Raw genomic sequence first — 56,572 nt, 5'->3', positions numbered from 1 at the left:
ACGGCAAAAGAAGTAGGGGTATAGGTTTGATTGAGTATTTCGATTTTGTTCTCTTTCCAAGTGTATTTAATACCAAATTGAGCCATCAATTCCAGCGTCATTTCGATATAGGTCTTGCTTCCAACTTTTCCCTCAAGCTCCAATTCAAGGCCTTTTGGAAGCAGTGGAGCTATCATCAACATGGCAGAGATGTATTGACTGGAGACATCCCCGCGAATTTTAACTTTATTATTGGATTGTTCTTTCAGTCCATGTATCGCCAATGGAGGATACCCTTCAATATTCAGATAATGAATTTCAGCACCGATTTCCCGTAGCGCATCGACCAGGATTCCAATTGGCCGCTGACACATTCTGGCTGTTCCGGTCATGACTTTATTTTGCTGTGTCACGGCTGCAAAAGCTGTCAGAAATCGCATCGTCGTACCTGCATCCAATACATCATAAACTGGAGGATTTTTTTTCAGTAAGCTGATCATGGTTTGCGTATCTCTAGCTTCAGCAAGATTGGAAATGCGATTTTCCCCATCTGTCAGCGCATCAATCACCAAAACGCGATTCGATTCACTTTTGGATGAAGGTAAAGGGATAGAAATGGTATCAAAATAGGATTGCTGCGCAAGGCGAAGGATTTCCATGGTGTCAGTTTTCAAAGAAAATTAGGTAATAAGTTAGCGACTTTGGTAGTATAAAATAGCCTCGCGAATCTCTTGTCGAGAAATCGGGATGTTGTACTGACAGTCCCCAATTTCCTTCAAAAGTGAAAATAAGAGGCTATTTCCTTCATTTTTTTTGTCCTGAAGGCAAAGGTCCAGAACCGATTCTATTTCAGATTCCTCAATTGTAATTTTGCCGTAGACGGAAAAAAAAGCAGCTTCGATTTTAGCTAATTCTTCTGCAGAAAGGCCAAGTTTCTGCTTTGAAAGCCAAGCTTCGCAAATCATGCCGGCAGCAATTGCTTCTCCGTGTAACAAATGTTTTTCTCCGTCAAGGTAAAATGTCTCAAAAGCATGTCCTATGGTGTGCCCAAAATTCAAGATTTTGCGAAGTCCTGCTTCTTTTGGATCTGAGGATACTACTTCAGTTTTGATCGCAATGGAGTGTCTTATTAACTCTTTCCAATCTGACTCTTCCCAGTTTTTGAAATTTAAACTTTCAAAGTAGGCTTTATCTCGAATCAGTCCATGCTTGATAACCTCTGCGAAACCAGACCGAAGTTCATTCTTGGGAAGAGTTGAAAGGAATATTTGCGAAATCAAAACAGTTTCAGGCTCATTAAATACTCCCAGATGATTTTTCAATCCCTCGAAATCAACTCCCAGTTTCCCACCTACGCTGGCGTCAACCTGAGAAAGCAAAGTAGTCGGGATATTGATAAATCGAATTCCTCTTTTATAAATACTTGCACAAAAACCGCCCATATCTCCCAAAACACCACCGCCTAAATTGATCACTAATGCCCTTCTATCCAAAGCCGCATCAGTCATGGCTGCCCAGATTTCCATGCAGGTAGCAATAGTCTTATTGCTTTCACCTGGCTGAACTACAAAGAGGTTTATATCAGCGAGAAGCGCTTTTTCAATAATCGGGAGACAATGAATTTGGGTATTTGAATCAACAAGAATAAAAAGTTGAGAAAAACTCAATCGCGCTAAAAGCGAATGGAGGTCTTCTGCCGGTTGGTCTGAAAAGTGGATCGGATTCACAAGGACTGTAATTTTACTGAAGCCAATATAGTCGAAAATTAGGCAAAGAAGAGCAGAGAAAGCTCCCCTTTGCCTTTACTTAGCTCAGTATGTTGTATTTATTTTTTAATGGGACTTGCCTCACGAAGTTGTTTCTCTTGACGCTTCACAGATTCTTCATGAATGCAATAAAGTAACTCCTTCATAAATTTTTCACTAAGATGTTTATTGACTCCTTTTTGAGTTCTGCTTTCCATTACCTCTTTCCATCTGTCGGATTGAAACACGGTTAAATGATGCTCTCGCTTATGCGAACCGATCTGATCAATAATCGCAAAGCGTTCCTGAAGGATATCCAGCAACTGGTCATCCATGTGATCCACAGCTCTTCTCAAATCCTGAAGCCGCTCGTCTGGCTTCATGCTTTCCAAAGGCTCTTTGAAATCGATCGAATTGATCATTTCTTTTAGGGCAGCTGGAGTCACTTGCTGTTTTGCATCAGACCAAGCTTTGTCTGGATCATGGTGGGTCTCAATCATCAATCCATCCAGGCCGAAGTTCATCGCGCGCTGAGCAACTTCAAGTAATCCATCTCTTTTTCCTACAATGTGGGAAGGATCGTTAATGACTTCCATTCCAGTCCAGACCCGCTTCAGGTGAATCGGCATAGACCAGTTTGGCTTGTTTCGGAATCGCTTATCATAAGCATCAGAGAACCCACGGTGAATTGCCGCAATTTTATCAATTCCAACCGCATGGAAACGCTCCAGTGCACCAATCCAAAGATCAAGATCCGGATTCATTGGATTTTTTACCATTACAGGAATGTCAACACCTTTAAGCGCTTCTGCAATTTCCTGAACCGCAAATGGGTTGACAGTGGTTCGAGCTCCCACCCAAAGAACATCGACTTTATGTTTCAATGCCAATTCTACGTGTGCTGCATTTCCAACTTCAGTGGTGATTGGAATATTCAAGTGATGGCGTACAATCTCCATCCATTTTAATCCTTCTTCTCCCACACCTTCGAAAGATCCTGGTCTGGTCCGAGGCTTCCAGATTCCGGCTCTGAAAAGTTGAGGAACCATATTCTCTTCTTTCATCTCTTTACAGATCTGCTCGATCTGCTCGGGAGTTTCTGCAGAACAAGGTCCTGCAATAATCAAAGGGCTGGTCAATCCTAATCCCCAATCTTTAATTTGTTTGTGTGCTTTCATGGTACTGAGCTTTAAATGAAAAAAGCCCGGGTCTTTCGAACCGGGCTTTTGTGTTTATATTTTCTTTTAGTTTTTGGCTAGACAATACACAGCTCCGATTCGATTTTGGCTTCGAAAGTAAAAGTAGAAGAATGTAAAATAAATCGCTGCTGCTAATAACATGTCTCAAAAATAGGAGGGGACTTTTTAAAAACAAAATTATTTTTTACCGACTTCTTTATCAATTCAATAATTCCAAGGGCGATTCTTTGATTTTTATCTAAATAGGTAAAAATAACTGGGTGAAACAGATTATAATTCTGTTTTAATTTTAAAAACTGTTTATTAATTCTGAAAAAGAATTTTCGAAATTTTTATTGATTTGCTTAATGATCTGCTGAGCAATAAAGTTTGGTTTGCAGTTTTTGCTAATTCTTAATTCAAGAAGATTAAAGATTTGCAGATAATTTCTGAAGTTCATTCCTATAAAAGAATCATTAAAAAATTTCTAATTCAAAAGGTGAATTATCCCGCTTTCATCTTTTTCAATTATCATAACAAAACCTAAGCTCAAGCTGTTTTTTTGATATCTTTGCAACTTTATTTGCCATAAATGCCTGTAAAATCCAATATTTCTTTTGAAAACCTGGAAGTAGCTTTTGCTTCCAAATCCGATGCAGAACTCCGGAAAGTTTACCTGGTTTTTGCCTTGCTGAATAATAAGTTTGTTTCAGATCTCGGTATAGCATTGACAAATATCTCCTTCAAATTGGGACTACCAATTAAAGGATTGATGAAACAAACCATGTTTGGACACTTCTGCGGTGGAGAAACTATCGCTGAGACGATAGAAGCCTGCAAAAGATTGGAGTCCTTTGGGATCGAAAGTATTTTGGATCTTTCTGTAGAGGGTAAAGGAGACGAGCAAAGTTTTGAAAAGACTACTGAAGAAATCTATCAGACCTTGGTAGAATCTGCGAAGACTGATTACATGCCTTTTGGTGTTTTTAAAGTTACCGGTCTTGGAGATTACCATATTATGGAGAAAATCCAGGCCGGAGAAGCGCTAACAGAAGGAGAGACCAAAGCTTTTGATCGAACTAAAGCCCGTGTAGATAGACTTTGCAAGGCTGCGCATGACCTAGGTCTAAAGATTCTGATAGATGCCGAAGAATCTTGGTTTCAAAACGTGATCGATGACTTGGCTTATGAAGCGATGGAGAAATACAATGGTGAGCGCTGCGTAGTCTATAATACCTTCCAGATGTATCGACACGATTCATTAGAGCGACTAAAGAAGGCAAATGAAACTGCTCAGGCTAAAGGTTATTTCTTCGGAGCTAAGCCCGTTCGTGGAGCCTACATGGAGAAAGAACGGGAAAGAGCTGAGGAATTGGGATATCCAAGTCCAATTCAACCTAATAAGGCCGCAACAGATCGGGATTATAATCTTGCTTTGGAATACGCATTAGAAAATGGTTGCTACCTGGTTTCAGGATCACATAATGAACAAAGCAATTTGCTTTTGACCCAATTGATCAACAAGCATGGAATTGACCCGAATTCCGATCGGGTATTCTTTTCCCAACTTTATGGAATGAGTGATAATATTTCCTTTAACCTTGCCAAAGCAGGTTTTAGAGTTGTGAAATATGTGCCTTATGGTCCAGTGGAAAAAGTGATGCCTTATCTTACTCGTAGAGCAGCAGAAAATTCCAGTATTGCAGGTCAAAGTAGTCGGGAATTTGAGTTGATCAAGCGTGAGATGAAAAGAAGGAAAAATAGTGGGCAGTAGGCAGCCCCGATAGCTATCGGGGGCAGTAGGCACTTGTCAGTGGGCAAAATTAAATCGAAAATAACTTAGGGGCATTTGGCCTTTGAAAAAATAGAAGAGACATGCAAGTTTTAAGCGAACAGGAATTAGAAAGACGGAAGGACAGGGAAGAGTTGATGAAGTTAGGAATCAACCCTTATCCTGCTGCTGCTTTTCCGGTTAATGTAACTGCTGATGATATCCATCGCAACTACGAAAACAGAAAAACTGATTACAAAGACATCAAGATTGCTGGTCGGTTGATGAGTCGTCGTATTATGGGATCGGCTTCGTTTGGAGAGATTCAGGATGCGAGCGGCAGACTTCAGTTTTACATTCGCCGGGATGATATTTGTCCGGGAGAAGATAAGACGCTTTATAATTCAGTGTTCAAAAAGCTCTTGGGAATCGGAGATTTCTTGGGTTTGAAAGGTTATATTTTCACCACTCAGACAGGTGAAATATCACTTCACGTGACGGAGATGACTGTTTTATCCAAGTCGGTGAAGCCGCTTCCGATTGTCAAGCGAGATGAAGATGGGAATGTCCACGATGGATTTACCGATCCTGAAATGCGTTATCGTCAGCGATATGTGGATTTGACAGTGAATCCTGAAGTGAAAAACACCTTCGTAACCCGCTCCAAAATCATCAGTCAAATGCGTCGCTACTTTGACGATCATGGCTGGTTGGAAGTGGAGACTCCAATTTTGCAGGCAGTTCATGGTGGAGCAGCAGCTCGACCTTTTGAGACCCATCACAATACCTTGGATATGCCGCTTTTCTTGCGAATTGCGAATGAGCTTTATCTAAAAAGGCTGATCGTTGGTGGATTTGACGGCGTGTATGAGTTTGGGAAAATGTTCCGAAATGAAGGCATGGACCGTACGCACAATCCTGAATTCACTTCCATGGAAATCTATGTAGCCTACAAGGACTACATCTGGATGATGGAAATGGTGGAGGAATTGATCGAGCAAGTGACTGAAAAAATTCATGGTAAAACAGAAATTACGGTAGGGGATAAGCGCATCAATTTTGCAGGTCCTTATCGAAGGTTGACCATGTATGATTCCATCAAGGAATATGCGGGCATTGATGTTAGCGAACTGGATGAGGCTGGACTTCGTGGAGTTTGCATGCAGCTGGCGATAGAGGTAGATGACACCATGGGTAGAGGCAAGCTGATCGATGAGATCTTTGGTGCAAAAGTGGAAGCAAACCTAATTCAGCCAACTTACATCACAGACTATCCGATTGAGATGACGCCATTGGCGAAAAAGCATCGGACAGAACCTGGTTTGGTGGAGCGTTTCGAATTATTTGTAAATGGAAAAGAAATCGCAAATGCTTATACCGAGTTGAATGATCCGATCGATCAGCGAGAGCGATTTGAAGATCAGTTGAAATTGGCAGCTAGGGGAGATGATGAAGCCATGGCGATGGATGAAGATTTCTTGCGTTCTCTGGAATACGGGATGCCGCCAACATCCGGATTGGGAATTGGAATCGATCGATTGACCATGCTATTGACTAATAAAACGACCATTCAGGAAGTGCTATTCTTCCCTCAAATGCGACCTGAGAAAAAGCAGGTCGAGATGTCTGAGGAGGAGAAAGGAATCTTCGAACTTTTGAAAGTAGAATCTCCTGTGGCTTTGCCAGCTTTGAAAGAAAAAGCAGGACTTAGCGGTAAGAAGTGGGATGTAGCTATGAAAGGCCTTACCGGAAAAGGAGTTGCAAAAGTGACTAAAGAAGGTGATGCCGTTACAGTGTCGCTGGTAGATTAATACTGGAAGCGTTTAGAAATTGAAAAACCGAGCTGAGAGGCTCGGTTTTTTTGTGGAAAATCTAGATAATGCCTGATCTCTTTCAGTTGAGTATTCAAATGATTGTACTCCTAAGTGTTTCAGATTTGAAGGAGCGATTGGTTGAAATAGCTCAAACGAGACTAAATTTCTATTTCAATTGGTTTTTCCCCGAGGAAAAAGCAAAGCAATCAATCCATTAAACTCTTTTTCAGCTCCACCACCGTTCGGAGTTCATGGAGCTCTTTCTGTACATTTTTTCTAATTATTAAGGTTAGAATGATTCCCGGGACAAAATAAGAAACAACCATGGCGGCCATCCAAAAACTACTCAGGTGAATAGCAAACTCAGGGAGTAAAAAAATAAACCCCAAAGTATATACGCCAAGTGTGAGATAGGTATAGGTACTATGAATTTTCACGCGGAGCGATAGGTATTTCTCCTCCTTTTCCAAGTTGTTGGAAGAAGGTTCGGTGATTCTGTCACTTTTTGCCTGTCCAATACTGTATGCTTCCAAAACAATTCGAAACAGAAAGAATCCCAACATCAAAGCCACTCCGATCTTACTCAATAAATCTTGAAAACTGAAAAAGAAGATCAGAAAATAACACATCACTAGGAAGCTTAGACCAAGAACAATCAGGTTGCCTCGTTGGAATTTGATACTGTTTTGGTTAAGTTTTTTGGCTTCTAGAAGTACATTTTGAGCGCTGGTAGGTGGAGCGATAGAAGTGCCTAAGTCTTGCCAGATAGCTTTTAAATTTTTATTTAGTTCAGTCATTTGGAATGAGTTTTTTGAGTCTAATTTTTATTCTATGAATTTTCACCCGAAGGTTGCCTTCATTAATTCCGAGTATGCTTGCGATCTCAGCATTTGGTATTTCTTCTAATAGCATCCCTGTAATCAATCGATCTACTTCTGATAATGCAGCCATTGCAGTGTATAGAGCTTTGATTGGATCAGTTTCATTTGAAGAAATTTCTACGGTATCCGGCTGCTCTCGAATTGCCATGCTGATTTTTTCGGACTTTAGTTTTTCCTTTTTGAGGTGGTTTAGGCAAGTGTTTACTGAGATTCGGTAGATCCAGGTTTTTGGTGTTGAATCTTGTCGAAACGTCCCTAGGTTGTTCCAAACTTGGATAAACACTTCCTGAGTGAGATCTTCTGCTTGGTCATTGTCTCCTTTCAAGAAGCCCATACACAATTGGAAAACCATTCGGTAATAGTCTTTGTAAAGGTGCCCAAAATATGTTTTTTGATCTTTAATCACTTGGATAAAAAGGATTTAAGCTGGCTCATAAACCACTCCGGCTGATCAAGCATAATGTAATGTTTACTCTCTTTTGCAAGTGCAAATTCTTTGTTTTTCAATCCTTCGTATTGTTTTTCCATATTTATCAAAGCTTTCGATCCAAAGGGTTGGTCTGCCACCAAAATCATTACTGGTACTTTGATCTCAGGCAAAAGTGGTCGACTGTCCAGTTTCAATAGATCCACATATCCATAGACAAAAGTTTTTCTATCTGCTATTTCCATCCATTGTTGCACTTGCTGTTGATCGACCGGATCAGAAATCATTCCTTGACTCATTTGAGACAAATAAGAATTCTGAGCAGCTTTGTCCATGGCGAGCAGTTGGTCATTATAAGGGCTTTCATAACCTAGCGCCTCCGCAAGAACTCCTGGCATCATCATTTCCCGCATGCATGCCAAGGCATCTACAATCATGACTTTTTTTACCCGTTCCGGAAATTCAGCTGCAAGATCAATTGCAAGATTTCCTCCCATACTATGCCCGACAAGAGTTAGGTTTTGAAGATTTTCGCTGGAAATGTAATGAATCAAGTCAGTTTTTACTTTTTCATACCAAGGGAAATCCACTGGGGCCACATCACCAAAACCCGCATAAGTCACTAACAAAGACTGGTGGTCAGGTAGTTGAAGAGAAGTTTCTTCCCAGATTTCGCCAGGCGTGGCAAATCCAGGTAGGAATAGAATAGGTTCGCCGGTCCCCAAAGTTTGGATTTCAATTGCACTTTGCGCTGACACCAAAGATGGCATTATAAAGGAGAGGTAAAGGAGTAGAATAGCTTTTTTCATTTTCAAGTTTTTATAGCTTAGAAATGAATTCAGGTTATTTGTTACAGGCTGAGGGAAAAAATATTTTCTAAGAAAAATTTAACAATGCTCCATTTCAACCGCTCGCTTTAGTGAGTGAGACTAATTGAAGATGTTTTGTTTAGGGTTGATTTGGTTAAATGTTGCCAAATAAAAGAAAAACCGAGCTGCAGGGCTCGGTTTTGGTTCAACTGGTTTGACTAGGTTAATTGATTCTACTTCTTCTCCTTTTCTGCATAGCCAAACACCTTTTGAAGTAAGGCTGATTTTCTGGAACTGACTTGCTCCCGGATTTTTAATTCCTCTTTTGCGATTTCGATGAAAAGCCCATCTATTGCTTTTTGGGTCACATAGCCCGTTAAATCTGTATTTACCTTTTTTACAAAAGGCACCTTATTGTAGCGGGTAGTCGCATCCTCCCAGTATTTGGTTGCGTCTACCTTTTTTAAGCTTGTTTCGATTATTGGGGAGAATTTGGCGTTGAGACTATCGCTGGTGGTTTTGGCAAAATACTGCGTAGCTGCATTATTTTCACCTAGAAGAATGTTTTTGACATCCTGAATACTCATTTGTTTTATAGCGCTTTCAAAAATCGGTTTCGCTTCAATAGCAGCATCTTCCGCAGCTCGGTTCACACTGACGATTACCTGATCGACCATGGATCCAAGCCCCAAAGATCTTAATGTAGATTCGATCTGTTTTGCTTCCGGTGGAAAAAGGATTTTAACATCCAGATTGCTTAGGTAGCCATCTTTCAGGTGAAGCCGTTCAGTACTGATTCCAGTGGCTTGTTCCAAAGCTTCCTTCAACGCGGAGTTGATTTCTGTGGAAGAAGGAGTTAGAATGGATTGGGACATGCCATCTGTAATTTGAGTGACTGTCGCGCAACTGGTTAGGATAAGATAAATTGATAGAGAAAAGGCCTGAGTGATTCTTTTGAACATGGATTGATTAACAAAGGGTGATTGGGAGCTTTAATAAGTCCTGTAATTCTTACGTAAGGTAGGTAAAAAGGATAAGTCAAGATTGTTTTGGAAATCTTTCGCACGGGTTAAATTTTGATCCAATAGAAATAAAAATGTCTACTTTTTAAATGATTTTAGTTAAGAAATAAACGAAGATCTATTATTAAGTAGGTTTTAAATCTGAATTCTGATTTAAAATTCATCTATCAATTTTTTTGATATCTGGTATTATCATTGAAAAAATGATAATTTATAGTTTCAACTCATGAAAATTCTTTAATCAAATGAATCTCAGACTCAATTCAGAATTTGGAACCCTCAAGGCAGTTTTGATGCATCGTCCTGGAAAGGAAATAGACCGACTGACTCCGTATAATAAGGAGTTTTTGCTTTTTGATGATGTGCCTTATTTGGAAGCCCTTCAGAAAGAGCATGATACCTTTTCAAATTTAATCAAGTCCTCTACGGGTGCTATGGTTTATCAGCTTCGAGAATTGTTGATTCGTGTGCTTTATGATGAGCAAATCCTCTTAAAACTCATGCAGGAATCCCTCCGTCGATCTGGACTATCTCATTTGGCTGAGGCGATCTTGGAGCGATATTCTACCGCTGAATGTGCCGGAATTCTTACAGGAGGATTGAAAATCCATGAGTTGAAGCGAAAAATACCCAATCTTAATCCGGGAGAATTGATGGATTATGCTTTTGCAATTTCCCCATGTCCGAATTTATATTTCCAGCGAGATCCAATGGCGGTAACACCTGGGGGAATTATTTTTTCAAGTATGAAAATGGAAGGTCGTCAGCGGGAAGCGGATTTGCTTCGTACCATTTTTGAAAATCATCCCGATTTCAAAGAGAATATCAATAAGCTCTATCCTGCAGAAGGGATGCATAGTCCTCCAAGCATAGAAGGTGGAGATATAATTATTTTATCCAATAAGGCTGTAGCTATCGGTAACTCGGAGCGCACGGATGAGAAAGCTATTTATCATGCTGCCAAAGCCTTGCTTGGTGAGGGAACAGTCGAGCGGGTTTATGAGGTGCATCTTCCTCAAAAGCGGCAATACATGCATTTGGATACTGTTTTTACTATTCTGGATGAGAATTTGGCATTGACTTACCCAGATGCCCTGAATTCTGTTTTGCAGACTTCGCTCTATACTTTAAAAGAAATCCGAGAGGATAAAGTGATCATCAAGCGGGAGGTTTTAAAAGAATCTCTTCTGACTATTCTAGAGCGGGAGATTCCTCATTTGGAAATTCTGCATACCGCTGACGGAAACCCTGATTATGCGATGCGCGAGCAATGGTTTGATGGAGCCAATGTTTTTGCTATCGGACCCCGTCGTGTGATTTCTTATAATAGAAATATCCATACGAATCGAGCACTTCGGCAAATGGGAGTGGAGGTTTTGGAAATCCCTTCTTCAGAACTCTCTAGAGGCTTGGGTGGGCCAAGATGTATGACGATGCCACTAAGCAGGTCCAGGGTTTAAGCGTTTTCAGATATATGATATTAGATGTATGATTTACTATAAGTCTGACATCTAATATCACAGATAACCCACCTATTAATTATCAAAGAATGATCTTCTTCGAGATACTTTTAGGTCTTGAAGGATACTTGACTTGACACGAATATCAATATTGTAAGAAGTGAATCGGCCAAAAGGAACCCAGTTGACGTTCATTTGCCAGCAATGTAGATCTCTGGCGATTCCGATCATGGTTTGAGTCAATTCCTTAGTCTGGGCATCATACCCAGTATTGAAATTGATTTTCCATTTTTCGGAAATCGACACATCCCCGCTCATATTGATGGTTTGGGTCACATTTTTGTTGCCACTTGGTTGTTTGTTGTAAGATAAATTATAACCAAAAGTCAAATTCCAAGGCACATTCCAATCAATGTATTGACTTGGGTCAGTGGCAATTCGATTGATTTCACTTTCAACAAATTGATTCATCCGTCCTCCTTCATTCAAAAATTGATTGGTCAATTCATCACGTACTTCGCCCTGAGATTGTGAGCTGTTCGGGTTGATCGAAGCATTGAGGTTTAAGCTTGCATTTCGGATAGCTCCAATTCCCTGTCCATTTTTCCATGCAAATTCATTGATTGATCGCGTGACTTCCTGTCCGCTGCTATTGGTGAAAGTTGCTACTGCGTAGGGATCTATCGTGCTTCTTAGGTTGACTGAGACTCTTCTTTCGAAGAAGCTTGTTCGTGCACTGATAGAGAATGGGGCTAATTGAAAGGAGTCTGCTGCGAAATTGTAGCTGGTATTGAAGTCAATACTCTCCATCAACGGAACTTTCTTGGTAGTAGCTTCAGTGGAGTCGGATTCAGAAAGGACTTTTGCTTCCAAAACACTTCTCAGATTGAAAGACATCGCTCTGGATTCTCCAAGAGGAGCACCGCTGTAGATAAATCCTTGCTGTCTTGAAAATAAGCGAGTATCTCCTTCTTCATTGATTTGGACTTCTTGATAATAACCTAATCGGGGATCTGAAAAATCCGGCGTGAAATTGAATCCTACCGAAGGAGTGAAAAGCTGTCTGATGGTCTGTGTTTTACCCTTTTTGAAATTATAAAATCCATAAACGTTTGTATTCAAATTAAAAGAGCTGTTGTAATAAGTCACTCTGTTAAATCCGTCCTCGACAATTTTATCTACCCTTTCTTGGGCTGGATTGTAATAGTAGTTTAATCGCTGCAGATACCAAAGCTCAGTAATGTTGACGGATCCGGTTGCAGTAAAATGTTTGAAGACTCTAAAATTTGAACTGATCGGAATTCGGTGTTGTGCGCCATTGTTGGCATTTTGAAGTAAAGTGCTAAAGTTTGCCGGTGTAAAAGGAACCAGTTCCGGTGCCTGTGGAGCCCCTGAAAGATCTCCTCCTACTCCTAAATCGGGTGTAATTCTGTTGGTGATCGAGTTTTGGAGGTTAAAAGTGTAGGCAATATTGAAAGTCTTAAGCGGTTCAAATTTCACATTTTTGAAAGGGCTCTGTCTATTCATTGCCACATTCATTGAGGGTAAACTCAAATTTACTTCTCCAGTTTGCACACTTTGAGAGTGTCTCATACTGGCTGACATGGTAAATGGAGTACCCGTGAAGGTCTTGGTGTAGTTGATGTTAGACTGGAGATCCGAAGTGACATTATTTTGGAAACTGTTCGGATTAATGATGTTATTAAAATAACTCGTGCTACCTGCATTTACCGAAGCAGAGAATCTACTGTTTCCTCGGCTTTCTGGATTATGTGACCAAGCAATCCTGAATGTGTTGTAATCAACGGGTTCTAGATCAGTTTCAGGGGATACGAATTTTTGAAAGTCAACATTCATTGATCCACTGTAGCGGTAGCGCTTTTTATAGACCGTTTGTGATTTGACTCCCCAGCCTCCATTGGAATAGATATCACCTGCAATTCGTGTGTGGAGGTAATCATTGATCGCAAAGTAATATCCAAAATCCCTTAGGAAAATACCCCGCTTTTGCTCTTGGCCATAGCTAGGAAAGATTATTCCTGAAGCTTTTTCCTCTGGGGTATCAGGTATGATTCCAAAAGGCAAGCCCAAAGGAGTAGGGATTCCATTGAAATACAAGTTAAATGGGCCTGATACTACTTGTTTTCCCTGGATAGACTTGATCTTATTGGAAGAGATATGCCAATGTGGATTGGTGAGTTTACAGGTGGTGTAATACCCATGATCAAGGTATATACTCCCATCTTCGGTTTTTTTGATCGTTTCGCCACGTAGTATTCCGTCCTGCTGTTCTGTGACGACATCTTTGATGATCGCTTTTTGAGTTTTGAAATTGTAGCGCATTTCCTTGCGAACTTCGTACTCAGTACCTCCTTGTTTGAAAAAGGGGTTTCCGGAGATATTTCCAAGGCTATCAGCTTGCCCGCTGGCGTAGATTTCGGATTTTTCCCAGTCAATCAAAATATAATCCGCGTCCAATCGCATATCTCCATATTCAAACCAAGCCTCTTTATATAGAATAAGTTTGTTGTTTGGGAAATCTGCAACTATTGAATCTTCAGCGAAATAGGTAATATCTGATTCTATGCCATTCCTAGGCACAATTTTTGTCGAGTCAGATATCGAAAGAGTATCAGCAGGAATGGAAAGCGTATCCTGAAGCCCCCTTTGTGTTGGTTGTGAGACCAGAGTGTCTGGAAAAGTAATTGGGCGCTCCCTTCTCGGCTTGACAGGGTCTTGTGCGTTCGCAAAATGCGTGAGGAGTATTAGCCCAAAAAAGGAAAATAAAAAGAGCCTTAGATTCTGCACTGCTGCCTACGCTTTATTTAATTTGAGTGAAATTTCGTGTAAAGTTAATTTTATTGCCCTCATGGTACGGTCCAAAAACAAAAAATTTCTTCTGACTTTAGTTTTATTAACGCCTTTCCTATTTGGAGGATATATTCCAAACGAAACGATGATGCCTGCATTTAGGATGAAAAAAATCGTTTTGGATGCTGGTCACGGGGGGAAAGATCCTGGAAATCTCGGTTCTAGGTCAAGGGAGAAAGATATCAATCTCGCGGTAACTCTTCTGGTAGGTAAGTATATCAAAGAAAATATGCCGGATGTAGAAGTGATCTACACTCGCAAGGATGATAGTTTTCCTTCCTTAAAAGAACGACCTCAGATTGCAAATAATAATAAAGCGGATCTTTTTGTTTCCATCCATTCTAATTCGGCACCAAATAAATCAGCTTTTGGCACCGAGACTTTTGTAATGGGTACCAAGTATCTGGATGCTAACTTTGATATAGTGAAAAGGGAAAACTCGGTGATTCTTTTGGAAGATAACTACGAAGAAAATTACGAAGGTTTTGATCCTACTTCTCCAGAATCATATATGATGTTTAACCTGATGTCGAAGGCGCATTTCGAAAATTCTGTCTCTCTTGCAGATCAGATCGAAACGCAATTTCGGGATCGTGTTGGAAGAAAAAGTAGAGGAGTGAAGCAAGGTCCTTTTTATGTGCTTTGGACTCCATCTATGCCTTCAGTATTGGTGGAACTTGGATTCCTGTCCAATTCCGAAGAAGAACGATTCTTGATGAGCGACGCTGGAAAAGAATACATGGCTTCAGCTATATATAGATCAATTCGTGATTATAAAGAAGCGATTGAATCAAAATAATAAACACTTTAAATAGAATCATTTAGCCCTTTTTCCTTCTGAGAAAGGGCTTTTGTTTATCTTCAAACCCAAACTCTTTGAAGATAAATAGAGTTTGAAAATAAGAACTGAATAAAAACTATGAACCCAAATACTACCCAAAAACCCGAAACGATGGAGCAACTTTTAAAAACCCTCCAAACTAAGTATGAGCAAGTGAAGTTGGGAGGAGGATTGAGCAGAATCAAAAAAGAGCATGAAAAAGGGAAGCTAACCGCAAGGGAACGAATTAATTATCTTATTGATGAAGATTCTGATTTTTTGGAAGTTGGTGCTTTTGCTGCATATGGAATGTACGAAGAGGAGGGAGGATGCCCATCTGCAGGAGTCGTGACAGGCATTGGATATGTAAAGAATAGAATGTGTGTGATAGTGGCTAATGATGCCACTGTCAAGGCCGGTGCTTGGTTTCCTATGACTGCCAAAAAGAATCTCCGGGCCCAAGAGATAGCAATGGAGAATCATTTGCCAATCATCTATTTGGTGGATAGTGCTGGGGTTTTTCTTCCGATGCAGAATGAGATTTTTCCAGACAAAGAACATTTTGGAAGACAGTTTCGAAACAATGCGAAGATGTCTGCTATGGGTATTGTACAGATTGCCGCAATTATGGGGAGCTGTGTTGCAGGGGGCGCTTATTTACCTATTATGTCGGATGAGGCTATGATCGTCGATAAGACAGGTTCCATTTTCTTGGCGGGTTCATATCTAGTTAAAGCAGCAATCGGAGAGTCTGTTGACAATGAAACCCTGGGAGGCGCTACTACTCACTGTGAGATTTCAGGAGTGACTGACAATAAATACGATTCGGATCAAGATTGTCTTGATGCGATTAAGAAAATTTTTGAAAAGCTCGGACATAATCAGACTGCAGGTTTTGATAGGGCTGAGCCGAAGGAACCGGCTATTTCCGCCGAAAAGCTTATTGATATTTTTCCAATGGAGCGAGTAAAGCCTTATGATATGAATGAGGTGATTAGCGGTTTGGTTGATGGCGGAGAGCTCGATGAGTATAAAAAAGATTATGGAAAAACGCTGATTTGTGGTACGGCCAGAATAGATGGCTGGGCTGTAGGGATCATTGCTAATCAACGTAAAATAGTCAAAACTGCTAAGGGTGAAATGCAAATGGGTGGGGTGATTTACTCAGACTCAGCAGACAAAGCAGCACGATTTATCATGAATTGTAATCAGCGAAAAATCCCGTTGCTGTTTCTTCAGGATGTAAGTGGATTTATGGTGGGAAGCAAAGCCGAGCATGGAGGGATCATCAAAGATGGTGCAAAAATGGTCAACGCGATGGCGAATTCAGTTGTGCCAAAATTCACTATAGTTCTTGGTAACTCTTATGGGGCAGGTAATTATGCCATGTGTGGTAAAGCCTATGATCCTAGATTGATTTATTCCTGGCCTACAGCCCAAATGGCCGTAATGTCCGGTGCTTCAGCAGCGAAAACATTGCTCCAGATAAAAGTAGCTTCCTTAAAAAAGAAAGGTCAGGTAATTTCCCCTGAGGATGAAAAAATCCTTTTGGATGAAATAAGGGATAAATACAACGAGGAATTGAGCCCATATTATGCAGCTTCTCGACTATGGGTAGATGGAGTGATTGATCCTAGGGAAACCCGAAAAGTAATCAGTATGGGGATAGAAGCTGCCAATCATGCTCCGATTAGCGAACGGTTTAATGTGGGTGTGATCCAGACTTAAGTAATTTTTCGTAAATTATTTACGATTTAAAAACATTGCAAAGCCCATACCTATGAGTGATTTGACCTCCAGTGAATTGAATGCATTGGTATCGTTACTTGATGATTCTGACTTTGAAGTTCGGTCACATGTGCGGGATAGGATTCTTTCCTTGGGTACTGAGATCATTCCGTTTTTGGAAAAAAAATGGGAAAACAGTTTCAATCCGGAAATCCAAAAGGAAATTGAGGAGCTTGTTCATGATCTCCAGTTTTCACTTTTGAAGCAAAGATTAGAAGATTGGAAAAATACAGAGGACCGGGATCTGCTTGCTGGGCTTTGGATCATTAACACTTATCAATATCCTGATATAGAATTTGAAAAGCTAAATGCAGATATGCATCAAATCTACTTTGAGGTTTGGACAGCTTTTAAAAATGATCTTCCTCCCTATGATCAAGTAAGGATTATTAATAATGTTCTTTTCAACACCCTTCGTTTTTCTGCGAATACCAAAAACTTTCATTCCCCTGCGAATAGTATGCTTTCTTCAGTTTTGGACTCCAAACGCGGAAATCCACTGACGCTATGCTCTATTTATCTATTAGTTGCCAGAAAACTTGGACTTCCAATCTACGGAGTGAATCTTCCAAATCTGTTTGTCCTTACATACAAATCTGAAGATTATAATTTTTACATCAATGCCTTCAATAAGGGGTTGATATTCGGTCGAAAAGATGTTTCAAACTATTTAGAGCATTTGAAAATCGAACCTCGTGATGAGTATTTTGAGCCTTGTTCCCACTTAGCCATTATTCTAAGAATGCTCAGAAATTTGGGACAAGCTTTTGAAAAATTGGGGGAGCAAGATAAAGTGGGGGAAGTTCGAGAGCTAATAGCACTTCTGGAGGCTTAGAAAGTTCGAATATTACAACCTACAGCTCTGACTTGGGAAGGTGTTGGATCTTCTCCACGTAGCACTTGATTCATCGCTCGCTCTAAATAACGATCTGATACACTCGTTTCTGCCTGTGGATTATTGTCTATGGCGCCTCGATATCGAACCTTCAAACCATCTGCACCCCTCGTCAGCAGAACTGCTTCCGGTATTTTGGAAATCTGAAGCAGCTTCGTTAATTCCTGCTTTTCATCAATCAAATACGCAGTATTGATTCCGCTTTGATCTATAAAGTTCTTTAAAGGGGTTTGCTCGTCAGGACTGTTTCCAATTTCTGGGTTTACGAGAATAATATTGATCCCTTGACTCTGAAATCGAACCCTTAAATCTTTGATTCGAGACTCATACATTTTCGCAAATGGGCAGCCTAAGGAATGAAAAATAATAACCAACCCTTTATCTCCGGATTTGCTGGAAACTTTTACCGTACCACCTGTGACAGCATCTGTGAGTGAAACCTCTGGAAGCGTCTGTGCTGAAAGTGAGAGCGATAGAATAAAAGAAAGGAAAAAGAAAATTAGCTTTTTCATGTGTTTATATTTTTTTTTAGAGGTCATATTGAAATGCCCTAGATAACCATTTCCCTGTGTGATGTTCTGCGATCTACTCGATTTCATATTACCAAGTAGTGTAAGTGAGCACAGTTTGATCAATTACCCGAACGTTGACCTGATAGTGATGGTCTGCAAAATCCGTTCCTCGTATTTTACCTTTTATTGTAGTGGCTTTTGAATCAAATGGTTCCAGTAAAATATTTTCCCTAAATGATACCCCTTTTTTTCCTTGACATTTAAAAATAGATTCTTTAGCAGACCATGCTATAGTGTAATGCAATGGGTCTTTTTCCAAGTAATCCAGTTCCGAAGGATCCAAAAATCGAAAGCCTATCCGAAGAATTTTTTCCCGAATGTGGTCCATATCAATTCCCACTGGTGTGTTTCTGTGGTAGATCGCAGCAGCATATCCCGAAGTATGAGTTAAGGATACAAATCCGGCCCCGTTCATTGATTGAGACTTCCCATGCTCATCTTTAAAAAATCCAGGATAGGGGATATGTAGAGATTGCAGTGCGTCAAAAATAGCTTTTCTCGAAGATGCCCATTCTTTTCGTTTTTCAGGATGTGAGATGTTTGAATAGGCTAATTTTTCCCGAAAACTCAGAAAATCTAAATCCGCGACTTCATGGGATTCAATTATCTTGATGGCCAAGGCTGAGTAAGAGTCAATTTTTTCTATTTTTGTTTGCATCGGCCAAAAGGGTAACCTTAGTCTCGCAGCAATATATGGGAAAAATTGAAGTTAATAAATTACATACGCTAATCGGTCACAACGATTGCATTTACGCTTTGACAGAAGGAAGTGACCCTCGTTTTTTTTATACAGGCTCAGGAGATGGAATGGTAGTAGAATGGGATCTTGATTTTCCAAAAGATGGTAAATTGATCGCCAAGTTGAATAATTCTGTCTATGCACTTGCGATTGATCATGTCAGGAATTTGCTTTTTATAGGGCATAATTTCGAGGGAATTCATGTAATCGACCTCAATGACAATGTTGAAATCTGGTCTTTAAAACTTACCGATCAGGCAATTTTTGATATCAAAATAATTGGAAACGAAGTATATGTGGGTACCGGGGACGGTGTCCTTACTATAGTAGATATAGAAAAAAGAGCAATCCGCAAGCATATTAAACTAAGCTCGAAAAGTATTCGTGTCTTTGCTGTTGCTACTGATAAAAAACATCTTGCAGTGGGACTAAGTGATCACTCCATCAAAATCTTGGATATTGCAAATGATTTTCAGCCCATTGCAAATCTCGCAACTCATACCAATTCAGTATTTGCACTAAGCTATTCTCCCAGTGAAGACTTATTGATAAGTGGAGGAAGAGATGCTCAATTGAAGTTTTGGGATAGTTCCAATTACAACCAAATCCAGAATATTGTGGCTCACATGTATGCCATTAATTACATATCTTTCAAGGAAGACGGAAGACTTTTCGTTTCATGCTCCATGGATAAGTCCATGAAGATTTGGGATGTGGCCGAACAAAAACTCTTAAAAGTAATCGACAAAGCAAGAAATGCCGGACATGGCACTTCCATAAATAAAGTGGTCTGGAGTACTTATCAGGGAAATATTATCTCTGTCTCCGATGACCGAAGTATTTCTATTTGGCAAATTTCAGATAATTAACCCATGAAGATCACACCAGCAGCTATTAGGCAAAAGTCATTCGAAACCGGATTTAGAGGTTTTGAAAAGAAAGAAGTTACTTCGTTTTTAGAGGAGATCAGTGAGGTGGTAGATGCTCTTCACAAGGAGAATATGGACTTGAAAACCAAACTCCAAAATACAGAAGCAGAAGCTAAGCGCTTGAAAGATGTAGAAGATTCGCTTTTCAGAACTCTCAAAACTGCCGAAGATACCGGAGCTTCAATCATAGAAGAAGCAAATGAGGCCGCAGATCTGATTATAGCTGAAGCGAACCAGTCTGCAGAATCTGCAACAAATCATGCAAATAAAATTTTAGCTTCTGCTAGGCAAATCGCTGAGCAAGATGCAGCAACCATCATTTCAGCTGCCGAAACGAAAGCCAAGGAAACAATCGTTGAGCTAAGAGAGAGCATGCAGGGTTTGGTAAGATCCTATGAAGGTTTGGCTGACCAAAGGGAGGCAATGGTAAAAAGCCTTAAACGAATTGCTCAAGATGCCCTAAATCAAATCGATCTGTCAGAAGCTCATTTTTCCCGTATTGATGCTAAAGCGCATCAAAGAGCGATCGAAGAGCTTAGTAGATCACAGGCCTTCACCTTTGCGAATCTAGCTAATCTGGCACCAGAAGTAAGCAATGAATTTGTTCCGCCAATTATCGATGAATCAGATCCTTTAGCAGAAATGGAAGTAATCGAAGAAGAATTGGATCTTGAAATCCATGATGATTCACCGGATATGGAGATTCCCGTTGAAGAGGAAACTATCGAAGTGAAAGCTGAAGTCGAAATTGAAGAAATCGCTGTGGAGGAATCAGCAGCCGTAGAGGGGATTCAAGAAGAGGTGGCAGAGATAGAAATTAAGGAAGAAGAAATCCCTAAATCAGAAGAAAGTGTCCCTGAGGAAAGTCAGAAAAAGAAACCGGAGGATCCCAAAAATGAATCTGGATCCTTTTTTGATCAATTCGACTAATGGGTAAGGTCACACTTGAGGGGATAGAATTTCATGCTTATCATGGAGCTTACCCCGAAGAATCAATCCTCGGTAATCGCTTTACACTCGATTTGGAACTTACCACAGATTTTTCGGAAGCTATGAAAAAGGATGAATTAAAATATACAGTAGATTATGCAAAGCTGTACCAACTAATCAAAGCTCGAATGGAGGTAAAGGTGAAGTTGCTAGAGCATCTTGGACATCTAATCGTAGAAGATATTTTAAAAGTTTATCCTGATGTTAAAAGCATAAAAATCACCCTGAAAAAACATCACCCCTCCTTAGGAGGTTTGGTGAAATTTTCTGCAGTTCAAATCCAATACCCTGATGATTATGCTTAAAGTGATAAAAATTATTCTGATCGTTTCATTTATAACTTCTACTAATTTTTCATTCTGTTTAAATGCCCTAGCACAAGGTGAAGCGTACCAGTTTTTTTCGAATGATGGGAAGAAGTTAGAATTTCAGGATGTACTCAAGAGAACCCAAAAAGTAGATATTACTTTTTTTGGTGAATTGCATAATAATAGCCTGGCACATTGGCTGCAATTGCAGGTTTTAAAAGGAATGGCGGCAAATGACCCCGAGTTGGTATTAGCTGCTGAGTTTTTTGAGCGTGATGATCAACTCAATATCGATGAATGGTTTGCGGGGAAAATGACCGAAAAGAATTTTGAGACAGAAGCAAAGCTTTGGAATAATTATAAAACTGATTATCGTCCTCTGATGCAATTTGCCAAAGATCATAATCTGAAATTCATTGCAAGTAATGTTCCTAGGAAATATGCTTCATTAGTGAGCAGATCAGGCATTACATCTTTAGATAGCTTAAGTCTTGAAGCAAAATCATATTTTGCTCGCTTGCCTTTTGAGATTGATATGTCCATGCCAGGTTACATTGCCATGAAAGACATGATGCATGGAGGGCCTATGAATACAGATTTTATGGTTCAGGCGCAGGCCTTGAAAGATGCTACGATGGCTGAATCACTTTTTCCTTCTATTTCAGCAGGTCATAAAATATTACATGTGAATGGTTCTTACCATTCCAAAGATGGAGAAGGTATTTTATGGTATTTGAAAAAGGAGTTTCCGGAATTGAAGATGTTGAATATCCATACTGTCACCCAAGATCAACTGGATACCTTAAATCCTGATTACAAAAAATCAGGTGAAATCATTCTGGTTTTACCATCAGATAGCCACGAATCTTATTAAGCATGTATAATCGGGCAGAAACTTCCCGTATCCGAAAAGAGTTTTGGATCAAATTTGGTCAATATATGAAGCCAGTGCCCAGTGCTTCAGGATTCCGGGTTAATTGGCCAAATTATAAAACCGGTATTCGGAATATCTATTTTAGGATGAAGGCAGAAAGAGATTTTGCTTCAATCGGAATAGAAATATGCCATGCAGATACAGAGCTCCAGGAATTGTACTTTGATCAATTTGTTCAGCTTAAAAAACTTTTCCTAAATAGTCTGAACGAAGATTGGGAATGGAAACTACTTTCCTCCAATGAATTTGGGCAACCTATCAGTAAGATCGAGAAAATCCTTCCCCAAGTAAATGTCATGGATGAAAAAGACTGGCCAGAAATCATCTCCTTTTTCAAACCAAGAATTATTGGGCTAGATGACTTTTGGGAGAATGTGAAACCTGGATTTGAAGGGTTTTAAAAATCAAAGTGAGCCTCTTCGATAGGTTAATTCCTCGATGGTCTCCACTCCATTTTCTATCATTGCGAGATGAAGTTTGATTTCATTACCTGTTCTGATCATCGTCAATCCATCAAACCAAACACTATTTTCTCCAACTTCTACAAGTCTAAAAATAGTCCATTCCCCGTCGGCTTCCCATCCCGACAAATCAGGATTGTAGTGTTTCAACTTCAGAGAAAAAGTATCTCCTTCCTGGACTAAGTTCATAAATTCTGTAAAAACCAATTTCTCCTCAGACCAAAATCGAAAGGTGCCAATCATATGGCCATCTATCTCTGGCATCCAAACTTCTTCACATTGACCTCCAAATCCTTCCCCAGTCCAATAGCCAGTTAGCCATTCGAGTTGACTTAAGTTTCCTATTCCAGGGTTTTGTCCTTCTTCTAGCTTCTTAACCTGCGCTTGAGATACAGAAATTGATAATAGAATTAAGACGAATAGGAGAGAAGATTTCATGGCAATTTTGATTAGATCGGCTTCAAAATAATAAATTATTCTTGATCGTGTCTTTTTGGAATATCCGGATTGACGAATGTGAATCCACGGGCCTCATCTCCCTCAAAAAAATCTATCTGCATTCCCATCAAAAACATATAATGTCTTTTTTCAATTAAAACTGGGATTCCTTCGAGATCAAACTTTTGATCTTCAGGCTTAGGTTTATCAAATCCCAATGCATAAGACATCCCGCCACAACCCCCTCCTTTGACTCCAACTCTGAGGTGGTAATCAGCCGGAATACTTTTGTTTGCCATGATATTTTTAATCTCAGCTTCGGCTTTTGGAGTGATTTTTATAGGGATAATCATGATGAAGAAATGAAATCTTAGGAAATTTGGTTCGTTTAGAATTCAAATTTACAAGCTGCTTTATTTTCTGTCGTCAATTAATTGTGCAAATTCGAGTATAAAATTATAAAATGAACTATCTCGTTGATTTATTGAAAATTCTTCTTCCAGCCGGAATCGTCCTTTATGGAATGTATTTGGTGGTGGTTTCTTTTTTGTCAAAAGAAAAAGAGAAGATGCTGGTTGAATTGAAAACCAAGAATACTACAGTTGTTTTGCCAATTCGACTTCAAGCCGCAGAGCGACTTTGTCTGTTTCTGGAGCGGATTACTCCTAATAATCTGGTAAGAAGGTCTAATCCTGCTTCATATACGGTAAATGAATTGTATGCGCAGTTGATGACCGAAGTTAGAGAAGAGTTTAATCATAATTTTTCCCAGCAAGTTTACTTTTCAGAAGAAACTTGGGAGGCTGTCAAAAGAGCCGTTGAGGAAGTTACAACCATTATTAATTTGAGTAGACAAGAACTCGATGGAGAAGGTAAAGGAATAGATTTAGCAAAAGCTATATTTTCTCAATCACTTGATAGACAAAACGATACAGTTCTCTATGCATTAAAGCAAGTCAAGTCTGAGGTTAATATCTACTTCTAATCATGAAAGTCATCAAGAAAAACGCTACAGAAATGCTAGATAAGGCAAAATCTATGTTTGGAAAGCAAGTGGAGAATCTTGCCAGACAGGAGGAAAAGGTACGGGCGTTGATCTCCGGAGTGGGAAAAAAGCTTGTACAATTTGGTCACCATCCTACGGTTGTAAAGCTGGTTGAGCCTGTTTCAGTTTTTATTCGAATGACTAAAGCCCACTTTAACGGTTCCCATAAAATGGCAGGAAGTACCCTTGGTTTAGTTTTGTTGGGGTTAATTTACTTTGTTTCCCCTATTGATATAGTACCAGATTTTTTGGGATTTATTGGGTTCGCTGATGATTTTTCAGTCGTCTTGGCGATATATGCCAAAGTAAAAGATGAAGTTGAGGAATTTTTGGAGTGGGAGAGAACTGAAATCTAAAAGAGGCTGTTTTGGTCGGATAAAAGTTTTAAGATGCTAGACCAACAAATAAATTTAATTACCCCCACATTAATTAAAAGTAGCCAAACGTATCCTGAGTATCGGGAAATGATTGACAGACTATTGACACTGAATAAAACTACGGGATCGATTCAGACAGAGGGATATCTGGAATACACCAGAATGAATGTGAAACGGATGAACCGTTGGGATAAGACTGCAAAGATCTCATCCGAAATGGAAGAAATGATCAAGTCGATTTCTGTCCCGATAGTCTTTCTTGTAATCACTGAAGCATGGTGTGGAGATGCGGCACAGAGTATCCCTTATATTTCAAAGCTTACAGATTTGAATCCAAATATTCATTTGAAATTGATTCTGAGAGATGAAAATCCGGAATTAATGGATGCCTATCTGACCGAAGGGGCCAGATCAATCCCAAAACTGATTGTCCTAAATGATAAACTAGAGGAATTAGGAACTTGGGGACCTAGACCAAAATATCTTCAAGATAGGTTAAAGGCTTACAAATTAGATCCTATGGGTGTTTCTTCTAAGGAGTTTTCCGAAGGGACTCATTTGTGGTATGCAAAAGATAAAAATCAATCGTTGGAAAGAGAGTTAATGGATTTGTTTAAGTCTACCTTCGACCTATGAAAATCGCGATTCTTTCGGGTACATCCGGTCTAGTTGGAATGCAATTGTTGCATCAATTATTGCAAAATCCAGCTTATGATTATGTTCTAAGTGTTGGTAGAAGGAAACTTTCTTTGAAGCATGGAAAGCTGATCCAAATCTCCGGTGATATGAATATGATCAAAACTTGGGATCTGGACTCGAAACTATCCGAGGAAGATCTTGGTGGCGAAAATCATCAAATAAGAATTGCCTTAATAGAAAATAAGGCGGAAATCCATGGCTTTTGTGCGCTTGGGACTACCATCAAGCAAGCGGGTTCCAAAGAAGATTTTTTTAAAATAGATCATGATATGGTAATTGAATTTGCCAAATGGACAAGATCTCTCGGAACAGCTAAGTTCCTATACGTTTCCTCATCTGGTGCCAGCAGTGATTCTTCTATTTTTTACAGTCAGACAAAGGGTAAAACCGAAGACGATTTGAAAGCTATAGGATTTGACTTTGTTGGGCTCTTCAGACCTTCACTGTTATTAGGGAATAGATCAGAATTTCGACTAGGGGAGCAACTCGCAACCATTGCAATGAAGCCGTTAGTGTGGTTAAAACTTTTTAAAAATATTAGACCGATTTATGATTATCAGGTAGCAAAGGGAATGGTTAGAAAAGCTTTGGAACAAAACTCCAAATCAGTGGAAATTATCAGTTCTGGACAATTACAAGATCTAAGCAAATGATTGTAGTCATCCAACGAGCAAGTGAAGCAGCTGTAAAAATTGAAGGAAAAGTAAAGGCTGAAATCGGGAATGGATTACTTATCCTCGTGGGAATAGAGGAAGCAGACGCAGAAGAAGATATTTCTTGGCTCTCGAAGAAGATTGTGAACCTTCGGATTTTCCCAGATGAAAATGAAGTCATGAACAAAAGCTTGCTTGATGTGGGAGGGGAAATCCTTTTGATCTCCCAGTTTACGCTTCATGCAAGTACCAAAAAAGGAAACCGACCATCATACATAAAAGCTGCAAGGCCTGAAGTTGCTATTCCGCTCTATGAAAGCTTTATTCAGACGCTGGAATCCGAATTAGGAAAACCAATTGGAACCGGTGAATTCGGTGCGGATATGAAAGTAAGCTTGATCAATGATGGACCTGTGACAATTCTGATCGATAGTAAGGATAGGAAATAATTTTTTCACTAAGTTGAGAATTCAACTAACCCTAGTCTTTACTTGTCCGACTTTCTGATACAAATCTCCAAAGCACAAATACTTTTTAAAGGTGCCCATACCTTTCATGGCTTGAATTTTAACTGGGAAAATGGGGCGCATTGGGCAATCATAGGGGATTCCGGCACTTTGCTTACTGCTTTTTTGGAAACGATTCGAGGAAATACCGTCAATTCCTTCGGCAAAATCGAGCGGCAGTTTGCAAGTCAGTATTCAGCTGAAAAGCAGGAGGAGGGAGCTGTTCATAGCTTCCGAGATTTGATTTCTTATGTGTCTCAGCGCTATGTTTTCAGGAATCGATCCAACCTTCAAAATTTCTATTTTCAGCAACGGTTCAATTCCTCTGAATCCGAGGAATCAGCCACGGTTCGTGAAACTTTGAAAGAGATTCAACCAAAGATTCAAGGTCCTTGGAATATTGAAAATGTTTCCAGCTTGCTCAGGCTTGAAGGCTTGTTGGACAAGTCCTTACTCAAGTTGTCAAATGGCGAAACACGTCGCCTTGCCATAGCAGTAGGCTTGATGCGACAGCCAAAGATTTATCTCATGGATCAGCCGATGACGGGCTTGGACGTGAAAAGCCGGGCCGAATTTGGAGAGATTTTGAAAGCGATCATAGCTAAAGGAGTCCATGTGCTTCTGACTACTTCCTCAAATGAGATTCCTGAGGGGATCACACATGTAGCCAAGTTGAATAATGGAGGAATCGAAGAAATCTGGCTAACAAAAGATTTTCATCTACTGAATAAAGAAGAACCAGTTTTTTCTTTCGATTGGGGACTTTTAGATTCCCTGTTGCCAAAAAGATCAAGTGAAAATACGGAGGTAATTCGCCTTGAAAATCTCTCAATCAAATACGGGGAAAAGCAGATTCTGAAAAATCTCAATTGGGAAGTGAGCTCAGGAGAGCGATGGCTGCTTCGGGGTAAAAATGGAAGCGGAAAATCTACCTTGATCAGTCTTTTGATCGGAGAAAATCCCCAAGCATATGCTCAGAATCTCTGGCTTTTTGGAAGAAAACGAGGAACTGGAGAAAGCATTTGGGAAGTGAAGGGACCTACAGGTTTTGTCGCGCCGGAACTCAGTCGATTTTTTCCTTCCAACCAAACTTGTAGAAAGGTGATTCTTTCCGGTCTTTTTGATACCATGGGTTTGTTCAAAAAAGTATCAGCGGAACATGAGGCATTAACCGAATCTTGGATGAAGCTTTTCCAATTGGAATCTTTTTCAACTATACCAATCAGTCGACTTTCTCTGGAAAATCAACGCTGGACTCTGCTTGCCCGAGCGCTGATCAAACAGCCCAAACTTCTGATCCTGGATGAGGCTTCACAGGGAATGGATGAGCTTCAGCGGAGACTATTCAAGGAAACCATTCAAAAAATCTGCGAACTCACTGACATTACCTTGATATATGTGAGTCATTATACTGAAGATGTACCAGAGGCAGTGGATCAGATTTTCGATTTAGGATAATTATATCAAAAAAGTAAACTTATACGATTATGTATCGTATTTTGGATTAAATAATAATCCTATGAAAGTCACAGCTCTAATTGAAGATGAATTAATCAAAGAAGTAATGGAGCTTTCTGGCTCAAAGAACATTACAGAGGCGCTCAAAATGGCCTTGAATGAATATCGAACACGAAAAAAAATGCGAAATCTCTCAGAAGAAATTGCTGCTGAGCCATTGGAGTTTTACTATGGAGCAAGTGAACTTCGTGAATTAAACCAGAAATGAATCGGGTTTTAATTGACACATCAGTTTGGATCGAATTTTTTAAGGCAAACCCAGTCTACTTTCAAACTGGGTTAGATTTGATTGATAGCACTGATATTTTTTCCCTTGAGCTGATTTTTGCTGAATTAATGCAGGGAGCCAAAGGGCAGCGCGAAGTGGCCATGATCCAGGAATTTTTTGCACAAATGAAGATTTTGGATAGCCCGGGATTAATCTTTGAAGCTGGCATTTTCTCCAGAGAACAAAAGCTTTTGAGCCGGGGAATTGGACTGATAGATTCAGTAATTATTTTTACAGCAATTCAATTCGACTTGAAAATCTGGACTTTGGATAAGAAGATTTTAGCGTTTTTGGAGCCGAAGAATATTTTTCAAATCTGAATTAATTGAAAAAGTTCTTCTGAAAGAATTTGTTCAAAAATATGTTCAGTTCGTTTTAAAGAGGCTGATACTTTTGATAGTTTAGGCTTGGATAAAGACCTTTGAAGTTGTTTTTGAGTTGATTTTCTATTCTTTTTTCGCCCTTACCTGTTCTCTTCTAAAAATCGTGATATCCCTGATCAAATCTAAAGGTATTGGTTGATCCAAAGGAAATTGAATTGCTCCTTTGGAGGTTTTATAGGGGGCTAATTCCTTTTTGAAAACAATGATTGCTTCGGAATGCGGGTAAAATCCGATATGCTTTTTCATGGCTGCATAATAGACTAGCACCTCTGAAGTCTTAAACGCTGGCATGTGATAACTGATTACCTCTTTGGCCTCCGGAACTACTGCTGCGATCGTCTCACGGATAGATTGAAGTTTTTCCTGAATGGTCTCAGTTTGCCAGCTGAAGTATTCGGCAACAGATGAAGCTTTGGGATTCATCATAATTTCTTGATTTAAAAACGATCGATTAACGTGACACCTGTATCTTGAAATTTATTCATTTTCATTAATGCTGTGACAGCAGCTTCCAGAGTTATGGATTTGCCAATTAATAATTCCGGGTTCATTTTTCCTGCCGTGATCATTTGAATCATCTCAGGATAGCGCCAAGCTTGCATTCCATGACTTCCAAAGATTTCCAATTCATTCGAAAGGACCAAATTCATTGGGATGGCACTGTTTTTTTGATCACCGAGTAAAAGACCTACTTGGATGTGTTTTCCTCTCTTTCGCAGACAAGAAACAGAATTGAAAAGCGTCTGAGGACTTCCAAGTGCATCGATCGAAACATGGACTCCTCTTTTTGAAATTTCACGAACCACTTCTACCACATTCGAATTGCTGGCTTCAATAGTGGCTACTGCTCCGATTTTTCTGGCCAATTTCAATTTCTCTTGGTCAATATCAATTGCGATGACCTGCGCTCCTAACGCTGTAGCAATCATAATAGCTGATAGGCCAACGCCCCCGCATCCATGAATCGCTACCCATTGGCCGCCGGTTACTTTCCCTTGATCTACCACAGCTCGAAATGAGGTCGCAAATCTACAACCCAAGCTTGCCGCTGTTTGGAAATTCATCGTTTCTGGAAGCTCCACTAAATTGATATCTGCGCGATCGATTGCTACAAATTCTGCAAAGGAACCCCAATTTGTAAATCCCGGCTGAAACTGATCATCGCAAACCTGATGATTTCCAGATGCGCACTCCGGGCATTTTCCGCAACCCGATACAAAAGGAACGGTAACCCGATCTCCCTCTTTCCAATTTCTCACTTCGCTACCGACTGCCTTAATTATTCCGGCAAATTCATGTCCAGGAACATGTGGGAGCTGAATGTCTTCATCATGCCCCATCCAGCCATGCCAGTCAGATCGGCATAGACCTGTGGCTTTTACTTCGATGACTACTCCCGATTTGCTTGGACTTGGATCAGGAACTTGGGTTATGATGGGTTGGGATTGGAAGGATTCGTAGAGGAGTGCTTTCATTTATTTTTTTTATAATCATTTCCCAATAAACTGTTTAAAACAGATTCTTGCCAAATGCGAAGCTGATTGGACATCTCTTTAGTGAGTTCTGGATAAAGTTCTTTTAAGTCTTTGGTTTCTGCTGGATCTTGGAGCAAATCAAACAATTCGAATTGGGTTTCACCAGCTTTATTTTCGGTCAAAACCAATTTGTATTGATTGTTTATGATCGCTCGATCGCCATGAAAATCTGTGGGAATAATGTCCGTTTGAATGTAGTTTCTAAAATCACGCGTTGCCTTTCCATTCATCAATTTGACCATCGGAGAAGTACCCTCTTGGAGTTTTGGATCCAAATAAGCTTTGAGCTCTTTCAGGGGTAAATTTCTTGGGCTTCCGTTCCAAAATAGCATTGGACTAGGTCTTTCCAGTTTTTCTCCGGAAAGAAAAGGCAAAAGATTGATTCCATCAATGGGTCGTTTCGGTAATGGCTCTCCAATGAGGAAAGCCAGCGTTGGGAAAACATCAGCACTATTCATGTTTACATTACTTTGTAAAGCGGTTGGTAGGCCATCTGGCCACTCCAGAACACTTGGCACACGAATTCCACCCTCGTAAATACTCCCTTTTTGCTCACGAAAAGGGACGGTTGCATTTGCCTCTTGCGGAGTCCCATTGTCCCCAAAATACCAAAGTAGGGTGTTTGATTTGAGTTCTTTGGTTTTTAGATAATTCCTTAATTCTCCAATACTTCGATCCATAGCGGTGATTTCTGCAAATCGCTCCTGCAAAACTTCCCGCTGAAGACGTTTGACTGGCATGCCCGTTTCATTGGAGGTGAGTTGAACTTGCCTATTTCCAAATGTCTCTGGAAGATTGGAATAAAGGGCTAAATCTTCTGGCAATCCACTATATGGTTCATGGGGAGAACCGTACCAAATCACGACGAAGAAAGGCTTCCCAGCTGCTTTTGCCTTTTCTATAAAGGTCATTGCCTCTCGCACCAAGATCTCCGAACTTTCGCCTTCGAATAATTCTGGATCTGCACCATTTCGAGAGAGGTATGGGTTCAGCTCAAAGAAATTATCGTGCGAAAGCCATTCATCAAATCCCATTGCGCCTGGATTGGTTGGTGATTCTGCTTTGACTGGGCCGAGATGCCATTTTCCAAAATGAGCAGTCGCATAACCTTTTGCCTGCATCAGCCTAGCAATACTTATTTCTTCAGGACGGATAGAAAAGCCGGGAGTAAAGGTTCCGTAACGATTTGGGTGGCGACCAGTTAAAATACTTCCGCGAGTAGGGGAGCAGACCGGTGATGCGGAATAGAAACGATTCATACGAATCCCAACCTCTGCCAATTCATCCAAAACCGGAGTCTTCAAATAAGGGTGGCCATTGTAGCCAGTTTCATCCCAGCCGTGATCATCGCCCAAAAGCAGAACCACATTGGGAAGTTCCTCATTTCTTTGCTGTGCAAAGGGGGAATAAATATTTCCAAAGAAAACCCAGATCAATAGAAAGAATTTTAAGTGATTAGAGTTTTTATTTTTCATTGTTTTCACACTAAAGGATTTTTTCAAAAAATCAATTTAATCTAAATTTTTCATGAATTTACCATCGGAATTCTAGGTACTAGTCGTAATTTGAAACTCATTTTTGAAATATAAAATGTGAATTATTTATCCCAACCAATAAGTGATCATGTCTAATCGAAGACGATTTCTGCAAAAACTAAGTGCGAGTTTTCTTGCTTCAGGGGTATTTATAGGCAATTCGTCTCCTGTTTTTTCGAATTCACTGATTGACCACTCGCTATCTGAAGTCGATTTTTGGAAAGAAATCAGAAATGGCTTTCCATTGACTCGAGAAAGGGTTTATCTGAATAATGGAACATTTGGACCAGCACCCTATGCCGTCAGTCAAGCAATGAATACTTGTTTGGAAGAAATTAACAGCTCAGGAGAATATGGGCACTTTGATCAGGAGAGAGCATTTCTTGCAGATTTTTTAGGAGTCAAAACGGATGAGCTCAGTCTCACGCATAACACTACCGAAGGGATAAATATCATGGTTTGGGGACTCCCTCTCAATAAAGGCGATGAGGTCATTCTTACCACTCACGAACATGTTGGAAATGGTCTCCCTTGGCTGAATCGAGCTAAGCTTGATGGGATCATCATCCGAACATTTGAACCACAAGATACCCAAGCGAAAAATCTTGAAGCGATCAAAAATTTGATTAATTCTAAAACTCGAGTGATTGCCGTTCCTCATGTGACTTGCACGACCGGAGTGGTATTTCCGATAAAAGAAATTGCTGATTTAGCCAGATCAAAAGGGATTTATTCTGCGATTGACGGAGCACATGGTGCAGGAACTTTTGACTTGAATATTTCAGAATTAGGTTGTGACTTCTATGCAGGTTGCTTCCATAAGTGGATGCTTGGCCCAGTAGGGACAGGATTTTTATATGTGAAAAAGGAACGACTCGAAGAACTTCAAGCGATTCAAATTGGAGGCTATTCTGATGCAGGTTGGGATATGACTACTAATCCACCGGTTCTTTATGGTTTGAATCCAACAGCGCACCGCTATGATTATGGAACACAAAGCAGAGCATTATATGTGGGTGCTGCAGCTGCCGCGAAATATCATTTAGAAATCGGGAAACAAAAAGTGGAGTCTAGAATTCGGGAATTGAATGAATATCTCTACACTGGACTTCAAACCATGGGGACTAAGATTCAAATCTTGACTCCTGAAGAAAAAGAATCACGAATTGCCATGATATCCTTTAAAACCGATTTAAAGGATTTTAAAGAGATGGGAATTGAATTGGCCAAAGATGGTTTCCGTATCCGTCAAGTGCCAGAAAGTGGAGTGAATGCAATCCGCGTTTCCACTCATATTTACAATTCGGAAGCGGAAATCGAATCACTTGTAAAGGCCATAGCGAAGATATTAGGATAAATTTGATTTGAAAAATCACAAAATGAAAAAGGAAATAACAATAGCAGAGGCTCAATCTCAAGTGGATGAATGGATCAAAACAGTTGGGGTTAAATATTTTAGTGAACTCACCAATATGACAATATTGATGGAAGAAGTGGGGGAGCTTGCCCGGATCATGTCTAGGACCTATGGTGATCAATCTTTTAAAGAATCCGATAAAGGTAGAGATCTAGGAGATGAAATGGCAGACGTGCTTTGGGTACTGATCTGCCTAGCCAATCAAACCGGAGTAGATCTTACGGAAGCGATGAAAAAGAACTTTGAGAAGAAAAATATTCGAGATATAGATCGCCATAAGAATAATGAGAAGTTGAAATAGACATGCTGATCTATTGCTTGTATTATTCGACTATAGGATAAAAAATCATTTCTTAATCAACCCCCAAAAAATGAGATTACAAGGAAAAACAGCCATTATAACCGGAGCTACAAGCGGCATGGGAAAGGCCATAGCCGAACGGTTTGTAAGCGAAGGGGCTTCTGTAGTTTTGAGCGGTCGTGATGAATTTAGGGGTAAAGATTTGGAGAAAAATCTAATTCAACAGGGTGGAAAGGCGGTTTTTATAGCTGGGGATATTTCTCAAATAAAAGTGAATGAGACGCTCGTACGTGAGGCAATTCATAATTTTGAAAAACTGGATATTGTCGTGACTAATGCCGGGAAGTTAGGATTGGGATCGGTGACAGATATTTCCTTTGAAGAATGGAATGAAACCATAAGTACTAATTTGAACTCCGTATTTTATCTAAGTAGGTTTGCGATACCTGAGATGCAGAAAAATGGCAAGGGGGTTATCCTGGCAAATAGTTCGATTGCAGCGTTTAAAAGTTTTCCCAACCATGCAGCCTATTGTGCGAGTAAAGCAGCTCTGGTTGCATTGGTGAAAGAAATGGCATTGGATTATGGACCAGCGATCCGGGTGAATACGATTTGTCCCGGTCCGGTCGATACCCCCTTGATTTGGGATTCAGCTAAAGCATTTGAAGACCCTGATAGCATCGTGCAGCAAACAGCCAATAATACGTTGATGAAGCGTCTAGGACGCCCGGAAGATATTGCTTTCTTGGCCTTGTTCTTGGTTTCTGATGAAGCATCTTGGATAACTGGTTCGGCTTATACGATCGATGGGGGGATTTTGGTTAAGTAGGAACTTTGAATCAAAAAAACTCTCCTTCCTCAATCTTGTAAGTGACATTTCTTTTAAACCCAAAACTCCCAATAAAATGCCCATAAGAAAAGTTCTAACATAGAGGAAAGTCCCAATAAATATCGGGATTAGGGCATTCTCTCGATTCTCGGGACAGGCAATATGACCATTGAAAATCTTATTATAAACATATGAAATCGAGCATGGCGATAACGTCACAAAGTGGGAAGTCCCGATTGCTATCTGGATCGAAATGCGAGATTCCCCCGAAACAAGTTCGGGGCAGGCTATGGGGCCAAATAGAAAAATTATAAACACATGAAAAAAGTTATTCTTTTATCACTTTTGATGATTATGACTTCGCTAGCCTTTTCCCAAGGCAAATCAGACATAAAAAGTAAAGTCATCTTATTCAATGGTAAAAACCTCGATGGTTGGTACACTTTTGTGCAAAATCGAGGAAGGAACATTGATCCGAAAAATGTCTTCACGGTCCAGGATGGAATGATCAGGATTTCTGGGGAGGAATGGGGAGGAATCACAACAAATGAAGAATTTGAGAATTATCGGCTCATCGTAGAATTCAAATGGGGTGGAAAAACTTTTGCTCCTAGATTGCAAAATGCCCGAGATTCTGGAATTCTCTTACATTCGGTAGGAGAGGATGGAGCGTCTGATGGAATTTGGATGAATTCTATTGAATGCCAGTTGATAGAAGGTGGAACAGGCGATTTTATTGTGGTAGGCGATGGAAGTAAGAATTTCAGTATTACGAGTCCGGTGGCTCCGGAAAAGCAGGGAAGTTCTTATGTTTTTCAGCCCGAAGGTGAACTTGCAACTATAAATCGCGGCCGGATCAATTGGTATGGACGTGATCCAAACTGGAAAGATGTGATTGATTTCCGTGGTTCTCAGGACGTGGAAAAACAGGTAGGAGAGTGGAATAAAGTTGAATGCGTTGTTAAGGGCGATGAGATTACGATTTACTTGAATGGAGTATTAGTAAATCATGCTTCCAATGTAAAACCAAGTAAAGGGCGTATTCAAATTCAATCTGAAGGAGCAGAGATATTTTTCAGAAAGGTGGAACTGAGACCTCTGGCAATGAAATAAAGACAGAAGCACTTTTAATTGCTTTAATATATCGGACTAATTAAACTGACGAAGTTCTCACAGAAGTCATGAAAAAGAGCCTTGAGAAAAAAAATATCACATTTTAATCGGCACAAGAATAATGCAGAATTAAACTAAATAGAGCCTGAGGGTTTCCACAGGCTCTATTTATTTATAGGGTTAGTAACATCTGATAAAGTTCATCCTTTAGTTTTACCCGCTCGGAACGAAGTTTATTCAGTGTTTCATCTGATGCAGGCTCAGAATCAGTTTCTATTCGATAGATTTCATGATCGAGATCATCGTATTCGTCAAATAATTTTTTGAAATGCGAGTTCTTCTCTTTCAATTCATGGATTCTATCAGCGTGCTCAGGAAATTCTTCGATTAATTGATGTTTTTGGATCATTGTCTTTAAATTTTATTTCAAGACAATAATAAAGTCATTTCCGCTACCAATTCCTGACAAAAGTCAGTTTGGTTATTTTTTTATACTTCAATCCCTTTCAAAACATCGTTTTGGACAATTCCAATCATCCCAAACAAATCAAGAGTTAGACAAAAATCAATATCTGCTTCGATATTATGATTTTGGAGTCGCTTGGCATGGGAGGCCTGCGAGAGAAAACCTTTTAAATCATGCCCTTCCTTTTCAAAAAGAGCTTTCATTGCAAGCGCTCCATCTTCAGCTGCTTCGTGCGTAGCTTCAAGACTTTTTGCCAAAGCTCCTGCATAAAGCGAATCCTCCAAATTAAACATGCCTTTCCAGCCTGCGCAATGGATCAAAACGTCTTGCTTCTTGGATTGTAAATAGGAAACAGTCGCTGAAAGATTTGGAAAGGCACCAATCAAAATCTCAGTAGCTCCATTTGATTTTGAGATTGCCAAGGTGCCATTGGTGGTGGTCATAGCGAGTTTACGTCCTTTGAAAGCATCATCCAAATAGGCAATAGGGGAATTCCCCAATTCAAAGCCTTCTGCAGTCAAACCATTTCGTTCCCCCGCAATCAAATAGCCTTCTTTTGACATTTGTCTGCATTCTTCCAGATCAGCAAAGGTTTTGATCTCATTTATGCCATTAGCCAAAGCTGCAATCATCGTGGAGGTAGCTCGAAAGATATCGACTACCACCACAATTTTATTTTCAAGTGAATGAAGATGAATCAGCTCAGGACTGAAGCAGATTTCTACTTTGTTCATACTTTCAATAGCGGCAATTTCTCTACCTGAGCTTTGAGGTTCTTATTTCGAACTTGTATGAATATTTCTGTTCCAGGTTTTGCAAATTCTGTTTTCAAATACCCCATTCCGATCCCAACTCCCATGCTCGGAGATTGCGTACCTGAAGTTACTTCTCCGATTAACTCACCGGCTGCGTCCACGATTGGATAGTGTCCACGAGGAATCCCTCTTTCTTGCATCACAAACCCAACCAATTTACGGGTAACCCCAGCTTCTTTTTGTGCTTTCAGTGCTTCAGAATTAGTGAAGTCTTTAGTGAATTTGGTAATCCATCCCAGACCAGCCTCGATAGGCGAAGTGGTGTCGGTGATGTCATTTCCATACAGGCAATAGCCCATTTCCATACGCAAAGTATCTCTAGCACCCAAGCCGATCGGCTTGATGTCATAGTCTTTTCCAGCTTCAAAAATGGCATTCCAAACTTCCTCCGCATCCTTATTCTTTACATAGATTTCAAATCCTCCTGATCCGGTGTAGCCCGTTCCCGAAATGATTACGTCCTGCTTTCCTGCAAAATCACCAACTGTGAAATGGTAAAATTTCACATCAGAAAGATTCACGGAAGTCAATGATTGTACCGCTTCGATTGCTTTTGGTCCTTGAACTGCGAATAGTGAAAGCTCGTCTGAAATATTTGTCAGCTTTGCACCCATGGTATTATGCTGATTGACCCAGTTCCAATCTTTATCAATATTGGAAGCATTGACAACGAGCATATATTTCTCATCTGCAAATTTGTAAACGATCAAATCATCCACAATTCCGCCAGTTTCATTAGGGAAGCAAGAATATTGCGCCTGACCATCCACAAGCTTGGAAGCATCGTTTGAAGTTACTTTTTGAATAAGGTTCAACGCCTCTGGCCCTTCTACCATAAACTCTCCCATGTGAGACACATCGAATACTCCAACTCCATTTCTTACGCACAGATGCTCCTCGTTATCAGAACTGTATCGAACGGGCATGTTATAGCCGGCAAAAGGCACCATTTTGCCACCTAGGGCAATGTGCAAGTCATTAAGTTGAATTTTCTTGATTTGATCTTCCATGAATTTGGGATTGTTATTTTTGACGTGGGCAAAGGTAAGGATTGAAGGGGAAATTGGGGAAACCCTTACTGTAAAAGTGATCAGTTGTGGTTTAGTTTTTTAATTAAGCATAAAATTTTGTTTCAACTGGAAATCAGGCAAAAAAAAAGACAGCTTTTAGGCTGCCTTTCAGGAGTTCGTTAAATTAAAATTAAACGGAGAAGCTTTCACCACATCCGCAGGTTCGGTTCGCATTAGGATTGACAAATTGAAAGCCTTTACCATTTAATCCATCTGTAAATTCCAAAGTAGTACCAGCTAAATAAAGTAAGCTTTTGCGGTCCACTAGGATCTTTACGCCTTTATCTTCGAATACGTGGTCGGTTTCTACTTGGGTGGCATCAAAACCTAAATCATACATCAATCCGGAGCAACCACCACCTTTAACAGAGACCCGAATATTTTCATTTTCAGTTCTTCCTTCTTCTTTTTTGAGCTCCAAAATTCGCGCTTTGGCTTTGTCGGAAACGATAATCATATCTTTGTAACTTTAAATTCTATTTTCAATCAGGGGCAAAACAGCCTTTCTCCTGAAATAATTCAGTGTAAATATAAGAAATTTCAACATGAGGAAAATTGAGCATATAGGGATTGCAGTGGCAGACCTTGAAAAATCAAATGAGCTTTTCAAAAAATTGTTGGGTAAAACTCATTTCAAAACAGAAAAAGTAGAAGGTGAGGGAGTAGACACTTCATTTTTTCAAGTAGGGGAAACTAAGGTAGAATTGCTTCAGGCAACAAGAACAGATTCCCCGATCGCTAAATTTATTGACCGAAAGTCAGAAGGAGTACATCATATCGCATTTGATGTGGAGGATATAATAGCAGAAGTAGCTCGATTAAAAGAAGCTGGATTTGAAATCCTCAATGAAACCCCAAAGGAAGGTGCGGATAATAAATTAGTGGTATTTTTGCACCCACGAAGTACAAACGGCGTTTTGGTGGAGCTTTGTCAAGAGAAGTTTTAATTTGGAAGGTTACAAAGTTTGGAGGTTGGTAAATTAGTAGTACCCAGCCCTTAATTATTGTTACTCCAAAGCACGTTCTCGTATTTCTTAAATCATAAATCGAATCATGTCTGAAAAAAGAACAGAAATAGCCGATCTGGGTGAATTTGGCCTAATAGATCATTTAAGCAAAAAAGTAAAAATCAGGAATTCCTCTTCCATCAAAGGGATTGGAGACGATGCAGCGATAATTGATGCCGGAGACCATGTGAAAGTAGTTTCTACTGATATGCTGATGGAAGGTGTTCATTTCGATCTTTCTTATGCTCCTTTACCACATTTGGGATTCAAGGCTGTGGCAGTGAATGTATCTGATATCGCTGCGATGAATGCGATTCCTAAGCAGATTACTGTCAGCATTGGTCTTTCCAATCGTTTTTCACTAGAAGCAGTGGAGGCGCTATATGAGGGTATTTATGCAGCTTGCGATCATTATGGAGTTGATCTAGTTGGCGGAGATACTACCGCTTCCAGATCTGGATTGGTGATTTCTATCACTGCTATAGGCGAAGCAAAAAAGGAGGAAGTTACTTATCGATCTGGTGCAAAAGCGAATGATATCCTTTGCGTGACTGGAGATTTGGGTGCGGCCCTTGTAGGTCTACAAGTTCTTGAAAGAGAAAAGCAAGTCTTCCTTTCTAATCCCGATATGAAACCGGAATTGGATAAATATACTGTGGTCACCGGTCGGCAGCTGAGACCGGATGCTCGCATGGATATCATCCATGAGTTTAAAGAATTGGGAGTCATTCCGACAAGCATGATGGATATTTCCGATGGATTAGCATCTGAGATCTTCCATATTTGTAAGGCTTCTGGAGTAGGTGCGACGATTTATGAGGACAAACTTCCAATCGATAAGCAGACATTTGATACTGCTGTTGAGCTAAATTTAGATCCTATTACTTGTGTCTTGAATGGCGGCGAAGATTACGAACTGCTGTTTACGATCGATCAGAAAGACTTTGAAAAAGTAGAAAAGCATCCGGATATCCATTTCATAGGTCATATCACTAAATCAGAAGAGGGAAAGTATTTAGTAACCAAAAGTGGAACCGCAGTCCAAATTAAAGCACAAGGCTGGAAGCATTTTTAGAAAGAAACAAGTATCAAGACTCAAGATTTAAGACTCAAGATTTTAAAACTCTCTAGACAAGTTAATTCGTCGAGGATGGTCAATCAGAGTGGCTTTATTGAAGCGGTTTATTCCTTGATTAAAAGTGGTGATTTCGAAAAAAAACATTTTATCATAGAATGTTAAACTTCAAAAGTGAGCTCAATTATATTTTTTAATAAAGAGCTATAAATAACTTATAATCAATAAATAAAAAGGCTTTACTGAAATGTTTCAGTAAAGCCTTTTTATTTGATAAATTTGGATCAGTCGTTTGGATAGGGGATGTAAACAAAGCTGGTGAACGCACCGTCGATTACAAATAAACAGCAGAACTCATCCGGATCTTTATAAGCTTTTTGGAAGTCTTCAATAGCTTCTTCTGCAATTAATTTCCGCTGTACAAACTCATCTAAATAGGTAATGAAGTAATTCCAATCAAGATCTTTTTCTGCTTTCCCAACGAAAATTTTACCTATGGGCTGCATCTCTTTGCATATTGGGAAAATCGGGTAGTCGGAGAATTTTCGAGTACGAACCTGATAAGAAGCCTCTTTTAATGTGTCAGAGATTTTTACAAAATCACTCGTGATGGTTCCAAGGTATTTTCCGTTTAGGGTTGGGTCGTTTTCGTCTGAAATCATTGTTTTATTACTTGGCTGATTGGATTCTGCTAATCAAAGATTCGGTCTTTTAAACTATGGGTTTTGAAAGATAAAAGCCCTCAGAATTAAAGGACAAAGAACGGACAATTTTGCCTCAATTTCCATGTTTTTTAACAATTCAATAAGTAGGAAATAGGATATGCCGCCTTCTTCTAGAAGTTTTGAGAAATATCCAGGAGGTAAATTTTATTTGAGTTTGGCTTTAAATGATGAGAATCGGAGTCTCTAACACTTATATTTTCTTGGTATCGAATTAGCCGCTTTTAGAAGGGGAAAGTATGTATGTGCTTAATTGATAATTTTCAAAAACTTAAAAAGATGTAGTATAGGAACAGGTATGAAACTTCCAAGTGCAATCAGCAACCACATATCTGTCGATGGAAAAGCGAGCCCTAAAAGACTGTCAAACGGGCTAATTGAACTGGCTCCTAATAATAAAATTGAACAAAGCGCAATAGCAGCCCATAAGTGTAGGTTTCTGACAATTCCATTTTTGAAAATATTTTCTCCCCTTTTTATCAAATTGAAAGGATGAAACAACTGGGCAAAGGCGAGCGTAAAAAATGCCACATTGTTTGTTTGGAGTTCATCAAGTCCAAGAACTTTAGTTGAATATACAAAGACTCCCAAAACGCTAATAGTCAGAATTAATGAGTAAACAACTATTGATTTCCAGTGGACTTTAGTAAGTATAGGTTCGTTGATTGTGCGTGGTTCTTCCAAAACAGACTTTTTGTTACTCTGCCCCATCCCAAGTGCAAGTGCAGGGAATACGTCTGTGACTATGTTGAGGAAAAGGATCTGTAATGGAAGTAGAGGCGAACCCCAGCTTAAAAATGCGGCAGTTGATACAACCAGTATCTCACTTAGGTTGCAGGAAAGTAAGTAGATAACAAAATTTCGGATATTATTAAAAATGATCCTTCCCTGCTTAATGGCAACAATAATGGACGAAAATGAATCGTCCTGTAAAATCATATCGGCTGCTTCTTTGGCTACCTCTGTACCTCTTAAACCCATCGCAACTCCGATGTCAGCTTTTTTAAGTGCTGGAGCATCGTTCACTCCATCACCCGTCATTGCGACGACCATTCCTTTAGATTGATAATACTCGACTAGCCTTAATTTTTGCTCTGGACTTACTCTGGAAAAAACTGAAGCATCCAATAATTCGGTACTTTCATTTTTCCCAAATACTAAGTCTTTTCCTTCGATAACCCGATCATGTTGATCTGTAATCAATCCTATATTTTTTGCAATGGCCCTGGAAGTCTCTGGGTGATCCCCGGTGACCATTACTACTCGTATTCCGGCATGATGACATTCGGCAATAGCATCAAATACATCCGGCCTGGCAGGATCCTGAAGCCCCACGAGTCCGGCCATGATCAGCTCTTCTGCTTTTTCGAGATTAGATCCCTCCGAAACTTTATAAGCACCTGCCAATACTTTCAATCCTCTTGCAGAAAGTATTTCAGTCTGTTCCAACCAGTAGCTTTTCCCCTCTTCATCCAGCTCTTTTATCGAACCATTTTCTTCATAGTATTTGCACATGTTTAGCACAGCCGTCGTAGAACCCTTTATAGAGGCTTGAGATGTATTGCCTTTTTTATGGAAAGTGGTCATAATCCTAGTTTCACTTTCAAAAGGGACTTCTCCGGTTTTTGACCATTGGTCTTGAAATAGGTGTACTGAGCCGGGTGAATCCTTCTCGGCCCATAACAATAATGCGATTTCTACAGGATCTCCAACGTTTTGCTGATCATTGTTAATCGCCGCATTATTGCAGAGAACCATGATCTCTATGAGTTTGTCTTTAGAACTGGGATCTTTGCTATCTAAAACTGTTTCTGTTACTTCAAGTTGATTTTCAGTAAGTGTACCCGTTTTATCGGTCAGAATAATATTTGTTCCTCCTAGCGTTTCAACAGCAGCTAATTTCCTTACAAGGACTTTCTTTTTGGATAATCTCAGCATACCACTTGCCAAAGCAATTGTGGCAACTATCGGGAGCCCTTCAGGAATGGAGGCGACGACTAGAGCGATAGCTGTTTCAATCAACAGATATAAGTCTTTTGACTGAAGAAGGCCTATTCCCACAAAAGGAATCATAATTACAATACTCAACCAAATCAAGGTTTTACTAAATTTGTTAAGTTTTTTGTTTAGGGGGAGTTCTTCTTCCTGAGCCTCATCTATCAAGGTTGAGACATGACCGATTTCGGTATCCTTACCAATGAAAACAATAACTGCCAGCCCGTTACCACGAGTGACAGCTGTCCCACGGAAAACCATATTGGTTTGATCACCGATAGAGACTTTTTCTTTTATAACCTCAATTTGTTTACTGGTTGGGAGAGATTCTCCGGTAAGAGCAGATTCATTTATCTCAAGCGCATTGGTATTAATTAAACGGGCATCTGCTCCAATCAAGTCGCCTGCTTCAAAAGACAATATATCTCCAGGTACCAATTCTTGGATTGGAATTGAAATGAGTTTCCCATTTCGCTTGACTTTCGCGCTAGGTTGTTCCAGTGATTTCAATGCGATCATGGACCTGTTGGCCTGTGATTCTAAGATGAAGCCAATAACTGCATTTATGAAAATGACCGCTATGATTGCTATAGCCTCAAAATAATCTCCAAATAGGAAGGAGACTAGGGCAGCAACAATTAATAATAGGACAATTACATTTTTAAATTGCGCCAGAATAATGTCCCAAGAAGATCGTGTTTTGGCAGATGCTACACTATTTGCACCATATTTTGTCCTCCTCAATAGCACTTCCTCATCCTTCAATCCTTTTTCAGGATCTACTTCAAGCGATTGAAGGATTTCTTCTATGGGCTGATTTTCTGGATTTTGCACGAGGTATTAAAAAGGTTATATCCAAATTTCAATTATAGAGTTGGTTTATCCAATGATATGAGGATTTGATATAAAGAAATTCTCACTTATTTTAAAGCTGTTTCCTGATTGTCAATGCTGTCATATTTTATTCCAAAATCAACCTTATTAGGTCATTTAAATAATTAAATCATTTAGTGATTAAAAAAAAAAGAGGTATAGGTTATTTATAGAGAAGAGACCTTGAGGAAATAAAATAAATGACTTTCACAATTGATCAACTCTCAAAAAAATGGAATTCAATATTGAATAGATTTTGTGTTTTACTATAAACACAAAAAGTGGGCACGTCTTCATTCGAAGTACACACCCACTTTATCTTCTTAATCCCGTAGGACTCTAAAGATATCAAACTATTGTTATTGTGACTTCGCCATACTCACTCAGTTCTCTAAAACTGAGCTTTCAAACTCTAAATCGATAATTTTCCTAATCTTCCCAGCTAGCTGCCTTACAACCAGAATTTCCGAATGCTCCAATAATCAATTCAAGTGGTTTCAGCACTTGCCTTTTATCTTTTGCTTGATGTGTTAAAGGTAGATTCTAAAAATAGAACAGGTGATGATCTGGGTCAATAGAAGATGTGATTTTAGTCAATCTTTGAATTAGTTCTGTTTTTTCATGCCTAGCTGATTTTTAAATCCATGTTTTCGAAAATCATGTTTACAAAAAGTGGAAATTTTGTGAACCAAGAAAATTGATTGAGGGGCTTAGGATTTACCTAGAATGGAAAAAAAGGAATTTACCTTGCTAAGATTTTTTAAAAAATGAATTCAAAAAATATCGCTCGCTATAATTACAGATTGAAACTTGTTGTTTTTTCCGTCCTATTTTTTTCAAGATTAGTAGATAGGCATCGCAAATTACATTTCTGATTGTATTTGTTTCATGTTTGGTTGAAGTTAATCCAGTTTCGGCTATTCAGGAATCTAACTTTGCACACAATATTAAAACAATCAACCAAGCGTAATTATCAACCTTTCTCGAACCTACCATATCTTTCTCGAACAAGAATACGGTAGGTAACAAATTGTGTGAATGGTTTAGTTAGAGAAGGTAATTTCTCCATCCCGAATTTTGGTAGGCTACTTATCTCCCGTTTTATAAGGCAACATTCTATTAGTAAGTAACTGCTGGGCTCGTTCGACTTCGCTTCCTTTTAATATTTGGAATTCACCTTGAATGATTACGCTTTGCCAATTCGCCAGATTTTCAATTCGATCCACCTGAAAACAGACAGAAGGGTTTTCCCTGGTAATTTCAGTCTTAAGCCCTTCTTTGGTATATCCATAAATCGAAGAGCCATCATAATAATAGAAGACAGGCACAACATAAGTTGTCCCTTGGGCATGACAACCCAAACGACCTACCAACTCAGATCTTAGTAAAGAATCAATTTGTTGTTCGTTAAGAATGCCTATCATCTCATTCTATGAGTAAAATCCAAGAATCCTATCTAATCCTTTGGGATTTAGGACCTCTATGCTTCTGCCATCAATCTGAATTAATTTATCAGCTTTAAATTCTGAAAGTAGTCTGCTAATGGTTTCCTTAGCAGTACCTACCAAGTTTGCAAGTTCCTCTCTTGTCAACTCGATACCATTTTCTCTGTATGTTTCATTTAAAGAAAGAAGACTTTCTGCTAATCGGCCTCTAACAGGTTTATGGGCCATTGAAACCATTTTTTCTTCTGCTTCGATCAAATCTTGGCATAAAAGACTAGTAAAATAATCAGAGACTTCGCCTGACTTAATCAAGTCCAGAAAATCCCTGTTTGGAATGAAAATCAGGACAGAGTCTTCAATTACAATGGCACCGGAAGTATATCTGCGCCCAGCCAATAAATCTTTATAACCCAAGAACCTGCCTTTTCCGGCAATTGTCAAGATTTGCTCTTTTCCATCACCTCCGTACTTGAAATTTTTCACTTTGCCGGATTTAATAAAAAACAAGCCGTGTGGCATACTTCCGATTCTAAAAACTACTTCCCCTTTTTTATAAAGATTTTCTTCAAAACTCAGATCCCCTAAAGGGTCAAAAGCAAATTTAAAAAATGAAGGTAAACCTGAGCCTTCTACTAACTCGAAAGAATTTGTTTGATGAGAAATCATAGCACATGAGTTTTAAGTGGGAATTTTCTCAAATATCAACAAAGTAGAATGTCTGCGTTAGACGTAATAAGCGTATTTTTATCTAAGAAAATTGCGTAGTTTTTTAAAGCCAAATACGTTTTAAGTGGTAGCATTAATTAAAAAATTTAGCTCCTGAGGTTTTGGAAAAACTTCAAATTACACATCAATTATCTTATTCTTTACCGCAAACAGAACAAGGCCTGCGGTATTTTTTGCCTGTAGTTTTTGAATCAAATTTCTCCGGTGAGTATCGACTGTTCTATGACTGATAAAAAGTTTCTCAGCAATTTCATGATTGTTGTATTCCTTTGAAATTAGTTTTAAAATTTCTATTTCTCGTTTAGTGAGTTTGACGGTTACATCAGAGTCTCGCTCAGCTTTTCCTTTGATCAATTGATTCATGATTTTTTCTGAAATTTCCGATGAGAAATAAGTCCCCTCATTTGCTACTTGGGTGATAGCTTCTTTCAGTTCAGATACATTTGTATTTTTCAAAAGATATCCCAAAGCACCTGCCTTAAGCGCCTCTTGAATGATACTAAATTCATTATGCATGGTCAAAATCAAGACATTTACTTTTGGGTGTTTTCTGACAATCTCTCTTGTAGCAGCTATGCCATCCATAAGAGGCATGGTAATATCCATTAGAACTACATCGACAAAATTTTCATTGAGAAAGGAAAGTGCTTCTTCCCCATTTTGGGCTTCGCCGATAATATGAATTGAATCCTGGTTCACCAGCGAATTTCTAATCCCTTCGCGTATCAGGGCATGATCGTCTACCAACAAAACTTTTATCTTTTTCATAGAGGAATGTTTATTGAAATAGAAGTACCACCTTTTGCGGTTGAGTCAATGTTTAGCTTTCCTTTAAATAATTCGATTCTGGACTTTAAATTACTTATTCCAAGACCTGTAGTTGGTTTTTTTGGATCAAAGCCTTTCCCGTCATCTTCGACAATCAATAGGATATTGTCCTTTCCTCGGGTGACATAGATATTTATGTTTTTTGGATGAGCATGGCGTAAAGCATTGCTAATCAATTCCTGAACAATTCTGTAAATAGTGAGCGAAATTTTACTTTCTAGATTTTTTAAATCTCCATGCAAACTCAAGTGCAACTCAACATTTGTCGATTGATCAATCGTTTCCCCCAAATACTCCAATGCTTTTTCCAGGCCAAAATCTTCCAGTATTTTAGGAGTTAGGTTTTTTGAGATGGCTTTGATTTCTTCATAAGCAGTATCTAGTCTTGCTTTTATATCTGCATATATGGTCTTAAATCGAAGGTTGAAGTTTTCTATTTCGGGCTCCAAAGCATTCATATTTAGTCCAATTGCAGAGATAGCTTGTCCGAGTCCATCATGTAGCTCTTGTGCTAATCGTCGCCTTTCCATCTCCTGGCCTATTATCAATGCTTCCTTTTTAGCATCTTCTAAAATTCGTTTCTCTGTGATATCTACACCGTTGCTTAAAATGGCTTCAATGACTCCATTTTTATATCTTATTACGGTGTTATTCCATTCGATCAATCGTTTTTCTCCCTCAGAATTTATTATGTGGTTCTCATGGGTATTGGTGTCTTCAACTTCACCGTTAATCATTTTTTTAAAAAAATCTCTAATCGAATTCTTTTCATCCACAGGTAAGAATTGATCAAACCAATTTTTCCCAATCGCCTCTTTCTCGGAAACTCCCAGAATTGTACTCCCCACTTTATTAAGCATAATAATTCTCTCATCGCTGCCTAAAATTAAAAATATGGAATGCGTCACTGACAAATATGTCTTCAGTAACTTTTGTTGATATCGAATTTTAGAAAGCCATTTTTCCCGGTTTGAGACATTTGAAATAAAACAGATAATAAAAAATTCATTTTCCGATTTCACATAGCTTAACCCAATCTCCAAGCATAGCTTTTCTTCAGATTTTTTTATCCCTGTTAAACTTAACCCAGAATGCATTTTTCGATTTTCGGGGGAATTTATAAAGTTTTTACGGTGAGCCTTATGTATCTGATCAAGCTCTGTTGGGATCAGTTTTTCCACTTCCTGCCCGACAATTTCATCTAGTGTATATTCAAAAAGAGATAAGCAGCTAGGATTTGCTTGAACAATTTTTCCATTGGAATCAGTTACTAAAATTGCTTCGCCAGAGTTTTCGAAAATCAATGTGCACAATGAATCAATTTTTTGGCTTCTTGTAGAAAGTTCCATTTTTTGGATTTTTAAAAATGATTTAAAAAGTTAATCATATTCAGATTGAAAAACATTTTTTAATATATAAAATAGAAATGAAAATCTATTCTACAGATGGATTTTCATTTCTGTTAAATCCAATTGGTGGATGAGTTGATTTATTATCTGACTTTTGAGATTTGGCCAGCGGTTCAGTAGGTCTTCAAATTCTGCTGTTGGAATCACTAATAGAAGTGAATCATTTTGGATAGTTGCTGAATGGTTCGCTTCTCCCAAATTGAAAAGTGCATTTAATCCAAAAAATGACCCATTATTAATCTGAGGTAAATTTATGATTTTCCCTTCGGCATCCGTTTTTTGGAGAAGTACTCTACCAAAAATAAGATAGAAGAGTTGCGTAAGTTTGTCGCCTTGTTTATAAAGATTTGTACGTCTGCATCTTAGAAGACACTTCCCACTCTTTAGCAAAGGAATCTTGTCGGTGGAGTTTATGCTGGTAAAAAAAGAAAATTCGTCCTTAGTTTGGTCTGTTGAAACTAGCATTTCTATTTGATTTTGGAAATTGACTAAGTATTGCTTTCACGTCATTTTGAATTCTTTCTTCTGTATAAGATGTCGGTGGATCAGATAATCTGGAATTTCCTGTTCCTTGCCAGACAAGTTGTTCCTTTTTGAAATCAACAAAGTGTATGATGATTGTACTCGTTTTTACGGTGTATGAAGAAATACTGTATTCAGGCCAATATCTATAGGGAAATGGATAATAGTCATGTGCAACATAGTGTGTGTTTTCATCTACAACCAAGTGAAAATCAATTAATAAATCTGGGTCAGTTTCCGATTCGATCAATCCTAAATCAATAATTTCCTTTTGGATTGCATCTTTGATTCTTTTCCTATTTAACTCATTGTCAATCATAGGATTTCCCTTCGATGGTGATTCTTGGGCTTCGGCCCAGGCAAAAGTTTGATATTGTGTTAAATCTATTGATCTATCATAGTCAGATGTGATGTATAGTTTTTCTGAGCAACTAAAAAATAATATTGTAAATATAAGGGACACTAATATGTTTTTCATTTTTATTAATGGTTTAATATTTAAATGAATCTATTGTGTTTTTTATTTAGTATAAATGATTAAAATCAAAATATCTAATGACTTAAATCATCCTCTAAAAATTTTATTTAATAGGCTGATTTAGATGTTTAAATCAATAATCGAAATGATGTAAATCATTTCGATTATTCTTTATTATAATTTTATTTAGTGTTTATTAAAGTCAAATGAAAGGATCGTTATACATAGGCCAATATGCTAAAGTTAAGGTTTTTATTCATTGGACCTTTTTCATTCTAATCAGCTATATTTTGTTTTTAGGGGTTTCAATGGGGCAGCAGGCTGTAGCTATTGGTTGGCATATTCTATTTATTCTTGCGGTCTTTTTGTGTATTTTATTTCATGAATTTGGGCATGTATTGGCAGGTCAGCGATTAGGTTATAAAACCAAGGATATAATAATTCTACCTATTGGAGGATTGTCGCGCTTCGAAAAATTACCCGATAGCCCTAAAGAAGAGTTGATAATAAGTATATCAGGTCCAATGATAAATTTATTGATAGCTGTACTACTATTACTTGTGATACCCAATAATTTATCGGATTTCCCATCTCTGGAAATTTCTGAAGTGAATTCCCGAAATTTCCTTTTTCTACTCTTTGAAGTAAATCTTTTATTGGGGATTTTTAATTTGATTCCAGCATTCCCTATGGATGGGGGTAGAGTTTTTAGGGCATTTCTTACCCTATTTATTTCAAGGGTAAAAGCCACCAAGATTGCTTCTGCAGTTGGGACAGTTTTCGCAATAGTGTTTATACTTTTAGGTGTCTTTTTTAATCCTTTCCTTATCTTTATTGGGTTGTTTATTATTTTTTCTGCTTCGAATGAGTCTTCTATAGTTAATATATCGGCACTTTTAGAAGGGCACACGGCAGGAGAATTAGTGATGCACAAATTTGACCTGCTGGATGAAAATACAACATTGGCTGAGGCATCAAAAGAAATATTGGATGGTCAATCCACTAGTTTTGCGGTTATTTCTGCACAAAAGACGGTGATTGGCACGATTTCCCGAGAGGTTCTCCTCAGCTCACTTAAATCACTTGATCTTGACACACCGCTATCCAAAATCATGAATCCTAGTACTAAATCGATACCGTCAAATATCCCTTTGAAAGATCTTTTTATTGATAAAATACTAGATAAAAACAATTTGGTGCCTGTTACTGAAAATGGGGAGATAATTGGCATGATAAATCTGGAAAACATTCTGGAATTCATCGCTTTTAAAAAAGCAACTTCGGAATGGAAAAAAATAATAAACTAGGTTTGCCTTATCTAAAAGGCGGTAAATTTTCAAATTGTGCTGCTTGAACCGGACTGAGTTTGAAATCTTTTAGTGCGAGAATGATGGCTTTATTGGAAGAATATAGCTCCCTGTTGACATTTAAAACCGTAGCAATTTCTTCTTCTTCCAAATGACGACGGTTTGAATGATCATAAACCATTTCCAATAATTTGTCATAGTTTTTCTGAATGTCTATCATGAGTTTGCTTAGTTCTTCAAAAAATGTCTCGTTAGATTCAGAATCAAGCATTTGTTTGAATCGTGAAGTCATTGCACGATTAGAATCATTAAAGAATTCATAAAGTGAGTTGATGGTTTTTTTACCGGATTTCCGGAAGTTGGAAAGATCTAATTCAATGTCCTTGATATCTTTTGCTGCATATAAAGCATTTCCCGTAGCAGTGATTATTTTCGAAAGTTTTGAAGATTCATCCTCAGTCAATGACTGTTTTTGAAGGTCTCCATAGAAATTTATCATTTCACCGTGAAGCTTTTTAATTTCGTAGTAATTGTCAAGGAAGTTTTCTCTTGGCCTAAATAATCTCCCATTTCTCCAAGTAATTGGATCTTCATTATTTTGAAGAAAAGCTGTTCTCCATAATTTTAAAACTAGTGAAAGGAGATGATTGGTTTCTTTGTTCAAAGCTTCGAGAGCTGTTTCAGGCACTTCCACAGTTGTTTCATGAATAAATAATCCAACTCGGTCGTTTGAACTTTTGAATCTGTTATCTAGGAAATCCGCAAATCGACCAAGGAAGGGGTAGAATATAATTATCCCTAAAAGGTTGAATGCGCTGTGAAATACTGCAAGGCCTACGAGTTCATCTTTAATATTTAAAATGTCTGTAATAAATAAGACTATTAGGTGTATCGATAAAAATGCGACCACGCTTGTTACCAGATTAAATAAGAAATGGCCAAGTGCAACCCTTTTTTTAGAAACTGTACCTTGGAGCGCTCCCAATAGTACGGTGATGGTAGTACCTAAATTAGCACCAATGACTAAAGCAGCGGCGCCGTAAAAATCTATAATACCTACATTCAATGCACTCAACGTAATGACCATAGTGGCTGAGCTGGATTGAATAAGAGCTGTGAATAAAAATCCAACAATGAAGAATACAAAAAGTCCGTAATCTGTAAATAGACTGATATCAAAATTCTCAGCAAGGTATTCGATGCTATCTTTCATAAATGAAAGGCCAAGAAACAGGAAAGCCAGACCCAAGGTCAATAATCCAATGTTAAATAGTTGCTGTCGTTTCGGAAATAAAACAACCAGTAATCCTCCAATAGCGATAAATGGCATAACGAATCCCTCAATGTCCAACTTAAAGCCAAGGGTAGCTACGAGCCATCCGGTAAAAGTTGTCCCTAGGTTGGAGCCTAGAATAATGCCCAAAGCACTTTTCATACTAATCACCCCGGCACCCACAAAAGCAAGTATCATTAACGAGACCACTGAACTGCTCTGCAAAAGTGCAGTGATCAAAGTTCCTCCCAGAATAGCCTTGAGCTTGTTCTTAGTATGCCTCTTGATGAAAACTTTGAAGCCTCTCCCTGCTAATTCTTTGACACCATTCTCCAACTGAGACATTCCAAATAGGAAAAGCCCAAGCCCAGCTAAAAATTTCCAAAGGTCAAAGTGCTCCCACATGTTTACTGACTTTTATTTAGATTGAATGAAAACCAGAATTCTTAATTTTCAAAAAGGAAATTAAAATTAAAGATTTTGTAATCCAATACTGAAAAAAATCAGTGTCAATAAGGAAGGGCCGGGAATTATTGCAAGTTGACTTCTTTGTTTGAGATAAGTGTTGTTAATCACTATTTGATTTTGTAGTAGCTTTTAAAATTATTCAATAGTTGATTTTAGAGATTATTACTTTTTATTAATGGAAATAAACTTTTTCTTTTTACCTAAAATTTTTCAATGAATAATGTAGAGACTTACTCATGATGATGATTGTCATTTTGGAAGATGAGGATCCTCATTTCTGCTGAATTAGATTCTAAATATCTTCGTCAAAACCCCATCTTAAATGCAGAATTCATTGATTGTATATGGTTTTGAAAATGTTTTCAAACGAAAAGACATGTTTGATCCTGATGAAAGTGAAGCTGTTCTTAATTATTATGCCTCAGATGTCTTTTTGGAGTTTGGTTTTACTAGTTTTTCCGATTTTCGAGATGCACTTCAAAAAGCTTTCACAATTTTAAATAGTGCTAAAATTCCAGTTAAAAATCACATGAAGATTGTGTTTAGAGATCAAAATCATCAGATTTATCAAGATTGGAAATTATCCTCGCTAGCCTGTCATTTACTCAAAATTAATGGTGCATTGGATAACCGGAATGTGGTAGAATATCAAATAAAAATGCATTCATTTTTTCAGGACTAATTGAGTGCAATGAGGCACTTATTTTTCTTTTAAAGCTCTCTTGATTTTGTTTTTCCATGACTTTTTGGATTGAATACTAAGAGTATAAATTATTTATGTAAGTGTTGTTTAGATTTTAGTTTAAGGAAGAAATTTTGTTCAAAAGAGTCAATTCAATATTGCTGTATAATTCGATTTTGTTGAAAATAGCTGTTGATCAAAATCATTTTTTGATTTGATGCATATCATCCTATAGCAGGAAAATATTGAAGTACTTTAAGCAAGTAATTTAATGTTTCACTAAAACAAAGGAGGATAAGATTATGACCCAATTAGTTAAAAGTTCCCGATTATTTCCAGAAGCGCCATCATTGTTATTAAGCATGTTTGATGATGACAGTTTCTTTAATTTTGATTTGCCAAGATGGGGAAATGGCTTTGGAAGCAAAGTGCCAGCGGCGAATGTAAAAGAGAATGAGAATGAATTTATTATCGATTTGGCAGCACCAGGTATGAAAAGAAGTGATTTTCATATCGATATTGAAAATGGTGTGCTTTCGATAAGTTCTGAGAAAAAGGAGGAGTCTGAAGAAAAGTCTGATTTCTACACTCGGAAAGAGTTTAGCTTCAGTTCATTTTCAAGGTCGTTTAGGCTGCCTGAAGCTGTCAATGAGGACAAGATTAATGCAAAATATGATAATGGTGTTTTGATGATCCATCTTCCAAAAAAAGAGAATTCAAAAAAACTATTTAAAAAGAAGGAAATCAAGATTGGATAATCGCATTCTATTAGTAATCAACATTCTGGCCGGTTTAATACTTACTTCTCGTGTTTGGATATAAATAAGATTTTTTAAGTATCGAATCGGCCAGTTTAATAAAACTCCCATGAATAAAAAAACCATTCTTGTCCCGATAGATTTTTCAAAGACTTCGAAGAAGGCATTGGAAATTGCAGCTAAATTGGCTAAAAAGATTGAAGCCAAACTGTTAATTATGAATGCTTTTCAGCAAGAAGTAGTGTCATCCGAAAGTAAGGATGCGATGCATTATCAATCTTTAATAAAAAAAGCAGAAAGTAATTCGCATGAAAAATTTGAAGCGATAAAGGATTCTATGCTCTTGCTCAAAGAAGTCGATCATACTTTTGTCTCACGTCAAGCTTTTCCCCAAGATGCGATTATTTCTTTGACTCGAATCTATGACATTGATCTTATAGTTATGGGGACAAAAAGACCTGCAAAATCCAAGGGGGTTTTGGTTGGTAATAATTCTTATGCGATTGCCAAAAATGTCAAATGTCCCGTATTAGTCATTCCGGATGGATCAGATACTAGCAAGATCTTTACGAATATTGGTTTGGCCGGTGATTACAAAAAGACACCATCAAGAGAAACGTTCGGAATACTTACTCAAATTGCTACGGCTTATGGTGCCGATATTCATGTAGTTCACGTAAGTCAATCTCCTGTAATAGATCCCGAAGAAATAAGTGAAGCAAAAAAGTTGGATAGATATTTAAAAGAACTGAATCATAACTTTTCCTTCAAGTATGATACCGAGTTGGACGAAGGACTCAATGAACATATAAAAGAAAAACAGATTGGTTTGCTGGCACTTGTCAAAAAAAGAAAAGAAAGTGTTGATCATATTTTCAATTGTAGCGATACAGAAAGATATACTAATCTTTGTAATGTGCCTTTTTTGATACTAAATACTAAATAGAAATCTAATACGTAAATTGTAATGAGAAAATAAGTTCGTTTATGGGTTTAAATATTGGAAATCAAATACTTTGTAATGGAGGGAGTCCTTGAAAAAGATCAATTTTATTCCTGTTTAGCTCATCTTTACTATGCCGTTACAGTAGTTGATAAGCGGGTAGAAGTTGAAGAAAAGAAGAGAATAAAAGATCTTGTTGAAAAGTATTGGAGCATTGATTTTGATCATCAAAATGGTCAGGATATTATTTTTTCAACTTTAAAAAGGCTATTCAAGGAAAAGCCAAAATCTGAGGAAGCTTATTCCGTTTTTTGTGACTTTTTTCATAAAAACAAGGCCCTTTTTACGGATAAACTGAAGCGAAACATTTTGGATACTTCAGATAAAATAGCACAATCTTTCTCTGGTAGGAATAAGTCAGAAAGTGTATTGATCAGCAGGCTTTATTTTTTATTTAAAGAAAAGTGATCAATGTTTTTTCAAAATATTCAGCTTAAAAAAGCACTGATCATCTCTCTGAAGAGCGTTTTATTGAGCTTTTCTACTCAATAGAATTACATTTTCAACATGGTAAGTTTGCGGAAACATATCGACTGGTTGGATTTTTACCACATCATATTTCTCTGCTAATAATGCCACATCCCTCGCTTGGGTGGCAGGATTACAAGACACATAAACAATCTTTGGAGCTTCAAGACGCAAGAGCATCTCGACAACTTTTTCATCCATGCCTGCGCGTGGCGGGTCAGTGATGATCAGGTCTGGCTTTGCATGATTTGCAATAAACTCTTCATTGAGCATCTCCTTCATGTCGCCTGCATAAAACAAGGTGTTAGCTATGCCATTTAATTTCGAGTTTAGTTTTGCGTCTTCAATTGCTGCTTCCACATATTCGATTCCGATAACCTGCTTTGCTTTTTTAGCTACAAAATTTGCAATCGTTCCTGTTCCGGTATACAAGTCATACACAACTTCGTCTCCCTTCAATTCTGCAAATTCACGAGCGACTTTGTATAATTCATAGGCTTGCTCAGAATTGGTCTGATAGAATGATTTTGGGCTGATTCTGAATTTCAAACCCTCCATTTCTTCTTCGATAAAGTCTTTTCCAGCAAAGGTCACCAGCTCCAAATCATGAAACGTTTCATTTCCTTTTAGATTGATCACATAGATTAGAGAGGTGATTTCTGGGAATTTTTGATTTAAAAACTCCATCACCACCTTTATTGACTCCGGATCATTTTCCCCAAACTGAACAATCACCATGCTTTCTCCAGTGCTGGTAGTTCGGATGATAAGGTTTCTAAGAAGACCTACCTGATTTCGGATATCGTAAAAGGTAATCTGATTTTCAAGGGCAAATGCTCTTAGCTCATTTCTTACTTCATTGGAAATATTCCCCTGCAGATAGCAATGCTCGATATCAATGATTTTGTCAAACATTTTAGGAATATGAAAGCCAAGCGCATTTCTATCAAATTCTTCACCGGATCGTATTTGATCTAGCGTCAACCATTTCTTATTTGAAAAAGTAAAGTCGAGTTTATTCCGGTAGTACTTGGTTTTTTCGGAACCGAGCGTTGGCATCACTTCAGGAATAGGCACTTTGGCAATACGCTGAAACTGATCTAGTACCTGCTGTCGCTTGTAGGTTTTCTGAAGATCATAATTGATATGCTGCCATTTGCATCCCCCGCAGGTTCCAAAATGTGCGCAAAAAGGTTCAATCCGTTCTTTTGAATATTCATGGAATTTCACAGGCTCACCCTCCATAAAGGAGCTTTTGCCTTTGGTGATTCGTACATCCACCACATCCCCAGGAGCTACTCCAGTGACAAAAACCACTTTTTCATCATGATAGCCTAGGCATTTTCCCTCAGATGCAATCTTTTCAATTTTCAGATTGGTGATGACCTTATTTTTCATTTTTCGCGACATGGGCGCAAAATTAGGGAAAAATGGTTAGAATGATTTTGAGAATTCAGGAAAACCCGATTAGAAGAACGAAACGAAAAAAACTAAATTAGGTCAGTTTTTAAATTTATGGATATGGCAAATACTTTTCACCAAGTTTACATTCAACTTGTTTTTGCGGTAAAGGGAAGGCAAAGCCTTTTGAAGCAAGAGTTTCGTCAAGAGTTTTTTAAAGTTATGAATTCAATGATTCAGGATTTGGGGCATAAACCTATTATAGTGAATGGAATGTCAGACCATGTTCACTGCTTTGTAGGATTGAATCCCGACCGGAAAATTTCAGAGCTGGTTAGAGATTTAAAAACCAAATCGAGCCATTTTTTGAAGGACAAGAAATGGACAGAAAACAATTTTGCATGGCAAAATGGATATGGGGCATTTTCCTATTCTCGATCCCAATTGAATCAGGTTTATGAATATATCTTAAATCAAGAGATTCATCATCAAAAAATGTCATTTCAAGAGGAGTACATTGGGTTTCTGAAAAAATTTGAAATTGAATTTAAGGAGGAGTATTTATTTGAATTTTTGGATGATTTGTGATTTTTTTAAAAGTTCGATTTTTCAATATTTCTTACGAGAAGCGCCAGCGGCGCATTTTGATTGTAGGAAATAATAATTAATTGATTCAAGAGCACCAGCGGTGCGATAGGATCTTGTCTATTGTAATCAAATCGCTTCTCCGAAGCTCGCGTTGAAATTGATTATTTGGATTCTACAATCATA

Annotated in this window: 61 protein-coding genes (1 of these 61 cut by a window edge); 32 read left to right on the top strand and 29 right to left on the bottom strand. The window is 38.6% G+C overall.

The window, feature by feature from the left end:
- The 3 genes from BVC88_RS14865 to BVC88_RS14855 form a co-directional block, all read right to left on the bottom strand.
- Window positions 1–638: the 5' portion of a 3-phosphoshikimate 1-carboxyvinyltransferase gene (locus tag BVC88_RS14865; protein WP_075351503.1), read on the bottom strand. It extends 589 nt beyond the left edge of the window; 638 of the gene's 1,227 nt are visible here — the first part of the coding sequence; the start codon lies at window positions 636–638; the stop codon falls past the left edge of the window.
- 33 nt (window positions 639–671) lie between these two features.
- A complete protein-coding gene (gene aroB / locus BVC88_RS14860; protein ID WP_075351502.1) occupies window positions 672–1,706 on the bottom strand; it encodes a 3-dehydroquinate synthase in 1,035 nt (344 codons plus the stop codon).
- 98 nt (window positions 1,707–1,804) lie between these two features.
- A complete protein-coding gene (locus BVC88_RS14855; RefSeq protein ID WP_075351501.1) occupies window positions 1,805–2,902 on the bottom strand; it encodes a chorismate mutase in 1,098 nt (365 codons plus the stop codon).
- Window positions 2,903–3,494: 592 nt separating this feature from the next.
- Here BVC88_RS14855 and BVC88_RS14850 point away from each other — a divergent pair.
- The 3 genes from BVC88_RS14850 (at window position 3,495) to BVC88_RS21365 (ending at window position 6,705) form a co-directional block, all read left to right on the top strand.
- The gene (locus BVC88_RS14850) at window positions 3,495–4,676 is read left to right on the top strand and encodes a proline dehydrogenase family protein (RefSeq protein ID WP_075351500.1); all 1,182 of its coding nucleotides are present in this window, start codon (window positions 3,495–3,497) and stop codon (window positions 4,674–4,676) included.
- Window positions 4,677–4,777: 101 nt separating this feature from the next.
- A complete protein-coding gene (gene lysS / locus BVC88_RS14845) occupies window positions 4,778–6,484 on the top strand; it encodes a lysine--tRNA ligase (protein WP_075351499.1) in 1,707 nt (568 codons plus the stop codon).
- Between the two features lie 68 nt (window positions 6,485–6,552).
- Complete coding sequence (locus tag BVC88_RS21365; protein ID WP_175574427.1) at window positions 6,553–6,705, top strand: hypothetical protein; 153 nt, start codon at window positions 6,553–6,555, stop codon at window positions 6,703–6,705.
- Here BVC88_RS21365 and BVC88_RS14840 read toward each other — a convergent pair.
- The 4 genes from BVC88_RS14840 to BVC88_RS14825 form a co-directional block, all read right to left on the bottom strand.
- A complete protein-coding gene (locus BVC88_RS14840) occupies window positions 6,694–7,284 on the bottom strand; it encodes a hypothetical protein (RefSeq protein ID WP_075351498.1) in 591 nt (196 codons plus the stop codon). The genes BVC88_RS21365 and BVC88_RS14840 overlap by 12 nt on opposite strands.
- A complete protein-coding gene (locus BVC88_RS14835; protein WP_075351497.1) occupies window positions 7,277–7,774 on the bottom strand; it encodes an RNA polymerase sigma factor in 498 nt (165 codons plus the stop codon). Before BVC88_RS14835 ends, BVC88_RS14840 begins: the two co-directional genes overlap by 8 nt.
- Window positions 7,771–8,604 (bottom strand): alpha/beta fold hydrolase, encoded by an 834-nt coding sequence (locus BVC88_RS14830; RefSeq protein ID WP_075351496.1) that lies wholly within the window; start codon window positions 8,602–8,604, stop codon window positions 7,771–7,773. The genes BVC88_RS14835 and BVC88_RS14830 overlap by 4 nt, the downstream gene beginning before the upstream one ends.
- A 233-nt stretch (window positions 8,605–8,837) precedes the next feature.
- Entirely contained in the window at window positions 8,838–9,566 is a 729-nt protein-coding gene (locus BVC88_RS14825) for a DUF4197 domain-containing protein (RefSeq protein ID WP_075351495.1), read from the bottom strand.
- Window positions 9,567–9,871: 305 nt separating this feature from the next.
- On the opposite strand from BVC88_RS14825, the gene BVC88_RS14820 reads away from it, so the two are divergent.
- A complete protein-coding gene (locus BVC88_RS14820) occupies window positions 9,872–11,086 on the top strand; it encodes an arginine deiminase (protein ID WP_075351494.1) in 1,215 nt (404 codons plus the stop codon).
- 75 nt (window positions 11,087–11,161) lie between these two features.
- Here the strand turns inward: BVC88_RS14820 and BVC88_RS14815 are convergent, their stop codons facing one another.
- On the bottom strand, window positions 11,162–13,894 hold the full coding sequence (locus tag BVC88_RS14815; protein WP_075351493.1) for a putative LPS assembly protein LptD: 2,733 nt from the start codon (window positions 13,892–13,894) through the stop codon (window positions 11,162–11,164).
- 61 nt (window positions 13,895–13,955) lie between these two features.
- On the opposite strand from BVC88_RS14815, the gene BVC88_RS14810 reads away from it, so the two are divergent.
- The 3 genes from BVC88_RS14810 (at window position 13,956) to BVC88_RS14800 (ending at window position 17,400) form a co-directional block, all read left to right on the top strand.
- The gene (locus tag BVC88_RS14810) at window positions 13,956–14,756 is read left to right on the top strand and encodes an N-acetylmuramoyl-L-alanine amidase family protein (RefSeq protein WP_075351492.1); all 801 of its coding nucleotides are present in this window, start codon (window positions 13,956–13,958) and stop codon (window positions 14,754–14,756) included.
- Between the two features lie 153 nt (window positions 14,757–14,909).
- Window positions 14,910–16,505 (top strand): acyl-CoA carboxylase subunit beta, encoded by a 1,596-nt coding sequence (locus BVC88_RS14805; protein WP_394332886.1) that lies wholly within the window; start codon window positions 14,910–14,912, stop codon window positions 16,503–16,505.
- 52 nt (window positions 16,506–16,557) lie between these two features.
- Window positions 16,558–17,400 carry a transglutaminase-like domain-containing protein gene (locus BVC88_RS14800; protein ID WP_075351490.1) on the top strand — a complete coding sequence of 281 codons (843 nt, stop codon included), beginning with the start codon at window positions 16,558–16,560 and terminating at the stop codon, window positions 17,398–17,400.
- On the opposite strand, the gene BVC88_RS14795 is transcribed toward BVC88_RS14800, so the two are convergent.
- Window positions 17,397–17,972: a redoxin domain-containing protein gene (locus BVC88_RS14795; protein ID WP_075351663.1), complete on the bottom strand. Its 576-nt coding sequence runs from the start codon at window positions 17,970–17,972 to the stop codon at window positions 17,397–17,399. The two genes, BVC88_RS14800 and BVC88_RS14795, sit on opposite strands and share 4 nt — an antisense overlap.
- 88 nt (window positions 17,973–18,060) lie before the next feature.
- Window positions 18,061–18,690 (bottom strand): 4'-phosphopantetheinyl transferase family protein, encoded by a 630-nt coding sequence (locus BVC88_RS14790; protein WP_075351489.1) that lies wholly within the window; start codon window positions 18,688–18,690, stop codon window positions 18,061–18,063.
- A gap of 35 nt (window positions 18,691–18,725) precedes the next feature.
- Here BVC88_RS14790 and BVC88_RS14785 point away from each other — a divergent pair, with 35 nt between their 5' ends.
- Genes BVC88_RS14785 through BVC88_RS14765 form a run of 5 tightly spaced genes read left to right on the top strand, consistent with a single transcriptional unit; the run spans window position 18,726 to window position 22,333 of the window.
- Window positions 18,726–19,640 carry a WD40 repeat domain-containing protein gene (locus BVC88_RS14785; RefSeq protein WP_075351662.1) on the top strand — a complete coding sequence of 305 codons (915 nt, stop codon included), beginning with the start codon at window positions 18,726–18,728 and terminating at the stop codon, window positions 19,638–19,640.
- A gap of 3 nt (window positions 19,641–19,643) precedes the next feature.
- A complete protein-coding gene (locus tag BVC88_RS14780) occupies window positions 19,644–20,630 on the top strand; it encodes a DivIVA domain-containing protein (protein WP_075351488.1) in 987 nt (328 codons plus the stop codon).
- On the top strand, window positions 20,630–20,995 hold the full coding sequence (folB, locus tag BVC88_RS14775) for a dihydroneopterin aldolase (protein ID WP_075351487.1): 366 nt from the start codon (window positions 20,630–20,632) through the stop codon (window positions 20,993–20,995). The genes BVC88_RS14780 and folB overlap by 1 nt, the downstream gene beginning before the upstream one ends.
- Entirely contained in the window at window positions 20,988–21,872 is an 885-nt protein-coding gene (locus BVC88_RS14770; protein WP_083639114.1) for a ChaN family lipoprotein, read from the top strand. The genes folB and BVC88_RS14770 overlap by 8 nt, the downstream gene beginning before the upstream one ends.
- A gap of 2 nt (window positions 21,873–21,874) precedes the next feature.
- Entirely contained in the window at window positions 21,875–22,333 is a 459-nt protein-coding gene (locus BVC88_RS14765; protein ID WP_075351486.1) for a DUF4268 domain-containing protein, read from the top strand.
- A 3-nt stretch (window positions 22,334–22,336) separates the two neighbouring features.
- On the opposite strand, the gene BVC88_RS14760 is transcribed toward BVC88_RS14765, so the two are convergent.
- Both BVC88_RS14760 and BVC88_RS14755 read right to left on the bottom strand, forming a co-directional pair.
- Window positions 22,337–22,831, bottom strand: coding sequence for a DUF6265 family protein (locus tag BVC88_RS14760; RefSeq protein ID WP_075351485.1), 495 nt, complete (start codon window positions 22,829–22,831; stop codon window positions 22,337–22,339).
- A gap of 35 nt (window positions 22,832–22,866) precedes the next feature.
- Window positions 22,867–23,184, bottom strand: coding sequence for a HesB/IscA family protein (locus BVC88_RS14755; protein WP_075351484.1), 318 nt, complete (start codon window positions 23,182–23,184; stop codon window positions 22,867–22,869).
- Between the two features lie 110 nt (window positions 23,185–23,294).
- Here BVC88_RS14755 and BVC88_RS14750 point away from each other — a divergent pair, with 110 nt between their 5' ends.
- The 8 genes from BVC88_RS14750 (at window position 23,295) to BVC88_RS14715 (ending at window position 28,217) form a co-directional block, all read left to right on the top strand.
- Window positions 23,295–23,816: a DUF7935 family protein gene (locus tag BVC88_RS14750; protein WP_075351483.1), complete on the top strand. Its 522-nt coding sequence runs from the start codon at window positions 23,295–23,297 to the stop codon at window positions 23,814–23,816.
- Window positions 23,817–23,818: 2 nt separating this feature from the next.
- Window positions 23,819–24,232 (top strand): YkvA family protein, encoded by a 414-nt coding sequence (locus BVC88_RS14745; protein WP_075351482.1) that lies wholly within the window; start codon window positions 23,819–23,821, stop codon window positions 24,230–24,232.
- 108 nt (window positions 24,233–24,340) lie between these two features.
- Window positions 24,341–24,889, top strand: coding sequence for a thioredoxin family protein (locus BVC88_RS14740; protein ID WP_245803654.1), 549 nt, complete (start codon window positions 24,341–24,343; stop codon window positions 24,887–24,889).
- Entirely contained in the window at window positions 24,886–25,605 is a 720-nt protein-coding gene (locus BVC88_RS14735; protein ID WP_075351480.1) for an NAD-dependent epimerase/dehydratase family protein, read from the top strand. The genes BVC88_RS14740 and BVC88_RS14735 overlap by 4 nt, the downstream gene beginning before the upstream one ends.
- Window positions 25,602–26,054: a D-aminoacyl-tRNA deacylase gene (dtd, locus tag BVC88_RS14730; protein WP_075351479.1), complete on the top strand. Its 453-nt coding sequence runs from the start codon at window positions 25,602–25,604 to the stop codon at window positions 26,052–26,054. The genes BVC88_RS14735 and dtd overlap by 4 nt, the downstream gene beginning before the upstream one ends.
- A gap of 42 nt (window positions 26,055–26,096) precedes the next feature.
- On the top strand, window positions 26,097–27,569 hold the full coding sequence (locus BVC88_RS14725) for an ATP-binding cassette domain-containing protein (RefSeq protein WP_075351478.1): 1,473 nt from the start codon (window positions 26,097–26,099) through the stop codon (window positions 27,567–27,569).
- Window positions 27,570–27,630: 61 nt separating this feature from the next.
- Window positions 27,631–27,837, top strand: a complete 207-nt coding sequence (locus tag BVC88_RS14720; protein ID WP_075351477.1) for a type II toxin-antitoxin system VapB family antitoxin — start codon at window positions 27,631–27,633, stop codon at window positions 27,835–27,837.
- Window positions 27,834–28,217 carry a PIN domain-containing protein gene (locus BVC88_RS14715; RefSeq protein ID WP_075351476.1) on the top strand — a complete coding sequence of 128 codons (384 nt, stop codon included), beginning with the start codon at window positions 27,834–27,836 and terminating at the stop codon, window positions 28,215–28,217. Before BVC88_RS14720 ends, BVC88_RS14715 begins: the two co-directional genes overlap by 4 nt.
- Before the next feature lie 126 nt (window positions 28,218–28,343).
- Here BVC88_RS14715 and BVC88_RS14710 read toward each other — a convergent pair whose 3' ends face one another.
- From BVC88_RS14710 to BVC88_RS14700, 3 genes are read right to left on the bottom strand one after another with little or no spacing between them, the layout of a single operon-like run.
- A complete protein-coding gene (locus BVC88_RS14710) occupies window positions 28,344–28,706 on the bottom strand; it encodes an iron chaperone (RefSeq protein WP_075351475.1) in 363 nt (120 codons plus the stop codon).
- An 11-nt stretch (window positions 28,707–28,717) separates the two neighbouring features.
- A complete protein-coding gene (locus BVC88_RS14705; RefSeq protein WP_075351474.1) occupies window positions 28,718–29,755 on the bottom strand; it encodes a zinc-dependent alcohol dehydrogenase family protein in 1,038 nt (345 codons plus the stop codon).
- Window positions 29,752–31,290, bottom strand: a complete 1,539-nt coding sequence (locus BVC88_RS14700) for a sulfatase family protein (RefSeq protein ID WP_075351473.1) — start codon at window positions 31,288–31,290, stop codon at window positions 29,752–29,754. The genes BVC88_RS14705 and BVC88_RS14700 overlap by 4 nt, the downstream gene beginning before the upstream one ends.
- A gap of 148 nt (window positions 31,291–31,438) precedes the next feature.
- On the opposite strand from BVC88_RS14700, the gene BVC88_RS14695 reads away from it, so the two are divergent.
- From BVC88_RS14695 to BVC88_RS14680, 4 genes are all read left to right on the top strand, one after another.
- Window positions 31,439–32,707 (top strand): aminotransferase class V-fold PLP-dependent enzyme, encoded by a 1,269-nt coding sequence (locus tag BVC88_RS14695; protein ID WP_075351472.1) that lies wholly within the window; start codon window positions 31,439–31,441, stop codon window positions 32,705–32,707.
- A 22-nt stretch (window positions 32,708–32,729) separates the two neighbouring features.
- Window positions 32,730–33,068 (top strand): nucleotide pyrophosphohydrolase, encoded by a 339-nt coding sequence (locus BVC88_RS14690; RefSeq protein WP_175574426.1) that lies wholly within the window; start codon window positions 32,730–32,732, stop codon window positions 33,066–33,068.
- 70 nt (window positions 33,069–33,138) lie between these two features.
- Window positions 33,139–33,897 carry an SDR family NAD(P)-dependent oxidoreductase gene (locus BVC88_RS14685; RefSeq protein WP_075351471.1) on the top strand — a complete coding sequence of 253 codons (759 nt, stop codon included), beginning with the start codon at window positions 33,139–33,141 and terminating at the stop codon, window positions 33,895–33,897.
- 318 nt (window positions 33,898–34,215) lie between these two features.
- A complete protein-coding gene (locus BVC88_RS14680; RefSeq protein ID WP_075351470.1) occupies window positions 34,216–35,010 on the top strand; it encodes a 3-keto-disaccharide hydrolase in 795 nt (264 codons plus the stop codon).
- A 172-nt stretch (window positions 35,011–35,182) separates the two neighbouring features.
- On the opposite strand, the gene BVC88_RS14675 is transcribed toward BVC88_RS14680, so the two are convergent.
- The 4 genes from BVC88_RS14675 to BVC88_RS14660 form a co-directional block, all read right to left on the bottom strand.
- Entirely contained in the window at window positions 35,183–35,419 is a 237-nt protein-coding gene (locus BVC88_RS14675) for a YdcH family protein (RefSeq protein ID WP_075351469.1), read from the bottom strand.
- Window positions 35,420–35,499: 80 nt separating this feature from the next.
- Complete coding sequence (locus BVC88_RS14670; protein WP_075351468.1) at window positions 35,500–36,210, bottom strand: 2-phosphosulfolactate phosphatase; 711 nt, start codon at window positions 36,208–36,210, stop codon at window positions 35,500–35,502.
- Entirely contained in the window at window positions 36,207–37,301 is a 1,095-nt protein-coding gene (gcvT, locus tag BVC88_RS14665; protein ID WP_075351467.1) for a glycine cleavage system aminomethyltransferase GcvT, read from the bottom strand. Before gcvT ends, BVC88_RS14670 begins: the two co-directional genes overlap by 4 nt.
- A gap of 190 nt (window positions 37,302–37,491) precedes the next feature.
- On the bottom strand, window positions 37,492–37,818 hold the full coding sequence (locus BVC88_RS14660) for a HesB/IscA family protein (protein WP_075351466.1): 327 nt from the start codon (window positions 37,816–37,818) through the stop codon (window positions 37,492–37,494).
- An 88-nt stretch (window positions 37,819–37,906) separates the two neighbouring features.
- Between BVC88_RS14660 and mce the strand changes: the two genes are divergently transcribed.
- Complete coding sequence (mce, locus tag BVC88_RS14655; protein ID WP_075351465.1) at window positions 37,907–38,308, top strand: methylmalonyl-CoA epimerase; 402 nt, start codon at window positions 37,907–37,909, stop codon at window positions 38,306–38,308.
- Between the two features lie 106 nt (window positions 38,309–38,414).
- A complete protein-coding gene (thiL, locus tag BVC88_RS14650; RefSeq protein ID WP_075351464.1) occupies window positions 38,415–39,443 on the top strand; it encodes a thiamine-phosphate kinase in 1,029 nt (342 codons plus the stop codon).
- Between the two features lie 284 nt (window positions 39,444–39,727).
- Here the strand turns inward: thiL and BVC88_RS14645 are convergent, their stop codons facing one another.
- The 8 genes from BVC88_RS14645 to BVC88_RS14610 all read right to left on the bottom strand — a co-directional run bounded on the left by BVC88_RS14645 (window position 39,728) and on the right by BVC88_RS14610 (window position 48,441).
- Window positions 39,728–40,105 (bottom strand): hypothetical protein, encoded by a 378-nt coding sequence (locus tag BVC88_RS14645; RefSeq protein ID WP_075351463.1) that lies wholly within the window; start codon window positions 40,103–40,105, stop codon window positions 39,728–39,730.
- A 309-nt stretch (window positions 40,106–40,414) separates the two neighbouring features.
- On the bottom strand, window positions 40,415–42,994 hold the full coding sequence (locus tag BVC88_RS14640; protein ID WP_075351462.1) for a cation-translocating P-type ATPase: 2,580 nt from the start codon (window positions 42,992–42,994) through the stop codon (window positions 40,415–40,417).
- 1,124 nt (window positions 42,995–44,118) lie between these two features.
- Window positions 44,119–44,457, bottom strand: coding sequence for a pyridoxamine 5'-phosphate oxidase family protein (locus BVC88_RS14635; protein ID WP_075351461.1), 339 nt, complete (start codon window positions 44,455–44,457; stop codon window positions 44,119–44,121).
- A 6-nt stretch (window positions 44,458–44,463) separates the two neighbouring features.
- A complete protein-coding gene (locus tag BVC88_RS14630; RefSeq protein ID WP_083639113.1) occupies window positions 44,464–45,144 on the bottom strand; it encodes a Crp/Fnr family transcriptional regulator in 681 nt (226 codons plus the stop codon).
- 177 nt (window positions 45,145–45,321) lie between these two features.
- The gene (locus BVC88_RS14625) at window positions 45,322–45,972 is read right to left on the bottom strand and encodes a response regulator transcription factor (RefSeq protein ID WP_075351460.1); all 651 of its coding nucleotides are present in this window, start codon (window positions 45,970–45,972) and stop codon (window positions 45,322–45,324) included.
- Window positions 45,969–47,381 carry a sensor histidine kinase gene (locus BVC88_RS14620; protein ID WP_075351459.1) on the bottom strand — a complete coding sequence of 471 codons (1,413 nt, stop codon included), beginning with the start codon at window positions 47,379–47,381 and terminating at the stop codon, window positions 45,969–45,971. The genes BVC88_RS14625 and BVC88_RS14620 overlap by 4 nt, the downstream gene beginning before the upstream one ends.
- A gap of 90 nt (window positions 47,382–47,471) precedes the next feature.
- Window positions 47,472–47,906, bottom strand: coding sequence for a Crp/Fnr family transcriptional regulator (locus tag BVC88_RS14615; protein ID WP_075351458.1), 435 nt, complete (start codon window positions 47,904–47,906; stop codon window positions 47,472–47,474).
- A complete protein-coding gene (locus BVC88_RS14610; RefSeq protein WP_075351457.1) occupies window positions 47,881–48,441 on the bottom strand; it encodes a DUF4136 domain-containing protein in 561 nt (186 codons plus the stop codon). Before BVC88_RS14610 ends, BVC88_RS14615 begins: the two co-directional genes overlap by 26 nt.
- Window positions 48,442–48,647: 206 nt before the next feature.
- Between BVC88_RS14610 and BVC88_RS14605 the strand changes: the two genes are divergently transcribed.
- A complete protein-coding gene (locus BVC88_RS14605; protein ID WP_075351456.1) occupies window positions 48,648–49,748 on the top strand; it encodes a site-2 protease family protein in 1,101 nt (366 codons plus the stop codon).
- 7 nt (window positions 49,749–49,755) lie between these two features.
- Here BVC88_RS14605 and BVC88_RS14600 read toward each other — a convergent pair whose 3' ends face one another.
- Window positions 49,756–51,426, bottom strand: coding sequence for a Na/Pi cotransporter family protein (locus BVC88_RS14600; RefSeq protein WP_075351455.1), 1,671 nt, complete (start codon window positions 51,424–51,426; stop codon window positions 49,756–49,758).
- Window positions 51,427–51,811: 385 nt separating this feature from the next.
- Between BVC88_RS14600 and BVC88_RS14595 the strand changes: the two genes are divergently transcribed.
- From BVC88_RS14595 to BVC88_RS14580, 4 genes are all read left to right on the top strand, one after another.
- The gene (locus tag BVC88_RS14595) at window positions 51,812–52,171 is read left to right on the top strand and encodes a hypothetical protein (protein ID WP_075351454.1); all 360 of its coding nucleotides are present in this window, start codon (window positions 51,812–51,814) and stop codon (window positions 52,169–52,171) included.
- Window positions 52,172–52,473: 302 nt separating this feature from the next.
- On the top strand, window positions 52,474–52,929 hold the full coding sequence (locus BVC88_RS14590; protein WP_075351453.1) for an Hsp20/alpha crystallin family protein: 456 nt from the start codon (window positions 52,474–52,476) through the stop codon (window positions 52,927–52,929).
- A 109-nt stretch (window positions 52,930–53,038) separates the two neighbouring features.
- Window positions 53,039–53,875: a universal stress protein gene (locus tag BVC88_RS14585; RefSeq protein WP_075351452.1), complete on the top strand. Its 837-nt coding sequence runs from the start codon at window positions 53,039–53,041 to the stop codon at window positions 53,873–53,875.
- Window positions 53,876–53,950: 75 nt separating this feature from the next.
- Complete coding sequence (locus BVC88_RS14580; RefSeq protein ID WP_075351451.1) at window positions 53,951–54,340, top strand: hypothetical protein; 390 nt, start codon at window positions 53,951–53,953, stop codon at window positions 54,338–54,340.
- Window positions 54,341–54,400: 60 nt separating this feature from the next.
- On the opposite strand, the gene rlmD is transcribed toward BVC88_RS14580, so the two are convergent.
- Window positions 54,401–55,810, bottom strand: coding sequence for a 23S rRNA (uracil(1939)-C(5))-methyltransferase RlmD (gene rlmD, locus BVC88_RS14575; protein WP_075351450.1), 1,410 nt, complete (start codon window positions 55,808–55,810; stop codon window positions 54,401–54,403).
- Between the two features lie 111 nt (window positions 55,811–55,921).
- On the opposite strand from rlmD, the gene tnpA reads away from it, so the two are divergent.
- Window positions 55,922–56,389, top strand: coding sequence for an IS200/IS605 family transposase (gene tnpA, locus BVC88_RS14570; protein ID WP_075351658.1), 468 nt, complete (start codon window positions 55,922–55,924; stop codon window positions 56,387–56,389).
- The last annotated feature ends 183 nt before the right edge of the window (window positions 56,390–56,572 follow it).

Origin of the sequence: Algoriphagus marinus, from assembly GCF_001936475.1 — a bacterium.
In the GTDB taxonomy this organism is placed as follows: domain Bacteria; phylum Bacteroidota; class Bacteroidia; order Cytophagales; family Cyclobacteriaceae; genus Algoriphagus; species Algoriphagus marinus.
This window is presented reverse-complemented; position numbering and strand designations above follow the sequence as displayed.

Coding starts and splice junctions, on each gene's coding strand:
- tnpA (WP_075351658.1), top strand. CDS start 55,922: ATGGCAAATACTTTTCACCAAGTTTACATTCAACTTGTTTTTGCGGTA.
- BVC88_RS14855 (WP_075351501.1), bottom strand. CDS start 2,902: ATGAAAGCACACAAACAAATTAAAGATTGGGGATTAGGATTGACCAGC.
- BVC88_RS14755 (WP_075351484.1), bottom strand. CDS start 23,184: ATGATTATCCCTATAAAAATCACTCCAAAAGCCGAAGCTGAGATTAAA.
- BVC88_RS14660 (WP_075351466.1), bottom strand. CDS start 37,818: ATGATTATCGTTTCCGACAAAGCCAAAGCGCGAATTTTGGAGCTCAAA.
- folB (WP_075351487.1), top strand. CDS start 20,630: ATGGGTAAGGTCACACTTGAGGGGATAGAATTTCATGCTTATCATGGA.
- BVC88_RS14635 (WP_075351461.1), bottom strand. CDS start 44,457: ATGATAGGCATTCTTAACGAACAACAAATTGATTCTTTACTAAGATCT.
- BVC88_RS14715 (WP_075351476.1), top strand. CDS start 27,834: ATGAATCGGGTTTTAATTGACACATCAGTTTGGATCGAATTTTTTAAG.
- BVC88_RS14590 (WP_075351453.1), top strand. CDS start 52,474: ATGACCCAATTAGTTAAAAGTTCCCGATTATTTCCAGAAGCGCCATCA.
- BVC88_RS14600 (WP_075351455.1), bottom strand. CDS start 51,426: ATGTGGGAGCACTTTGACCTTTGGAAATTTTTAGCTGGGCTTGGGCTT.
- BVC88_RS14840 (WP_075351498.1), bottom strand. CDS start 7,284: ATGACTGAACTAAATAAAAATTTAAAAGCTATCTGGCAAGACTTAGGC.
- BVC88_RS14760 (WP_075351485.1), bottom strand. CDS start 22,831: ATGAAATCTTCTCTCCTATTCGTCTTAATTCTATTATCAATTTCTGTA.
- lysS (WP_075351499.1), top strand. CDS start 4,778: ATGCAAGTTTTAAGCGAACAGGAATTAGAAAGACGGAAGGACAGGGAA.
- BVC88_RS14685 (WP_075351471.1), top strand. CDS start 33,139: ATGAGATTACAAGGAAAAACAGCCATTATAACCGGAGCTACAAGCGGC.
- thiL (WP_075351464.1), top strand. CDS start 38,415: ATGTCTGAAAAAAGAACAGAAATAGCCGATCTGGGTGAATTTGGCCTA.
- BVC88_RS14680 (WP_075351470.1), top strand. CDS start 34,216: ATGAAAAAAGTTATTCTTTTATCACTTTTGATGATTATGACTTCGCTA.
- BVC88_RS14620 (WP_075351459.1), bottom strand. CDS start 47,381: ATGGAACTTTCTACAAGAAGCCAAAAAATTGATTCATTGTGCACATTG.
- BVC88_RS14720 (WP_075351477.1), top strand. CDS start 27,631: ATGAAAGTCACAGCTCTAATTGAAGATGAATTAATCAAAGAAGTAATG.
- BVC88_RS14710 (WP_075351475.1), bottom strand. CDS start 28,706: ATGATGAATCCCAAAGCTTCATCTGTTGCCGAATACTTCAGCTGGCAA.
- BVC88_RS14695 (WP_075351472.1), top strand. CDS start 31,439: ATGTCTAATCGAAGACGATTTCTGCAAAAACTAAGTGCGAGTTTTCTT.
- BVC88_RS14825 (WP_075351495.1), bottom strand. CDS start 9,566: ATGTTCAAAAGAATCACTCAGGCCTTTTCTCTATCAATTTATCTTATC.
- BVC88_RS14705 (WP_075351474.1), bottom strand. CDS start 29,755: ATGAAAGCACTCCTCTACGAATCCTTCCAATCCCAACCCATCATAACC.
- BVC88_RS14585 (WP_075351452.1), top strand. CDS start 53,039: ATGAATAAAAAAACCATTCTTGTCCCGATAGATTTTTCAAAGACTTCG.
- BVC88_RS14790 (WP_075351489.1), bottom strand. CDS start 18,690: ATGCAAACAAAAATAGAAAAAATTGACTCTTACTCAGCCTTGGCCATC.
- BVC88_RS14810 (WP_075351492.1), top strand. CDS start 13,956: ATGGTACGGTCCAAAAACAAAAAATTTCTTCTGACTTTAGTTTTATTA.
- BVC88_RS21365 (WP_175574427.1), top strand. CDS start 6,553: ATGCCTGATCTCTTTCAGTTGAGTATTCAAATGATTGTACTCCTAAGT.
- BVC88_RS14800 (WP_075351490.1), top strand. CDS start 16,558: ATGAGTGATTTGACCTCCAGTGAATTGAATGCATTGGTATCGTTACTT.
- BVC88_RS14735 (WP_075351480.1), top strand. CDS start 24,886: ATGAAAATCGCGATTCTTTCGGGTACATCCGGTCTAGTTGGAATGCAA.
- BVC88_RS14595 (WP_075351454.1), top strand. CDS start 51,812: ATGCAGAATTCATTGATTGTATATGGTTTTGAAAATGTTTTCAAACGA.
- BVC88_RS14780 (WP_075351488.1), top strand. CDS start 19,644: ATGAAGATCACACCAGCAGCTATTAGGCAAAAGTCATTCGAAACCGGA.
- BVC88_RS14805 (WP_394332886.1), top strand. CDS start 14,910: ATGGAGCAACTTTTAAAAACCCTCCAAACTAAGTATGAGCAAGTGAAG.
- BVC88_RS14615 (WP_075351458.1), bottom strand. CDS start 47,906: ATGCTAGTTTCAACAGACCAAACTAAGGACGAATTTTCTTTTTTTACC.
- gcvT (WP_075351467.1), bottom strand. CDS start 37,301: ATGGAAGATCAAATCAAGAAAATTCAACTTAATGACTTGCACATTGCC.
- rlmD (WP_075351450.1), bottom strand. CDS start 55,810: ATGTCGCGAAAAATGAAAAATAAGGTCATCACCAATCTGAAAATTGAA.
- BVC88_RS14820 (WP_075351494.1), top strand. CDS start 9,872: ATGAATCTCAGACTCAATTCAGAATTTGGAACCCTCAAGGCAGTTTTG.
- BVC88_RS14765 (WP_075351486.1), top strand. CDS start 21,875: ATGTATAATCGGGCAGAAACTTCCCGTATCCGAAAAGAGTTTTGGATC.
- BVC88_RS14745 (WP_075351482.1), top strand. CDS start 23,819: ATGAAAGTCATCAAGAAAAACGCTACAGAAATGCTAGATAAGGCAAAA.
- dtd (WP_075351479.1), top strand. CDS start 25,602: ATGATTGTAGTCATCCAACGAGCAAGTGAAGCAGCTGTAAAAATTGAA.
- BVC88_RS14795 (WP_075351663.1), bottom strand. CDS start 17,972: ATGAAAAAGCTAATTTTCTTTTTCCTTTCTTTTATTCTATCGCTCTCA.
- BVC88_RS14675 (WP_075351469.1), bottom strand. CDS start 35,419: ATGATCCAAAAACATCAATTAATCGAAGAATTTCCTGAGCACGCTGAT.
- BVC88_RS14830 (WP_075351496.1), bottom strand. CDS start 8,604: ATGAAAAAAGCTATTCTACTCCTTTACCTCTCCTTTATAATGCCATCT.
- BVC88_RS14625 (WP_075351460.1), bottom strand. CDS start 45,972: ATGAAAAAGATAAAAGTTTTGTTGGTAGACGATCATGCCCTGATACGC.
- mce (WP_075351465.1), top strand. CDS start 37,907: ATGAGGAAAATTGAGCATATAGGGATTGCAGTGGCAGACCTTGAAAAA.
- BVC88_RS14670 (WP_075351468.1), bottom strand. CDS start 36,210: ATGAACAAAGTAGAAATCTGCTTCAGTCCTGAGCTGATTCATCTTCAT.
- BVC88_RS14645 (WP_075351463.1), bottom strand. CDS start 40,105: ATGATTTCAGACGAAAACGACCCAACCCTAAACGGAAAATACCTTGGA.
- BVC88_RS14750 (WP_075351483.1), top strand. CDS start 23,295: ATGAACTATCTCGTTGATTTATTGAAAATTCTTCTTCCAGCCGGAATC.
- BVC88_RS14610 (WP_075351457.1), bottom strand. CDS start 48,441: ATGAAAAACATATTAGTGTCCCTTATATTTACAATATTATTTTTTAGT.
- BVC88_RS14850 (WP_075351500.1), top strand. CDS start 3,495: ATGCCTGTAAAATCCAATATTTCTTTTGAAAACCTGGAAGTAGCTTTT.
- BVC88_RS14630 (WP_083639113.1), bottom strand. CDS start 45,144: ATGATTTCTCATCAAACAAATTCTTTCGAGTTAGTAGAAGGCTCAGGT.
- BVC88_RS14580 (WP_075351451.1), top strand. CDS start 53,951: ATGGAGGGAGTCCTTGAAAAAGATCAATTTTATTCCTGTTTAGCTCAT.
- BVC88_RS14785 (WP_075351662.1), top strand. CDS start 18,726: ATGGGAAAAATTGAAGTTAATAAATTACATACGCTAATCGGTCACAAC.
- BVC88_RS14740 (WP_245803654.1), top strand. CDS start 24,341: ATGATTGACAGACTATTGACACTGAATAAAACTACGGGATCGATTCAG.
- BVC88_RS14700 (WP_075351473.1), bottom strand. CDS start 31,290: ATGAAAAATAAAAACTCTAATCACTTAAAATTCTTTCTATTGATCTGG.
- BVC88_RS14770 (WP_083639114.1), top strand. CDS start 20,988: ATGCTTAAAGTGATAAAAATTATTCTGATCGTTTCATTTATAACTTCT.
- BVC88_RS14690 (WP_175574426.1), top strand. CDS start 32,730: ATGAAAAAGGAAATAACAATAGCAGAGGCTCAATCTCAAGTGGATGAA.
- BVC88_RS14605 (WP_075351456.1), top strand. CDS start 48,648: ATGAAAGGATCGTTATACATAGGCCAATATGCTAAAGTTAAGGTTTTT.